Genomic DNA, 57,671 nt, shown 5'->3' on the forward strand with positions numbered 1-57,671 from the left:
GGCGGGCGGAGCCGCCGACGCGTCGTGTTCCAGAACGAGCAGGCCGAGTGGCGGCAGCGTCAGCGACAGGCTCTGGGCGCTGCCATGGGCTGCAACGGCCTGCGTCGCGACCGCACCGCCATTGCCGAGGCTGGAGCCGCCATAGACCTCCGCATCGCTGTTGAGCCGCTCCCGCCAAAGACCGGCATGCGCGACGCCGATGCGATAGTCGTGCCGGGGCACCGGCGTCATGTTGGCGACGACCAGAACCTCGGCGGCTCCCGGACGGCTGGCGCGGCTGAAGGCGAAGACGGCATTGGTGCTGTCGTTGGCGACGATCCAGGCGAAACCCTCGGGCCTGTGGTCGAGCCGGTGCAGGGCCGGCGTGGCGCGGTAGAGGGCGTTGAGATCCCGCACCAGGCGCGAGGCGCCCTGCCGGCGCTCGTCATAGGGGTGAGGCCAGGGGAAGGGCGCGTCGACGGACCATTCGTCGTCGGCGCCGAACTCGCAGCCCATGAACAGCAGTTTCTTCCCCGGATGGGTCCACATCATCGCGAAATAGAGCCGCAGATTCGCGAAGCGCTGCCAGTCGTCGCCGGGCATGCGCGAGATCAGCGAGCCCTTGCCGTGCACGACCTCGTCATGGGAGATCGGCAGCACGAAGTTCTCGGAGAACGCATAGACGAGGCCGAAGGTGACGTCGTCGCCGTGATAGCCGCGATGGACGGGGTCGTGCGCGATGTAGCGCAGCGTGTCGTGCATCCAGCCCATGTTCCATTTGAAGTGGAAGCCCAGCCCGCCGTGATGAACCGGCCGCGTCACGCCCGGCCAGGCGGTCGATTCCTCGGCGATGGTGACGGCGCCACGACCACGCGCGCCGACCAGCGTGTTGAGCTCCTGGAAGAAGCCGACGGCTTCCAGATTCTCGCGGCCGCCGAGATGGTTTGGCACCCATTCGCCCGGCTTGCGGCTGTAGTCGCGGTAAAGCATCGAGGCGACCGCATCGACGCGCAGACCGTCGAGATGGAAGGTCTCGATCCAGAACAGGGCGGACGCGATCAGGAAGCCGCGGACCTCGCTGCGCCCGACATTGTAGATCAGCGTGTTCCAGTCGATGTGGAAGCCCTGACGCGGATCCTCGTGCTCGTAGAGCGCCGTGCCGTCGAAGCGGGCGAGGCCGTGCTCGTCGGAAGGGAAATGCGCCGGCACCCAGTCGAGGATCACGCCGATGCCGGCGGCGTGGCAGCGGTCGACGAAGCGGGCGAAGGATTCGGGGGCCCCCAGACGCGCCGTTGGCGCGAAGAGGGCAAGCGGCTGGTAGCCCCACGACCCGCCGAAGGGATGCTCGGTGATCGGCATCAGTTCGACATGGCTGAAGCCCATATGCTGGAGATAGGGGATCAGGCGCTCGCTCGCCTCGTCCCAGGAGCCCATCTGGCCCCATTCGGTGCGAAGCCAGGAGCCGACATGGACCTCGTAGGTCGTCATCGGCGCCGTCATGGGGTCGACGGTTTCGCGCGCCTTTAGCCAGTCGGAATCCGTCCAGGCGAAGGCCGGTGCTTCGGCGACGACGGAGCCGGTGCGCGGAGGCAGTTCGGTGCGCCGGGCGAGCGGATCGGCCTTCCAGGGCAGCGCCTCGCCCGAGCCGGAGATCAGCGCATATTTGTAGACGGCGCCGGCTTCGACGCCCGGGATGAAGAGTTCCCAGATCCCGGCGCCGAGGCGGCGGCGCATGGGGTGGCGGGTTGCGTTCCAGCCGTTGAAATCACCGACGACCGCGACATGGGCGGCATTGGGCGCCCAGACGGCGAAGAGTACGCCGGCGACGCCGTCGATCTCGCGTAGATTGGCGCCGAGGCGCGTCGCGAGGTCGAAATGGCGCCCCTCGGCGGCGAGATAAAGATCGTCGTCGGAGAGCAGCAATCCGAAGCTGTAAGGGTCGGCCGTCTCGGTGATGCCGCCCGGCCAGGCGGCGCGAATGCGATAGGGCGCGCCCTGCGGCAGCGCCGCCTCGAACAGGCCGTCGCCCTGTCCGACCATCGGCAGCGCCCGGCGCTGACCGCCCTCATCCACGATCAGCTCGACATAATTCGCGCCAGGCAGGAAGGTGCGGACCAGATCGATCTCGTCGTGACGGTGCCGGCCGAGAATGGCGAAGGGATCGGGATGGCGGCCTTGTTTCAGCTGTTCGATGTCGCGCGCCGGAAGGCTGGGCAGTCTGGGCGGCATCGGGCGCGTCATCCGGTCGGGCTCCATCGCGAATGCGACTCCACCCGCGGCGGGGAATCGTCGATGATGCAACGCAGCGAAGCCCGCCCGCGTTCCGCGCTACGGCCTGCATTCTCCGGCGATTCCCGTCGCGCTCCAAGGGCAGGGAACCATCGGCAGCCGGCACGGTTGTCGCACTGCAATGCTGGCATTTCAGAGGGAGGATGCCGAATGAGCCGGGAGCAGACCATCCGCGACGTGGCCTACGCCATCTGGGAGGCGGAAGGCAAACCGCAGGGCCGCGACGCCCAGCACTGGCGGATGGCCGAGGAGCGGGTCGTCGCCAGCTGCGGCAAGGATGCAGGCGCCAAGGCCAAGGCACCGGGCAAAAGTTCGGCCGCGGGGTCGGGATCGGCCAAAACGGCAGCGAAAGCGGCCGCTCCTGCCAAGGGCAAGGCTAGCGCCGACAGGGCGGCCGAGGCTGAGCCCGCCAAAGCCTCTCCCAAGAGCCCGGCCAAGGCGGCTTCGACCAAGGCCAAGCCCTCGACGTCGAAGACCTAAGATTCGGGAGCACAACGCTCCAAAGCCGGCCGTCTCACGACGGGCCGGCTTTCGTCGTTGGGCGCGGTCGGCCCAGAGCGGCGATGGGCCGCCGATGCAGTCCAACAACGGGTGATCCGGCCGGTCGCCGCAACGGTCGGCTGTGCTCCGACGATCGTGAAACGATTGCGCCGGCCGCTCTCAGCTGGCCAGAGCCCTTGCATAGACGTCAGCATAGCGGCTGGTGGGGCCGCCCCAGTCGAAGCGCTTGGCCATGGCGTGCTGGCGCATTTGCAGGAAGGCGGCCTTCGAACGGAAGGCGTCGAAGGCCCGCGTGACGGCCGAAGCCAGCCCCGCGCCGGTCAGCGAGGAGAACAGGAAGCCGGAGCGCCCGTCCTCGATCGTGTCCACCAGCCCGCCGGTGCGATAGGCGATGGGCAGGGCGCCGGAGCGCTGGGCATACATCTGGCTGAGCCCGCAGGGCTCGAAGCGCGAGGGCATCAGCAGGAAGTCGCTGGCGGCAAAGATGCGTCGCGCCTCCGCATCGTCGAAGCCGATCCGTGCCGCGACGGCCTGCGGGTGGCGGCGGGCGAGGCGCTCGATCGCGTCCTCCAGCCGCGGCTCGCCGCGGCCGGTGACGACGAGCTGGCCGCCATTGCCAATGATGGTCTCGGCCGCCTCGATCGAAAGATCGATCCCCTTCTGGTGGACGAGGCGCGAGATGATCGAGAACAACGGCCCACGCGAGGGCGGCAGCTCGAAGGTCTTGCGGATGTCGGCGGCGCTGCGGCGCTTCCACTGGCGGATGCCGCGGGTGGCGTCGGCGAGCGGCGAGGTCCAGCTGTCATCGATGCCGTTGACGATACCGGTCAGCCGCCCTTCGTCCATGCGCAGCCGCAGCAGGCCATCCAGGCCGCAGCCATGCTCGGCGCTGGTGATCTCCCGGGCATAGGTCTCGCTGACGGTGGTGACATGGGAGCTGTAGTAGATCCCGCCCTTGAGGAAGGAGATCTTGCCGTGGAACTCGGCGCCATTCACCGAGAAGGCGAGGTCGGGGATGCCCAGCGCCGCCATTCGGCTCGGCTGGTACAGCCCCTGATAGGCGAGGTTGTGGATCGTCAGGATCGAGGGGGTGGCGAGGCCCTTCCAGCGCATGTAGCCGGGCGCCAGAGCGGAAGGCCAGTCGTTGACGTGAACGACGTCAGGCTTCCAGTTCGGGTCGGCCTCGCCGGCCGCGATCTCGGCTGCCGCCAGCGACAGGCGCGCGAAGCGGATGTCGTTGTCGGGAAAGTCGCCGCCGGAATGGGGGCCGTAGGGCGAGCCCTCGCGGTCGTAGAGTTCGTCGCAGAGCACCGCATAGATGGTCAGGCCGTCAGCGGTCCTGAAGCGTCCGAGCGACCAGGGCGGCAGGCCCGCCGTGCGCGGCATCGCGCGGACGATGTCCATGGCCGGGCTGGCTGAGCGGACCTGGCGGAAGCCGGGAAGCAGCACGCGGACGTCGCAAAGGCTGCGCAATTGTCGCGGCAGAGCCATCGAGACTTCGCCGAGGCCGCCGGCCTTGATGAAGTCGCCCATTTCGGAGGTGACGAAAAGCAGCTTGGTCGAGCCGGGAAGACGGGCCGTAGCTTCCGACAGCCCGTCTTTGACGACTGGGGCGTAGGTCAGCGCATGACCCGAGGTCGAGGGCCCGCCGTCGGTCCCGGGTTCCTTCAGCGTCTCGGCCATTCCGCATCCCCCAGGCAGCTGTGATCCCCAACCCGTTCGGCGGTGCAATGTTCCTCGGTGCACTGCAAAAATTTCATGCAAATTCGGGGCCGGCTGCCGGAACCGCCCGACGCCCGGTCACGTTGACCGGTCTGCGGCAGGCTCGCGACGAAGATGTGACGGGGAGAACGCGGCATGATGCCGCCGGCGCCCGTCCGGCCTGATCCGTTCAGGGGATCCCATGTCCGACGGCAAGGCCACGCAATTCGACGTCCAAGCGGGCGACAGCACCGATCTGGGAGCCGTCCATGACGGCGAGGGCACCAATTTCGCGATCTTCTCGGCCCATGCCGAACGCGTGGAACTGTGCTTCTTCGACGAGAGCGGCGAGACCGAGACGGCGCGGATCACGCTGCCGGAATACACCAACGAGATCTGGCACGGCTATCTGCCCGGGGTGAAGCCCGGGCAGCGCTACGGCTATCGCGTCCACGGCCGCTTCGCGCCGGAAGAGGGGCATCGCTTCAACCCGAACAAGCTCCTGCTCGACCCTTACGCGAAAGAATATGCCGGTTCAGTCGACTGGAACGACGCCCATTACGGCTATGTCGTCGATGCCGAGCGCGAGAAGGATCTGACCTTCAGCGAGCTCGACAGCGCGCCCTTCATGCCCAAATGCGTGGTCTGCGACTGGCGCGCCGATCCCAATCCGCCGGCGCGTCCCGTCATCCCCTGGGACCGGACGATCTTCTACGAGACCCATGTGCGCGGCTTCACCAAGCTGCATCCGGCGGTGCCGGAGGATCTTCGCGGCACCTTCGACGGGCTCGGCGAGAAGGCGGTCGTGGATTACATCAAGAGCCTCGGCGTCACCTCGGTCGAGCTCCTGCCGGTGCATGCCTATCTCGACGACCATCACCTCGCCGCCAAGAATCTGACGAACTACTGGGGCTACAACACGATCGGCTTCTTCGCGCCGATGCAGCGCTACGAAGGCAAGGCGCATCTCGCCTCCTTCCGCGACATGGTCCGCAAGTTCCACGATGCCGGGCTCGAGGTCATCCTCGACGTGGTCTACAACCACACGGCCGAAGGCAATGAGATGGGGCCGACGCTCTCCTTCAAGGGCATCGACAACTTCGCCTATTACCGGACGATGCCGGACGAGCCGCGCTTCTACATCAACGACACCGGCACCGGGAACACGGTCAACACGAGCCATCCGCGCGTGCTGCAGATGATCCTGGATTCGCTGCGCTACTGGGTCGAGGTCATGGAGGTCGACGGATTCCGCTTCGATCTCGGCACCATTCTCGGGCGCGAGCCGCATGGCTTCGACCAGCGCGGCGGATTCTTCGACGCGATCGGCCAGGACCCGGTCCTGCGCAAGGTGAAGCTCGTCGGCGAGCCCTGGGACATCGGTCCGGGCGGCTATCAGGTCGGCGGCTTCCCGCCCGGCTGGGGCGAGTGGAACGACAAGTATCGCGACACCACCCGCGCCTATTGGAAGGGCGAACCCGGCATCATCCGCGATCTCGCCGCGCGCATCACCGGCTCGGGCGACATCTACGATCTGCGCGGGCGCCGGCCCTGGGCGGGCGTCAACTTCCTGACCGCCCATGACGGCTTCACGCTCAACGATCTCGTCTCCTACAACGAGAAGCACAACGAGGCGAATGGCGAGGACAACAATGACGGCCACGGCCACAACCTGTCCTTCAATTTCGGCGTCGAGGGCCCAACCGAGGATGAGGGCATCATCGCGGCGCGCGAGCGTCAGAAGCGCAACCTGCTCGCGACGCTTCTGCTCTCGCACGGCACGCCGATGCTGCTGGCGGGCGACGAGCACGGCCACTCGAACCGCGGCAACAACAACGTCTATTGCCAGGACAACGAGATTGCCTGGATGCGCTGGGAGGAGCTGACCGAGCGCGACCATGCTCTGACCCGCTTCGTCCAGCGTGTGACGCAGCTGCGGGCCGACCACCCGATCTTCCGGCGCGCCTCCTTCCGTGACGGCTGCCTGCTGCGCTGGGTCAATCCCGCCGGCGGCGACCAGCAGGAAGAGCATTGGGACGACGAGGGCTTGCTCGCCATCGGCCTGCTGATGCACATGCCAGACGTCGAGCAGGGCGGGGACGAAGCCTTGATTCTTTTCAACGCCTTCGACGGCGATGTTCCCTTCAAGATTCCGCCGCGGGTAAAAAAGGGGTCGTGGTCGGTGGTTCTCGACACTGACACGGGTCCGAGCTCGGACGAAGGTCGCAAGGGGCTCAAGGCCGATGCCGAGCTGACCCTGTCGCCCCGCTCGCTGATCGTGCTGATGTGACGTTACACCGGCTTCGGCGTGGGCCGAAGCCGGTGGCCCGGCGCCCCTTACGAAGCTTGACGATCAGGGCTGCGGAATGGCGCGCTGATCTCTGCTTCGCCGTGTCCTGCATGCATTGACCGGCCTTACGGCGGGGACGGCTCTCGGCCTGCACACCTGCCGAACAGGCTGACGCTGCGGGCCGGTAAGACATCGTCGCTCCCCTCCATTGCCGAGCAGAGGAGGCGCTGCCATCGCTGAGACGGCCCGTCGGGCAGGGAGAGCGCAACATCGTTCCGGCTGCGATTGACGGCGATGAGCAAGGTTTTCCCGTTGCCGTTCAGCAGCAGGCCAAACGCGTCCAGTCGGTCCCACTCCGCATCGGCGATCGGCGTCCCGTCGGGTTTCAGCCAGCGTGCGTCCAGCGGATTCCCCGCCCCGGTGAGAAAGGTCGAGGCCGACAAAAGCGGGTGCTCGGCCCGCACCATTGCGAGCTCGGCCACGAAAGCCGCCAGGTCGCGGTTCGCTCCCTCCCAATCGAGCCAGAAGGCTGCGTTGTCCTGGCAATAGGCATTGTTGTTGCCGTGCTGCGTCCGGCCGAACTCGTCGCCGGCCGTCAGCATCGGCACGCCGCGCGACAGGAACAGCGTCGCCAGCAAGGCGCGCCTGTCGCGATCGCGGGCGGCCAGAATGGCGGGATCGCCGGTGGGCCCTTCCGCCCCGTTGTTCCAGCTGTGGTTCTCGTTCTCGCCGTCGCGGTTGCCCTCGCCATTGGCCTCGTTGTGCTTGCTCGCATGGGAGACGAGGTCGGCCAGGGTGAAGCCGTCATGGGCGGCGATGAAGTTGACGCTCGCCTGCGGTCCGCGATGGCGGGCGGCGAAAAGATCGGCGGAGCCGGCAAGCCGCGTCGCCACTGCGCCAGCCAGCCCTGCATCGCCCCGCCAGAAGCGGCGGACATCGTCGCGGTAGCGGCCGTTCCATTCGGCAAAGGGCGCGGGGAATTCGCCGAGGCGGTAGCCGCCGGGGCCGATGTCCCAGGGCTCGGCGATCAGGATGGCTTGCGAGAGGTCGGGGTCCTGCCCGATCGCGGCGAAGAGCGGGGCATCCTGCGAGTAGCCCGTCTCCGAGCGGCCCATCACCGTGCCGAGATCGAAACGGAAGCCGGCGACGCCGAGGCGGCGCGAATGCCGCAGCGCGTCCATCGCCATGCGGACGACCGGCGCGCGGTCGAGCGCCAGCGTGTGGCCGCAGCCGGTGTCGTTGATCAGCCGGCCGGGATCCTCCATGGCGTGGCGGTAATAGACGGCGTTGTCGAGCCCCCGCAGGCTGATCGTCGCGCCGAACTCGTCGCTCTCGGCAGTGTGGTTCAGGACGATGTCGAGGATGATGCCGATACCGGCCTGGGCATAGGTCGCGCAGAGACTTGCGAGGTCGGCCGCGCCGTCCGGAGCGAGTCGCGGGTCGAGCGCGAAGAAGTTGACGGGGTTGTAGCCCCAGGCATTGGCGAGGCCGAGCGACGGCAGATGGCGCTCATCCATCCAGGCCGCGACCGGCATCAGCTCGACATGGCTGACGCCGAGGCCGCGGATGTGGTCGATCACGGCGGGCTCGCAGAGCGCGGCCAGCGTGCCGCGAATGCGCTCCGGCACTGCCGTGTGGCGCATCGTGAAGGACTTCACCGCGAGTTCGTAGATGAAGGCCGGGGCGCGCTCCGGCGCTCTCGCGGCTTCAGGCTGTGCGCCGCCGACGATGCCGCGCGGCACGAGATCGGCGGTGTCGGTCCCATGCTCGGCCAGACGCGGGTCCCAGCGGAAGGGACGGTCGATCCGCGTCGCGTAGGGGTCGACCAGCAGCTTCGTCGCGTCGAAGCGGTGGCCGCGCTCGGGCTGCCAGGGGCCATCCGCCCGCAGCGCATAGCGCAGGCCGGGGGCGGCGCCCGGCAGCAGGCCGTGATGGATGTCGCCGCTGCGGCAGGGCAGGGGCAGGCGGGCTATTTCGGCCTCGCCCGTCTCGTCGAAGAGGCAAAGGTCGATCCGCTCGCCATGGCGGGAGAAGACAGCGAAGGTCACGCCGTCCTCGCCCGCAATGGCGCCCATGCGGGCGGGCAGCGGGCAGGCGACCAGCGCAGGCCTCGGCACCCGCCTCAGCCTCCGGCCGTGGTGTCCGGCGAGGTCGGCACGTGCCAGATCCGCTCGGCATATTCGCCGATGGCGCGGTCGGCGCTGAACCAGCCGCAATGGGCGGTGTTGGTCACGGACATGCGCCACCATTTCCCCTGGTCGGCCCAGAGCGAATCGATGCGGCGCTGGGCCTGGCGGTAGCTCTCGAAATCGTTGAGCACCATGAACCAGTCATTGGCGCGCAGCCCCTCGACGAGGCCGAGATAGCGGTCGCGTTCGCGCGGCGAATAGGCGCCCGACGCCACCGCATCGAGCACGCCTTCGAGATGCGGCGTGGCGGCGATGACCTCGCTCGTCGGGCGGGGATTGTGCTTGGCGGCCTCGACCTCCTCGGCCGTCATGCCGAAGATGACGATGTTGTCGGCGCCGACGCGCTCGCCGATCTCGATGTTGGCCCCATCCAGCGTCCCGATGGTGATCGCGCCGTTGAGGGCGAACTTCATATTGCCGGTGCCAGACGCCTCCATCCCGGCGGTCGAGATCTGCTCGGAGACGTCGGCGGCGGGGATGATGACCTCGGCCGCGCTGACATTGTAGTTCGGCAGGAAGACGACCTTGAGCCGGTCGCGGGTGGTGATGTCGTTGTTCACGACGACGGCGACATCGTTGATCAGGTTGATGATCGCCTTGGCGGTGCCGTAGTTGGAAGCCGCCTTGCCGGCGAAGATCTTCACCCGTGGCGCCCAGTCGCGATAGGGCTCGGAGCGGATCGCGTCATAGAGCGCGATCGTCTCGAGGATGTTCAGCAACTGGCGCTTGTATTCGTGGATGCGCTTGATCTGGACGTCGAAGAGCGCGTCGGGATCGACGGTGACGCCGGTGTCCTGCCTGATGATTTTCGCCAGCTTCAGCTTGTTTTCGCGCCGGATGGCGGCGAGGCGCTGGTGCAGCGCGGCGTCGCCGGTATGGGCGGCGAGGCGGCGGATATTGCCGATCCGGTCGGTCAGATCGTCGCCGCAGACCTCCTGCAGCAGTTTCGTCAGGCCGGGATTGGCGCCGAAGAGCCAGCGCCGCGGCGTGATGCCGTTGGTGACGTTGGTGATGCGGCCCGGGAAGATCGCGTGCAGCGGCGCGAAGACCGTCTGCTCCATCAGCTTCGAATGAAGCGCCGAGACACCATTGACCGTGTGCGAGCCGACGAAGGCGAGGTGGGCCATGCGCACCCGCCGGCCGTGATGCTCGTCGATGAGCGAGATCGTCGAGAGATCGACATTTTCACCGCCGCTGGAGCGCCGGACCTCTTCCAGGAAGCGGGCGTTGATGCCGAAGATGATCTGCATATGGCGCGGCAGCAACCGCTCCATCAGCGCCACCGGCCAGGTTTCCAGTGCCTCGGGCAGAAGCGTATGGTTGGTGTAGGAGATGGTGGCGCTGGTGATCGTCCAGGCCTCCTCCCAGGGCAGGCCATGCTCGTCGACGAGCAGGCGCATCAGCTCGGCGACGGCCAGCGAGGGATGGGTGTCGTTGAGCTGAATCGCGACCTTGTCGGCGAGATTGTCGAGGCGGCCGAACTGCCGGTAATGCCGGCGCACCAGATCCTGCAGCGAGGCGGAGGTGAAGAAAAACTCCTGCCGCAGCCGCAATTCCTGCCCCGCCGGGGTGGAATCGTTGGGGTAGAGCACCTTGGAGATCGCCTCGGCGCGGTTGCGCTCGGCGACGGCACCGACGATGTCGCCCTGGTTGAAGGCGTCGAGCGAGAGCGGGTGCATGGCGCGCGCGCGCCAGAGACGCAGCGTCGTGGCGTCGCGGCCGCGCCAGCCGACGACCGGCGTGTCATAGGCGACGGCGAACACGGTCTCTTCCGGCTCCCAGAAGACTTCGCCGGGCTTCTGCGTCGCGGTCAGCGAGCCGCCGAAACCGATCTTGTAGGAGGCCTCGCGGCGCTCGAATTCCCAGGGATTGCGGAAGGAGAGCCAGTCCTCGGGCACCTCGATCTGCTTGCCGCCATCGATGCGCTGCTTGAACAGGCCGTGATCGTAGCGGATGCCGTAGCCGAGCGCCGGCACGCCGGTCGAGGCCATCGCCTCGAGATAGCAGGCGGCGAGACGGCCGAGGCCACCATTGCCGAGCGCGGCATCGGGCTCGATCGTTTCGATCGCGGCGAGGTCGACGCCGAGTTCGCGCATCGCCTGCGCCATTGCCCCGGTCAGCCCGAGATTGTTGAGCGCGTCCGCCAGCGAACGGCCGATCAGGAATTCGAGCGAGAGATAATAGACGCGCTTGCGGCCGGTCTCGTAGCTCTCGCGGGTCGAGCGGTGCCAGACATCGACGACATGGTCCCGCGCCGCGAGGATGCCGGCCGTCAGCCAGTCATGCGGCTGGGCGACGGAGGCGTTCTTGCCCAGCGAATAAGTGAGTTTCCTCAGGATCTCGGCTTTGAGGGCCTCGACCCGCCCGGCGGTGTCGGCGGGGCGGGAGGCGTCGGAGGCTGTCTCGGTCAAGCGCTGTCGTCCCGGTTGTTGATCTGTGATCAGTTTCGAAGCTGGGCCCCGGCAAGTCCAGCCGAAATCGCCGCTAAGCCGCGCCTTTATGGACGCGTTCCGGTTTCCTCGCGGATTTCGCTGCGGGTTTCCTGCCCGAGCTGCTTGGCGCTGGTCACGGCGGAGTCGGTCAGGCCGACGACGCTGGCCCAGGCGCTGCGGGTGTAGCTGCCCTGATGGGCGATGGCGTCGTAGCCGATCAGGATGACGGCGACGAGAAGCAGGATCCGGAACATCGGGTTCTCCTTGGAATGACGTGCCGCCCCAACGCGCCGACACGCCGCCTGTTCCGGCGATGGCAGCCGCGACGAAAGGTCTCTGGCGGGCGGGCGACATCCACGCTACCTAGAACAAATAATGAACGGAGTGTCGCGGCGTGGCTCAGCTGACGGTGATGGAAAAGCTCGAGATCCTGAGCGATGCGGCGAAATACGACGCCTCCTGCGCCTCCAGCAGCACGACCAAGCGCAATTCGCTGAAGGGCGGGCTCGGCTCGACGACGGGGTCGGGCATCTGCCATTCCTATGCGCCGGATGGCCGCTGCATTTCGCTGCTCAAGATCCTGCTGACGAATTACTGCAGCTATGACTGCGCATTCTGCATCAACCGCTCGTCGAGCAATGTCCGGCGCGCGCGCTTCACGGTGGAGGAGGTCGTCGACCTCACGGTCAGCTTCTACAAGCGCAACTACATCGAGGGGCTGTTCCTCTCCTCGGGCATCATCCGCTCGCCCGACTACACGATGGCGGAGCTGGTGCGGGTGGCGCAGACGCTGCGCGAGGTCCATTGCTTCCGCGGCTACATCCACCTCAAGCTCATCCCGAGCGCCAATGCCGATCTGGTGGCGCAGGCCGGCCTCTATGCCGACCGCGTCTCGATCAATGTCGAATTGCCGACCGAGGTCTCCCTGGAGCGCTTCGCCCCCGAGAAGCGGCCGCGCGAAATCAGCGCCGCCATGGGTGGGCTGCGGCTGAAGATCGAGGAGAGCAAGGCGGAGCGGGCGAAGTCGCGGCGCGCGCCGGTGTTCTCGCCGGCCGGGCAGAGCACGCAGATGATCGTCGGCGCCGACGGGACGAGCGACGCGACGATCCTGCAGCGCAGCGCGCAGCTCTACGGCTCCTTCGGGCTCAGGCGCGTCTATTACTCCGCCTTCAGCCCGATCCCCGACGCCAGCCGCCAACTGCCGCTCTCGGAGCCGCCGCTGCTGCGCGAACACCGGCTCTACCAGGCCGACTGGCTGACGCGGTTCTACGGCTTCGAGGTCGGCGAGATCCTCGATGACGGCGCCGGGGGCATGCTCGATCTCACGGTCGATCCCAAACTCGCCTGGGCTCTGCGGCATCGCGCGCGCTTTCCGGTCGACGTCAACCGCGCCGATCGCGAGACGCTGCTGCGCGTGCCGGGGCTCGGCACGAAAAGCGTCGGCAAGATTTTGGAAACGCGGCGTTTCCGGCGCCTGCGTCTGGAGGATGTCGGCAAGATCGCGCGCTCGATCACGACGCTGCGCCATTTCATTGTCGCGGAAGGCTGGCGTCCCGGCGCATCTCTCGACAGCGAGCGGCTGAAGCAGCATCTGGCGCCGAAGCCGCAGCAGCTCGCCTTGCTGTGAGCCCCGTCATGGCTCAGTCCGGCATCGTCGCGCGTCTCGACCATCCGGCCGATTTCGAGGGCTGGCGGCGGCAGGCGCGCGCGCTGGCGCTGGCGGAGGTGGCGCCGGCGCGGATCGACTGGCAGATCGGGGAGGAGGCGTCCGGGCTCTTCGCCGGGCTGGCCGAGCCGCCGCCGGTGCCGGCGAATGGGGCGGATCTGCGGGTGCCGCGGGAATTCGTCGAACTGGCGCAGGCAGTGGTCTGCCATCGCGACAGCGGCCGCTTCGATCTGCTCTATCGGCTGCTGCTGCGGCTCCAGCGCGAGCCGACGCTGCTTCATGTGGTGACCGACGACGAGGTCCATAGCGCCCGGGCGATGGCCAAGGCGGTGCGGCGCGACCTGCACAAGATGACCGCCTTCGTGCGCTTCCGCGAGGTTGTCGGCCTCGATGGCGGGGAGGCTTTCGTAGCCTGGTTCGAGCCTGAGCATCACATCGTCGAGCGGGTGTCGCGCTTCTTCGTCGAACGCTTCGCGGCGATGCGCTGGTCGATCCTGACGCCGCTGCGCTCGCTCCACTGGGACGGGACGACGCTGCATCTCGGGGAGGGTGCCTCGAAGGCCGACGCGCCGAACGACGATGCGATGGAGGTCTATTGGCGGACCTATTACGCCAACATCTTCAATCCGGCGCGGCTGAAGATCAAAGCGATGAAGGCAGAGATGCCAGAGAAGTACTGGCGGAACCTGCCCGAGGCCGAACTCATTGCTCCGCTGATCGCCCAGGCTGGCCGGCGCGCGGAGAAGATGGTGATGAAAGCCCCGACCCTGCCACCGCAGCGGCATCTGCGGCAGAGCCAGCGCCAGCGCGAAATGCTCGTGCCCGCTACGGACGGTCTCTCCACCTGGGATGAAGCGCGGGCGTCGGCCAAGACCTGCTCGCGCTGCGATCTCTGCCACAACGCGACGCAGACGGTGTTCGGGGAGGGCCCTCTAACGGCGCCGGTGATGTTCGTCGGCGAGCAGCCGGGCGATCAGGAGGATCTGGCGGGCAAGCCCTTCGTCGGGCCCGCGGGTCAGGTCTTCGACCGCGTATTGGGCGAGGCCGGGCTCGACCGCGGCCGGGCCTATGTCACCAATGCGGTGAAGCACTTCAAATTCACCCTGCGCGGCAAGCGGCGCATCCATGAGCGGCCTAATGCCGGCGAAATCTCGGCCTGCCGCTTCTGGCTCGGGCTGGAGCGGGAGTTCGTGAAGCCGCAGCTCGTCGTGGCGCTGGGCGCGACCGCGCTGCACGCCCTGACCGGTCATCGCGGCTCGCTCGCCTCGATGCGCGAGCGCGACCTTGTGCTGGACGACGGCACGGCCCTGCTGGCGACCGTCCACCCCTCCTATCTGCTGCGCCTTCCCGACGAGGAGGCCCGCGAACGCGAGACGGCCCGCTTCCGCGCCGATCTGGAGCGCGTCGGGCGCCTGGTGCCGGAGATGAAGGCGGCCTAGGCCGTCCGTTTACAACCGCGGGTCATCCCGGGCGACCCCTCGTGTTCGGCCTTTGGCCGGCCCAAGGACAGGCTCCGGGAGACCCGGGATCCATACCGGAACGCTTCAGGCATGGATCCCGGGTCTTCGCCTCGCTCCGCCCGGGATGACGGCGTCGGGGTTCTGAAGGGTCGCAGCGTCAGCCATCGCCGCGATTGACCCGCAGCCCCTGCCGGTGTCCCCTCCGCGGAAACGAGACGAGGAACGCATGGGCGAGGAACTGAAGGGCAAGCGTGTCTTGGTGACCGGCGCGTCGTCGGGGCTGGGCGCGCATTTCGTGCGGCTGCTGGCGGGGCAGGGCGCGCGTGTCGTCGCGGCGGCGCGGCGCGTCGAGCGGCTGGAAGAGCTGGCGGCGGACTGCGCCGGGTTGCCGGGGCAGGTCATGCCGCTGGCGCTGGATGTCGCCTCGGTGCCCTCGATCCAGGCGGGTGTGGCGGAGGCGGCGCGGCTGCTCGGCGGGCTCGACGTCCTCGTCAACAATGCCGGTATCGGGGAGACGGAGGCCGCGATCTCCATCACCGAGGCGCAATGGGACGCGCAGCTCGACGTCAATCTGAAGGGCTGCTTCTTCGCGGCGCAGGCGGCGGCGCAGGTCATGATCGCGGGGAAGCAGGGCGGGACGATCGTCAACATCGCCTCGATTCTGGGCGAGCGGGTGACGGCGCGTGTCCTGCCCTATGCCGTCTCCAAGGCCGGGCTGATCCAGATGACCAAGGGTCTGGCGCTGGAATGGGCGCGCCATGGCATCCGGGTCAACGCGCTCGCGCCCGGCTATATCGCCACCGACATCAACCGCGATATGCTCGAGAGCGAAGTCGGGGCGACGCTGGTCAAGCGCATTCCGAGCCGCCGCTTCGGCGAGCCCGCCGATCTCGACGGGCCGCTGCTGCTGCTCTGCTCCGACGCCGGGCGCCACATGACCGGGACGGTGGTCGCGGTCGATGGCGGGCATCTGGTCAGCGGGTTGTAAGCCGCTCCGCGAGGAGCCTGTCGTCATTCCGGGGCGCTCGCAGAGCGAGCCCGGAATCCAGATCCGTAGCAGGCTCAGAAGACGCGCGGCGCGGGTCCACATCGTCCTGCCTGCTCAGCGGTTATGGGTTCCGGGCTCTTCGCTTTGCGAAGCCCCGGAATGACGGCGCGGTTACCGCATGATCTCCTTCAGCCGCAGCAGCGATATCCGCTCGACCTGTCCCAGCGCCGTCTCGAACTCGACCTCGGGCGTGCTCTGCAGCCTGGTCTCGAAGGCAGCGAGAATCGCGTCCTTGCTGGCGCCGGCCACCGCCATGATGAAGGGGATGCCGAAGCGCGCCTTGTAGGCCTCGTTCGCTTCCGTGAAGCGGGCACGCTCGCCGGAGGTGAGGCGGTCGAGCCCGGCGGAGGCCTGCTCGCCGATCGATTCCTCCGTCATCTCGCCGGCCGCGGCGAGCTTGCCGGCGAGGTCGGGATGGCCGAGCAAGAGCGCCTTCAGCTTCTCGCGCGGGGCGGCGCGCATCACCTTCACCATCGCCGCGTGCAGGGTTGCAGCGTTGTCATGGGCCGGCGTGATCCCGGCGTCGAAGGTGGCCTCGGCGATCCAGGGCGCGTTCTCCCAGATCCGGCCGAAGACCTCGACGAAGAGCGCCTTCGGCACGGCGGACGGGCGGTAGCCCCCGGCCGGCGGGTGGTGGCGGACCCAGTGGCGGGCGATGTCGAGCCGCGTCGCGACCCAGACATCGTCATGGCTTTGGACATGGTCGAGAAAGCGCGCCAGCGCCGCGGCCCGGCCCGGCCGGCCGACGAGGCGGCAATGCAGGCCGATCGACATCATCTTCGGCGCGGTCTCGCCCTCGGCATAGAGCAGGTCGAAGGAGTCCTTCAGATAGGCGAAGAACTGGTCGCCGCTGTTGAAGCCCTGAGGCGTGGCGAAGCGCATGTCGTTGGCGTCGAGCGTGTAGGGCACGGCGAGTTGCGGCCCCTTCGGCCCTTCCAGCCAATAGGGCAGCTCGTCGGCATAGACATCTGCCGTGTAGAGGAAGCCGCCTTCCTCCATCATCAGCCGCGTCGTGTTCTGCGAGGTGCGGCCCTGATAGAAGCCGAGCGGCCGCTCGCCGGTGATCTCGCGCTGAATTCGGATGGAGTCGAGGATGTCGGCGCGCTCCTTTTCGGCCGGCACGTCGCGATAGTCGATCCATTTCAGGCCATGGGTGGCGATCTCCCAGCCGGCGTCCTGCATCGAGGACGCGATCTCGGGATAGCGCTGCAGCGCGCTCGCCACGGCGAAGACGGTGACCGGCATGGCGCGCTGCGTGAACATCCGCCAGAGCCGCCAGTAGCCGGCGCGGGAGCCGTATTCGTAGATCGACTCCATGTTCATGTGGCGCTGGCCGGGCCAGGGCGCGGCGCCGACGATCTCGGAGAGGAAAGCCTCGGAGGCGGCGTCGCCATGCAGGATGTTGTTCTCGCCGCCTTCCTCGTAATTGATCACGAACTGCACAGCGATGCGGGCGCCGCCCGGCCAGCGCGGATGCGGCGGGGTGCGGCCATAGCCCTTGAGGTCACGCGGATAGGCGGTGTCGGTCATGGGGAGCGGTGCTCGCAATGTGATTCAGGTGATCACCCTAAGCCGCTGTCGCGACTTGTGAAGTGTCTCGCCTGACGCAAAGTTCATCACTCTCGGGTCGTCCCGGACGGAGCGCAGCGGAGATCCGGGATGACGGTGCGGGTCGCGTGGCCGCTCTCAGCTCCCGCGATAGGTCGTGTAGCCATAGGGCGAGCAGTTGAGCGGTACATGCCAGTGCCGGCTGGTGTCGGCGATGCCGAAGCGGATCGTCACGGTCTCGAGGAAGGCGGGCTCGGGCAGGGCGACGCCGCGCTCACGGAAATAGGGGCCGATCGCGAAGTCGAGCTCGTAGAGACCGGGCTGCGTCGCCTCCGGCGTCAGCAGGGGCGCATCGGTGCGGCCATCGGCATTGGTCACGGTGGTCGCCAGCGTTTCGGCCTGGCCGTCGGTGACGCGGCGGAGCGTGACCGCCACGCCCTTCGCCGGGACGCCGCCATGCGTGTCGAGGATATGCGTCGTCAGTCCCGCCATGCGTCCTTCCTGCCGTTCTCGTCGCTGCCCGCGCGGCGCCGCGCTTGCATGCCGCCTCGCGCCAACCGTAACTTCGGCGCGGGCGAAGTCCATCGTCCTGCGCGCCAATTGAAGGGGACCACCGCGGCGATGCTCGACGCCTATCTGATGGAATGGGGCGGCATGCTGCTGCGCTGGCTGCATGTGATCACCGCGATCGCCTGGATCGGCTCGTCCTTCTTCTTCATCCATCTCGACGCGTCCTTGCGTCCCGCGGCCGACATTCTGCCGGGCGAGGGGGGGCGCGCCTGGCAGGTTCATGGCGGCGGCTTCTACGAGATGCGGAAATATCTGGTCGCGCCCGCCGTGATGCCGGCCGAGCTGACCTGGCACAAATGGCAGGCCTACTGGACCTGGATCTCCGGCTTCTTCCTGCTGGTCTGGGTCTATTACGCGCAGTCGGAACTCTATCTGATCGATCCGGCGGTGATGCAGCTCTCGCCGCTCGCCGCCGGAGCCCTCGGCATCGCGGCCCTGGTGTTCGGCTGGCTGTTCTATGACTGGCTCTGCCGCTCGCCGCTGGGCCGCAACGACGTGCTGCTCGGCGTGCTCGGCTTTTCCTATGTCGTCGCGGCGAGCTGGGCTTTCGCCTCTGTCTTCTCCGGGCGCGGCGCGCTGATCCACACCGGCGCGCTGATGGCGACGATCATGACCGCCAATGTCTTCTTCAACATCATGCCGGGGCAGCGGAAGGTCATCGCGGCGCTGACCGCGGGCGAGAAGCCGGACCCGAAATACGGCAAGGCGGCCAAGCAGCGCTCGCTGCACAATAATTACATCACCCTGCCGGTGCTGTTCCTGATGCTGTCGAACCACTATCCGGTCACCTATGCCAATTCGGCGGTGATCCCGGTGCTGGTGGCGCTGATCATCGTGGCGGGCGCGCTGATCCGGCATTTCTTCAATGTCCGCCACGCCGACCACGCTAAATCCCCTTGGTGGACCTGGGCGGTCGCGCTGGTTGCCCTCTGGCTCGCCTTCTGGGTGGCGATGGCATCCTCGCCGGGTGGGCGCGAGCGGCTGGGGCTGTCGCCATTGCCGGCGACAAAGCCTGTGATGCTGGCCGGGCTGCAGCCGCCACCGGAGGCCGTCGCCAACATCGTCAGCGGACGCTGCGCGATGTGCCATGCGCCCGAGCCGAGCTGGCCCGGCATCCAGATTCCGCCCAAGGGCGTCCTCCTGCATGAGCCGGAAACGATCGCGGCCCATGCGCGCGCGATCCGCGTCCAGGCGGTGATGACCCATGCGATGCCGCCCAACAATCTTTCCGGAATGACGGCCGATGAGCGGCGCATTCTGGCGCAATGGCTGGCGCAAGGGCGTTGAGCCGCACGGATTCTCCCATCGCCGCAACCAATCGCTTACCTAACGGAAAGTCGTGATCACGGCTGCGTGATTTCATTCAGTTTCGGTTCACCTCGTCGCGGGCATGGTTCGCCCACTGACAGGCTGGACTGTGGCTGCCAATCCGGGGGCCTCTGGCAAGGACGAGGGACCGGGGGGTCCGTTGGACACGCATTCGAGAAGGGTCGCCGGCTACGGGCTGGCGGCCATGGCCTTCATCTGTGTCTGGGCTCTGCTCTGCTGGCCCTGGCTATCGGGCGCGGTCACCATCCCGTTCGACGCCAAGGCGCATTTTCAGGCGCAAATCCAGTTCCTGGCGCGGGCGCTCCATTCGGGCCAGTCTCCGTTCTGGACGCATAACGTCTTCGGCGGCTCGCCGCAGGTCGCCGACCCGCAGTCGCTGATCTTCTCCCCCGCCATCCTTCTTGCGGCGCTCGTTCCCTCGCCGAGCTTCCGCGCCGTCGACGCCTATGTGCTCGCCCATCTGCTGGCGGGCGGGCTGGCGGTGATGATGATCTTTCGCGACCGGAACTGGCATCCGGCCGGCGGCCTGCTCGCGGCGCTCGTTTTCGCCTTTGGCGCCTCGGCCGCTTGGCGGGTCCAGCATGTCGGGCAGATTGCGAGCCTCGCCTTCTTCGCCATCGCGCTGTGGCTGACCCTGCGGATGCTGCAGCGTGCCTCGTTGGCGGCGGGGGCGCTGGCGGGCTTCGCCGCCGGGATGATGATGGTCGAGCCCGATCAGGTTGCGCTCTTGGGCGCCTATATCCTGATTGGCGTGGTGGTGGCGCACTGGCTCTCGGGCGGCTGGCCGGCGTTCCGCGCCAGCCTGTTGCCGGGCTCCCTCGCCGCCGTCGTCGGCCTCGGCGTCGTGGCGCTGCCGCTGCTCTGGACCTGGCTTTTCGCCGAAGCGACGACGCGACCTGCCGTGGATCTGGTCGAGGCCGGGCGCGGATCGCTGCATCCGGCCTCGCTGCTGACCGCCTTCGTCGCCGATCTCTTCGGCGCACAGGACCCGAAGGTCGATTTCTGGGGGCCCTACAGCCCGCATTGGGACGCCAAGGAGCTGTTCCTGTCGCAGAATATGGGGCAGGTCTATTTCGGGGCGCTGCCGGCGCTGCTTCTGGTCGTGCCCGGGCTGAGCCGCGGCTGGCTCTGGGACAAGGGCGTGCGCGCCTTCACCCTCCTGTTCGCGCTGATGGTGCTGTTCGCGCTCGGCCGCTACACGCCGGCCTTTGCCGCTTTCTACCACCATCTGCCGGGCATCGACGCCTTCCGCCGGCCGGCCGATGCCACCTTCCTGATCGGTGCTCTCGGTGCGCTCCTGTCCGGCTACATGCTGCATCGTCTGTTCAGCGAGCCGCAGCCCGGTCTGACGAGACGCGACTGGCTGTGGGGTGCCGGTTTCGTGGTCGTGCTGGCTGGTCTCGCGCTGCTGGTTTCGTCGCAGCAGGGGCGGCTGACGGAAGCGCTCAAGCCGGTGGCCTTTGCCCTGCTCTGGCTGTCCCTCGCGCTGGCCCTGCTTCACGGGCTGAGCCGGCTCAGGCGAGGCCTCGGCACTGTCGCGGCTACACTGCTCGTGGCCGGTGTCGTCGCGGCGGATCTCGGCGCCAACAACGGGCCGAACGAATCGACGGCTCTGGCGCCCGACATCTATGACGTGCTGCGCCCCGACACGCGCAACGAGACGGTTCAGGTTCTGAAGCGGCTGACGGCCCAGCCCGCAGGGTCGCCGCGGCGGGACCGGGTGGAGCTGCTCGGCATGGGCTTCGAATGGCCCAATGCCGGCATGGTCCACGGCTTCGATCACACGCTCGGCTACAACCCGCTGCGCCTCGCCGATTTCTCGGATGCGGTGGGCACGCGCGACACCATCGCCGGGCCGGATCAGCGCAAGTTCACGCCGCTGTTTCCGTCCTATCGCTGCCGCCTCGCCAATCTATTGGGGCTGCGCTACATCGCCTCGCCGCTGCCGATCGAACAAATCGACCACACGCTGCGCGAGGGCGACCTCCGGCTGATCGCGCGCACGAAGGAAGGCTATGTCTACGAGAACCCGCGGGCGCTGCCGCGCGTGCAGTTCGTCGGTGGCTGGGAACTCGCCGATTTCGACGCGATGAAGCAGAGTGGACGCTGGCCCGAGGTCGACCCGCAGCAGGCCGTCCTGCTCGATGCCGAGCCACCGGTCGCCATGCCGGAGGGGCCTGCACAGGTGCGTGCGGACGTCACGGTGAAGCGCTACCAGAACACCGAGGTCGAGATCGAGGTGACGAGTTCGGCCGCCGGCTTCGTCGTGCTGAACGACATCTATCATCCCTGGTGGCGGGCACAGGTGGATGGTGTCGACGCCGACATCCTGAAGGCGAATGTGCTGTTCCGGGCCGTTCAGGTCCCGGCGGGCACGCATCGGGTCCGCTTCAGCTTCCACCCGATCGAAGGGGCCTTTGCGGAGCTGCGCGAGCGCGTCGCCCCGGCCCCGGCCGAGCCGGCGGAGGAACTGCTGCCGCTGCCGCCGCTGAAGGAGGAGCCGCTGGTCGCCGAGGGCGACAGGCTGTTGCCCTCCCTCCTTGCCGCGCCCTCGCAGCAGGTGCGCGATTCACTGCGGCTGGGCTCGCCGGCAGCGCCGGCGAGCCGGGACATGGTCTCCTCGGCGCTGGCTCACTGAGCCGCGCCGGGCTTTCGGATCAGGCGCCGGTGTCGCCGACCAGGCCGGCGGCGGTGATGCCCGCCAGCGCCGCAGCCTCGTCATTGTCGGACGTGTCGCCAGAGACGCCGATCGCCCCCAGAAGCGTGCCAGCCGCATCGCGAATCAGCACGCCGCCCGGCACCGGGACGAGCGAGCCGCCGACGGCATGGGTTGCCGCCTCGACGAAATAGGGCCGCTCGAGCGCCATCTTGTGCAGGGCGCGCGAGCCGATGCCCATCGCGACCGCGCCATGGGCCTTGCCGATGGCGATCTCGCCGCGTTTCAGGCTGGTGCCGTCCTGCGCCGTGAAGAGCTTCTGCGCGCCGCGCGCGTCCAGGATCGCGATCGTCAGCGGCTTGAAGCCGGCGCTCTGGGCATGGGCGAGGGCGGTGGTCATGATCGTCTGGGCCTGGGCGAGGGTCAGCATCGGTCTGCTCCGGATGGGAATTGCGCGGCGCTTGTGACAGTGCCCGCGTTCGGAGGAAACCCCTTTGCCCATCGCTGGCCCGAAATGATCTGGCTTCCCGCTACGGCATCCCGGCCGCAAAATCGCACCCGGTCGCCCGAGTGCCTTGAACATGTCACCACTGTTGGGCTTGATGGAGACCCAACGACGGAGGAACGACATGGGCCTGTTCAGCTTCATCAAGGATGCCGGAGCCAAGATCTTCGGCTCGGCCAAGGCGGCGACGCCCGACGCATTGCAGAAGGAACTCGCTGGACACGGGCTCCCCTCCGACGTCGCGATCAGCGTCGATGGCGACAAGGTCAAGGTCTCGGGCAAGGCGATGACCACCGAGGAGGCGGAGAAGATCATCCTCGCGCTCGGCAACACCGCCGGCATCGCCAGTGTCGAATCCGATCTCATCGTCGCCAAGGAGGTGCCGGCCGCGGTGTTCTACACGGTGAAGAAGGGCGATACGCTCTGGAAGATCGCCGAGGAGCACTACGGCAAGGGCCAGGGCGCAAAATACACCGACATCGTGAAGGCGAACACGCCGCCGGTGAAGAACCCCGATTTAATCCAGCCCGGCTGGGTGCTGCGGATTCCGGCGCAGGCCTGAGCGCTTCGCATCGGCTGATGATGACCGCGCCCTCCGGGGCGCGGTTTTTTGCGCGGCACGTCCGCAGGCCAGACGGGGCCTTGACGGATTTGGTTGCGTCGGCAACGATCTCGACGATCCAGAAGCGGGCGGGCCGAAAGGCCCAGACTCGCCGCCGGTCGTGCTAAGGTGAAGACAAGGCCGCGCGCAGGCTCCGGAGGGGGAGCCGCGCCGGGCAACAAACGACATCCTCGGGAGGGAAGTCATGAGGTTCGATCGCCGCCAATTGTTGACGGGGGCCGGCGCTGCCGTCGCCGCCCCGCTGGTTCTGCGTGCCACCCGCGCGAATGCGCAGGAGGTGACGCTGAAGATGCACCACTTCCTGCCGCCGGTCGCCGTCGGCCATGCCAAGTTCCTGAAACCCTGGGCCGACAAGGTCGCGGCCGAATCCAACGGCCGCATCAAGATCGACATCTTCCCGTCGATGCAGCTCGGCGGCACCCCGCCGCAGCTCTTCGATCAGGCCCGCGACGGCGTGGCCGATCTGGTCTGGACGCTGCCGGGCTACACGCCGGGTCGTTTCACCGGGCTCGAGGCCTTCGAGCTGCCCTTCGTCGCCAACAAGCGCGCGCTGGTGAACTCGCTGGCGCTGACCGAATACGCCCAGCAGAACCTCGCCACCGAGCTGAAGGACGTCCACCCGATCTGCGTCTGGGCGCATGATCACGGGCTGATCCACGCCAACAAGCAGGTCAAGACGATGGAGGACCTCAAGGGCCTGAAGCTGCGCTTCCCGACGCGTCTCGCCGGCGAGGCGCTGAAGGCGCTCGGTGCCAACGCCATCGGCATGCCGGTGCCGCAGGTGCCGGAATCGCTGGCGCAGCGCGTCATCGACGGCGCGGTCATTCCCTGGGAGGTGGTGCCCTCGGTGAAGGTGCAGGAACTCGTGAAGTTCCACACCGAGATTCCGGGCTCGCCGACCTTCTATGTCGCGACCTTCATCCTGGCGATGAACAAGGCGAAGTATGAAGCCTTGGCGCCGGACCTGAAGGCGATCATCGACCGCAATTCCGGCGCCGCTGCGGCCGGCATGGCCGGAAAGGTCTGGGACGAGCAGGCCATCGCCGTCTCCGAGATGGTGCGCAAGCGCGGCAACACCATCACCGTGATCGAGGAGGCGGAGGCCGCGCGCTGGCGCAAGACCACCGAGCCGGTCATCGAGGCCTGGATCAAGTCGACCAAGGAGAAGGGCCTCGACGGCGAGAAGCTGCTCGCCAGCGCGAGGGCCGCGCTCGCCAAACACGAAAAGGCGGCCTGACCGGGACGATGGCGCAGGATCGGGGGGAGATTGCGCCATCGGCGTTCGAGCGCGTGGTCCAGAGCGTCGCCCTTCTGGGCGGCGTGCTGCTGATCACGCTCTCGGTGACGGTGGTGATCAGTGTCACGCTGCGCTCCGATTTCGTCGGGGGGGCCGGCGTGCCGGGTGATTTCGAGCTGGTGCAGATGGCGACGGCGCTCGCCGCCTTCTGCTTCCTGCCCTGGTGCCAGCTGCGCCGCGGCAACATCTTCGTCGACACCTTCACACTCAAGCTGCCCGAGCGCTGGCAGCGCCGCATCGATGCGGGCTGGGACATGGTCTATGCGCTGGTGATGGCGCTGATCGCCTGGCGGCTCGCGGTGGGGGCGCGGGCGGCCTTCGGCACCGGCGAAACCAGCATGGTGCTGCTGGTGCCGAGCTATCTGCCGATCGGCTTTTGTGCCGCGCTCGCGCTGCTGGTGTCCGTCTCGGCCATGGTCAGTGCGCGGCGCCTGCTGAGGCAGACAGCGTGAGCGGTTTCGCTATCGCCATCACGGGCTTCGTCGTTCTGCTCGCGCTGATGGCGCTGCGGCTGCCGATCGGGCTCGCCATGATGCTGGTCGGGGGCGTCGGCTACATCCAGCTCAACGGGCTCGACCCGTTCCTGAACTATATCCGCACCACGCCCTACCAGATCTTCGCCAATTACACGCTGTCGGTGATCCCGTTGTTCGTGCTGATGGGCGCCTTCGCCGAGCGCTCGGGGCTCGCCGGCGATCTGTTCAAGGCCGCCGCTGCGCTGGTCGGGCACCGGCGCGGCGGGCTCGGCATGGCGGTGATCGGCGCCTGCACCGGCTTCGGGGCGATCTGCGGTTCGGCAGTGGCGACGACCGCGACCTTCTCGCGCGCGGCGCTGCCGGAGCTGCGGCGCTACCGCTACGATCCCGGTTTCTCCTGCGGGGTGATCGCGGTCGGCGGCACGCTGGGCATCCTGATCCCGCCCTCGGTCATCCTGGTCGTCTATGCGATCTCGACCGAGCAGAACATCGCCAAGCTGTTCAAGGCGGCGCTGATCCCGGGCCTGCTGGCGGCCGCGTTCTACTGCGTCACGATCGCGCTGATGAGCCGCCGTCACCCTGACTGGGTTCCGGCGCAGCCGCGCATCGCCTGGGCCGACCGCGTGCGGCCGCTGCTCGGCATCATCCCGGCGCTGCTGGTCGCGGTCGTCGTCGTCGGCGGGATCTATGGCGGCGTCTTCACGCCGACGGAGGGGGCTTCGGTCGGCGCCTTCGTCATGCTCGTCATCGGCCTTGTGCGTCGCACGCTGACGCCCGCTGCGGTACGTCAGGCGATCCTGCAGACGGCCGAGACCTCGGCGATGATCTTCGCGATCCTGCTCGGGGCGGAGGTCTTCAATGCCTTCCTCGCCCTGACCCAGGTGCCGACCGCGGCGGCGGAGATGATCGCCGCTTCCGGCTGGGCGCCCTACACGGTGCTGATCGGCCTGCTGCTGTTCTATATCGTGCTCGGCGGGGTGATGGACGAGCTGGCGATGATCCTGCTGACGCTGCCAGTGTTCTTCCCGATCGTGACCGCGCTCGATTTCGGAATGCCGACGGACGATGTCGCGATCTGGTTCGGCATCCTCGTGCTGATCGTCGTCGGCATCGGCATGACCTGCCCACCGATCGGCCTCAACGTCTTCGTCGTCGCCTCGCTGGCGCGCGACGTGCCCGTGACGCAGATCTATCGCGGCGTGCTGCCCTTCGTCGCGGCCGACATCCTGCGGCTGGGTGTCGTGGTGGCATTTCCCGCGCTCACGCTCTATCTGGTGAAGCTGCTGGAGTGATTGCGCCGGAGCCTGCCCGTGACCGTGAACGATCTCGACATCGACGACATCAAGGCCGGCCTCGCCGACGGCTCCATCCTGATCGTCGATGTCCGCGAGCCGCATGAATTCGCCGCCGGGCATATTCCGGGTTCGGTCTCGCGGCCGCTCTCGCGCTTCGACCCCGCGGATCTGCCCAATGAGCCCGGCAAGAAGCTCGTGCTCTCCTGCGCCGCCGGCGTGCGCTCGCTGCGGGCGCTGGAGTTCGCGCAATCGGCCGGGCTCGATGTCGACAGCCATTATCTCGGTGGCTTCAAGGACTGGGCGATGCGGGGCGAGCCGGTGGAGCAGGGATGAGCCGCAGCGCTCCGTCCAGCCCGCCGATCTTGACGAAAGCTGACGCATGACGATCCAAAACGGTCTCCGCGGCGCACTTTCCGCCGTCCTTCTCGCTGTCGCGCCCGGCGCCGCCGTCGCGCAGGCACCCGCCGCTCCGTCCGCACGCACGGCTCCGGTCCAGGATGCCGAGCTCCAGACGGCGATCGCCAAGTCGAACGCCTATACGGCGCTGATGAACCGCACGCTGCGGGCGATCCAGTCTTGGGAGCGCTATGGCAGCTGGGTCGATCTGAAGAAGGGGCCGACCGGCAAGGAGCGCTATATCGGCTACGGGCTCTACAGCCTCTACGACGTTACCGGCGAGATCCGGAAGGCCGAGGAGTTCCTGACGCGGGAGCCGAAGCTGCCGGCGATCGATGCCTCCGTCGCCGCCTACATCAAGGCCTATCAGGAATTGGCGCCCCTGATCACGCGGGCCGAGCGCTACTACGACCGCAAGGATTACCGCGACGACAATCTCGCCGAGGGGCAGAAGCTGCACGGGCTGATGGTGCCCGCGGCGCAGAGCTTCCTCGCCGAGCGCGCTCGGCTGGATGCGCTGATGCGCGACTACAAGAAGGGGCTCGACCAGCGCGAACTCGCCTCGGTCGAGCAGCGCGAAGGGCGCTCCGCCCGCTGGCAGATCCGCAATGTGATGATCAACGCACGGTCCGTGATGGATCAGATGCCCAGCAACGAGAAGCCGATCGTCGATCTGAAGGCTTTCAGCGCCACCGTCGCCGATTACGCCGCCGCAATCCGCGAACTCGACGCGTTCAAGGACAAGAACCCTGGCACGTCGCTGATGATCGACAGCCAGGCCGGGTCCTGGCTCGGCAAACTGCGCGATTTTTCCGACAAGCTCGCCAAGAGCAAGGGCGATGTCCGCCGTGGCGCCGCCAACGACGCCAACTGGATCGTCAACAACTACAACATGATGGTCAGCCTGTCTGAGACCGCGGCGCGGATGCCGCGGTAAGGGCGATGCGCTGCGTGCATCCCCGCGCGCGATCCGGCGGGGCTGACCGCGGCCCGATTCTATTTCAGTGTTTCATTCGACCAATCTGAGGGACTTTCGGCCATGCGCCCCATGAAATTCGGATTCGGACAGCCGGTCCGCCGCGTCGAGGATCAGCGCCTGACCACGGGGGCCGGGCGCTACACGGACGACACCGCCGTCGAGGGGGCTCTGCACGCCTTCGTCCTGCGCTCGCAATACGCCCATGCCACCTTCAAGATCCGCGACAAGGAGACGGCGCGCCGGATGAAGGGCGTGAAGCTGATCCTGACGGGCGAGGACGTCGCCCATCTCGGCGATCTGCCCTGCAAGGGACTGATCAAGACGATCTCGGGCGAGCCGGTGAAGCCGCTGCCCGTGCCGGTGCTGCCGACCGACACCGTGCGCCATGTCGGCGAAGCCGTCGCCTTCATTGTCGCCGAGACGCTGGCCCAGGCCCGCGACGCCGCCGAGGCGATCGACATCGAGTGGACGACGTTACCCTCCGTCACCGGGATCGAGGAGGCGCTCGATCCCAAGGCGCCGCAGCTCTGGCCGGACCGGCCGGGCAATGTCGCCTTCGAGGCCGAGCAGGGCGACAAGGCGAAGACCGACGCCGCCTTCGCCAAGGCCGACCGCACGATCTCCGTGACGATCGTCAACAACCGCCTCGCCTCCAACTACATGGAGACCCGGGCCTGCATCGCCGAGTACGACAAGGCGGCGAAGCGCTGGACGCTGACGCTCGGCAGCCAGGGCAGCCATGGCACGCGCGACATCCTCGCCAAGAACATCCTCAAGGTCGATCCATCGCGCATCCGCGTGGTGACCCCGGATGTCGGCGGCGGCTTCGGCACCAAGATCTTCATGTACCGCGAATACCCGCTGACCATGGTCGCGGCGGAGAAGCTGAAGCGCCCCGTGCGCTGGGTCGCGGACCGGACCGAGCATTTCCTCGCCGACACCCATGGCCGGGCCAATCTCGCCACCGCGACGATGGCGCTCGACAAGCGCGGCAAGTTCATCGCCCTGAAGGTGGATCTCGCGGCCGAGATGGGCGCCTATCTCTCGCAATACGGGCCCTTCATCCCCTGGGTCGGCACGACGATGACGCCGGGCTGCTACAACATCCCGGCCGTGCATGTGCGCTTCCGCGGCATCCTGACCAACACCATGGCGGTCGACGCCTATCGCGGCGCGGGGCGCCCCGAGGCGGCCTATCTGATCGAGCGGCTGGTCGACGCCATCGCCCGCGAGACGGGCAAGACGCCGGACGCGGTGCGCGCGCTCAACTTCGTCAAGCCGAGCGAGATGCCGCATCAGACCCAGACCGGCCCGGTCTACGATTCCGGCGAGTTCGAGGGCCATATGCGCCGCGCCATGGAGGTGGCGGACTGGAAGGGCTTCAAGACCCGCCTCAAGGCCGCCAACAAGTCCGGCAAGATTCGCGGCATCGGCATGGCCAGCTATATCGAGGCCTGCGGCGGCGGCGGGCCCGAGAGCTCGACCGTGATCCTCGAGAAGGACGGGACCGTCACGGTGCTGATCGGGACGCAGTCGAACGGGCAGGGGCACGAGACGGCCTATTCGCAGCTCGTCTCGCAGCATCTCGACATCCCCATGGACCGCATCCGCGTGATCCAGGGCGACACCGACAAGGTCGAGACCGGCTCCGGCACCGGCGGGTCGCGCTCGATCCCCGTCGGCGGCGCGGCGCTCGACAAGGCGACCTCGATCCTCTCCGACAACCTGAAGCAGCTCGCCTCCGAGAAGCTCGAGGCCGGGATCGGCGACCTCGAGATCGTCGACGGGGCGGTGCGCGTCGTCGGCACCGACAAGGCGCTCGACCTCGCCGCTATCGCGGCACTGCCCGGAGCGACCACCGAGAAGCTGCGCGTCCACCAGAGCTGGCAGCCGCCGGAGGCAACCTATCCGAACGGCACCCATGTCTGCGAGCTGGAGATCGACCCGCAGACCGGCGCGACCGAGATCGTCAACTACGTCGTGGTCGACGATTTCGGCATGACGCTGAACCCGACCATGCTGCAGGGCCAGGTCCATGGCGGCGCGGCGCAGGGCATCGGCCAGGCGCTGATGGAGGAGATCCGCTTCGACTCCTCCGGGCAGATGCTGACGGCGACCTTCATGGATTATGCGCTGCCGCGCGCCATCGACATCCCGAACTTCCATTTCGAGACGCGCAATGTCCGCTGCGTCACGAATGCGCTGGGCGTGAAGGGGGCGGGCGAGGCTGGTGCCATCGGCGCCTGCCCGGCGGTAATGAATGCCATGGTCGATGCGCTGGACCGGGCCGCTGGCATCAAAGCCATCGACATGCCGGCGACGCCGCTGAAGGTGTTCAACGCCCTGAAGGACGCTGGCTACCGGCTCTGACGCAAGGGCAGTCTTGCGTTCGCGCAAGACTGCTCACGCGAATGGCACTTGGCGACGGCGGCCGGATCGGATGATCTGGAACGGTTCCAATCGGCGCCGCCCCGGCGACCGAAGCCTTCAGGGAAGCGCCATGATCCGCACCATCGCCGTCGCCGCCATTCTGGGACTGGGCGTCACAGCCGTCCTCGCCCAGTCGGATCCGATCACCGAACGCCGCAACGCGATGAAGGCCGTCGGTGCGGCGACGCGCGACGGCGCCGCGATCGCGAAGGGCGAAGCGCCTTTTGAGGCCGCGAAGGCTCAGGCGATCGCCAAGGCCTATGTCGATTCGGCCAAGAAGATGCCGGGCCTCTATCCCGACAACAGCAAGACCGGCGGCGAGACCACCGCGGCCCCGAAGATCTGGGAGGACCAGGCCGGCTTCAAGGCCGCTTTCGCCAAATTCGAGACCGATGCCGCCGCGATCGGCACGGCAACCGACGTCGCGAGCTTCCGCACCGCCTTCGGCAATGCGACCAAGAATTGCGGCAGCTGCCACGAGGTCTACCGCATCAAGAAGTGACGTCGGCCGCCGAGGCGGCCGAGGGAGCTTTCCGGCTCCGGTCACGTTGTGCTGACATGCGCGTGCCGCGGCCCTGGCCGCGGCACGTCTTTTCCGTCTTCCGGGGAGTCTCGAGATGCTGCGCCTTCGCCGTCTGCTGGTCACGCTCGTGCTGCTGGCTGCGGTGGGACTGGCCGGCTTCTATCTGCTCACCGACCCGCGCGTGGTCTCGCCGTCGCCCGAGATCGGCACGCTGGGAGCGCCCGACATCGAGAACGGGCGCATCCTCTTCGCCGCGGGCGGCTGCGCCTCCTGCCATGCGACGCCGAACCAGGACGATAAGCTGAGGCTCGGCGGCGGACTCGCGCTGGATTCGCCTTTCGGAACCTTTCACGCGCCCAACATCTCGCCCCATACGCGCGACGGCATCGGCAATTGGGGCGTTCAGGACTTCGTCGACGCGATGGCGGCTGGGGTCTCGCCGAAAGGCCAGCACTACTACCCGTCCTTCCCCTATACCTCCTACCGGTTGATGCCGCCCAAGGCGCTGGCCGATCTTTTCGCCTATATCCGCACGCTCACCCCCGTCGAGGGCCGGGCGCCGCCGCATGAACTCCCGTTCCCCTTCAACATCCGCCGCGTCGTCGGCGGCTGGAAGCTGCTGTTCTTCGAGCGCGGCGCCTTCCGGCCCGATCCGACGAAGAGCGAGGAGTGGAACCGCGGCGCCTATCTGGTGAACGGGCCGGGTCATTGCGCCGAATGCCACTCCAACCGCAATGCGCTGGGCGCCATCATTCCCGCGACGCGCTTCGCCGGCGGGCCGGATCCGGAGGGCAGGGGGTTCGTCCCCAACATCACCCAGACGCCCGAGGCGCTCGGCAAATGGTCGAAGGGCGAGATCGCCGAACTGCTCAAGACCGGCTTCACGCCCAATTTCGACAGCGTCGGCGGCACGATGGCGGCGGTGGTGCGCAACACGGCGCAACTGCCGGAGGCCGACCGTCAGGCGATGGCGGAATATCTGAAGTCGCTTCCGGCGGTGCAGGGCCCGCCGAGGCCGGTGAAGACGGGAGGTTGACTCCGGCTGGCTACCTTGAGCACCGCGCCGATTGACGCTATATCACGTCGGTCTGGGTGGCTCGGAGGCTGTCATGTCCCTGGCTCAATATGCTGATCACGGCCTGTTCGCACCGCGCAAGATCGCGGAGGCCTGGCGCACGACCAGCGAGGAGGTTGCCCGCACGGCGGGGCTTGGCCGCGACGCGGTGCAGCGCCGCGAGCGGGTGCGCTCCGACAGGACGCAGCGGCGCCTGCGCGAAATGGTCGAAATCATCAACAAGGTGGAGCCGCGCTTCGGGTCGGCCCTGATCGCCTATGCCTGGTACCGCTCCGAGCCGCTGGCGGGCTTCTCCGGTCAGACGGCGATGCAGTTGGTGCGGGGCGGGCGCGCCGACGACGTACTCGACTACATTGATGCGATCGACGCAGGCGTTCACGCCTGATGCAATGCGATATCGTGGAACGCTCTACCGGGCGCTGAATCCCGTCTATGCGCGTGAGCCGCTGTCCGGCCAGGGTGCGGCTCTGTACGGAGGCCGGTTCAACCCGAGGGGCATGGCGGCGCTCTATCTCTCGCTCGCGGTCACGACGGCCCTGAGAGAGGCCAACCAGGCCGGCAGCCTGCAGCCGACGACGCTCGTCTCTTACGACGCCGATATCGACGCGATTTTCGACAGTCGTGACGAGGCTGGGCTCGCCCGCATCGGCCTGTCCCGTGAAGCCCTCGCCGATGCTGGCTGGCGCGACAGGATGCGCCAGGATGGGCAGGCCCCGACGCAGGAACTTGCACTCACGCTGGTCGCTGACGGTTATCGCGGCCTGATGGTGCGCAGTTTCGCGGCGGGTTCCAAAGCCGAGGATATCAATCTCGTTCTCTGGCGCTGGGGCGGCGCAGTGCCCGAACGCCTGACCCTGATCGACGACGAAGGCCGTCTCTCACGCTAGAGCGTCCGCACTATTCCATCACCGCGGCCTTGAGGATGCAGACCATCATCGCGGTGCCCGGCTCGCTGCCGACGCAGCGGACGATGTGGCGGCGGTCGCAGCGATAGCGCAGCGTCTCGCCGGCCTTGGCGCGCTGGACGATGTCGCCGACCTCGACCTCGAACTCGCCGGAGGTGACGGAGAGCGACTCGATCGAGCCGCGCTGATGGCCTTCGGAATCGAGTTCGCCGCCGGGCTCCGACTGCACATCGTACCATTGCAGCCATTCGACGGTCTTGATCCAGCCGACGATGGCGAGCTTCAGCTTGCCGTCCTCGGAGACCAGGATCGGCGTGTCGGCACGGGCCGTCTTCTCGATGAAGGGCTCTTCCTCGCCGCTGGAGAGCACCCGCTCGATCGAGATGTCGAGCGCCTGGGACAGACGCCAGATCGTCGCCAGCGTCGGATTGGTCTCGTTGCGCTCGATCTGGCTGATGATCGACTTGGCGACGCCGGACTGTTCGGCGAGCTCGGAGAGCGAGAAGTTGTAGGCCTTGCGCAGGCGCTGGATCGTCTTGCCGAGCTGCCCCGAGATGACGTGAGCCCCGGAATCGAACTCGCGTCCGCCACGCTCTTTCGTCTCGATACCCATGTGAACCGGCCTGCCTCGCCTGTCGGATCGTTTGCACGATCGAACGAAAATGTTTGTCTCGCCGGACAATGCCTCTTGCCGTGGCGCGGGGCAAGCCGCGGCAACGCGGCGCGTGGCTCAGGTCGGCCGGGTCGAGCTGATCTCGCGCTGCTCGCGCTTGAGGACGCCGAGGCGCTGCTCGCGCAGGATAACGTAAATCCCCGAGGCGATGACGATGGCCGCACCGATCAGGATGGTCGAGACCGGCCATTCGCCGAAAACGAACCAGCCGATCAGCACGGCCCAGATCATCGTCGAGTATTCGAAGGGCGCGATCAGCGAAGCGTCGCCGAAGCGATAGGCCTGGACGAGGAGGATCTGACCCAAGCCGCCGAGGATGCCGATGGCGACCAGCATTCCGGCCTCGGTCAGATCCGGCATGCGCCAGCCGAAGGCGAGCGTCGTCAGCCCCAGCGCGCTGGTCAGCAGCATGAAGTAGAAGACGATCGCGCCGGTGCTTTCCGTCTTCGTCAGCAGGCGCACCTCGATCGAGGCGAAGGCCGAGCAGAAGGCGCCGAACAGGCCGAGTGCGGCGCCCAGCGCCGGCCCGGCCTGCAAACCCTTGGACAGCACGCCGCCGGTCAGGTGCGGCGAGAGCATGATCAGAACCCCGACGAAGCCAATGGTGACCGCGCTCCAGCGATAGATCCGCACGCGCTCCTTCAGCACCAGAGCCGCCAGCACGACGACGCCGAGCGGCGCCGCGTAGCCAAGCGCGACCGCATCGGACAGCGGCAGGAACTGCAGCGCCGCGAAGCCGCAGAACATGCCGGTGGAGCCGATGACGCCGCGCTTAAGATGGCCGCGCAGATTGCTCGTCTTCAGCGCGCCCGGAAGTTCCGAGCGCCAGGCCAGCCAGATAAGCAGCGGAATCAGCGCGAAGAACGAGCGGAAGAAGACCAGCTCCCCGGTCGGATAGCGCGTCGACATATGCTTGATGCCGGCTGACATCAGCGTGAAGGACAGCGCCGAGAGGAGTTTGAGGCTGATGCCGAGGAGCGGAGACAAGGGACCGGCGCAATGCGAGAGGGCGGGGGCGCCCCGCTTCGCCCTTCGTTAGATCATGTCCGGAAAGGGCCTCAAAGCGCGAAGCCTGCAACCCCGTCAGGCCGCTCGCGGGAGGGTGACGTCTGTCCGAGCGCCAGTCTTCCCGATCGCCCGGATGTCGTGCGAGTTCCCATGAGGGGCCGAGGGTTCTCGACAACCCACGGGTGATCCCGGATCTCCGCTTGGCTTCGTCCGGGATCACCTGCGCCGACATCAGGCCGCGTCAGCGCCTGAGACCAGCGCTCAGAAGCTCCCCCGGAACGCCCCGCCGTCGATCAGGATGTTCTGGCCGGTGATGTAGCCGGCATGGGCGCTGGCGAGGAAGGCGCAGAGCCGGCCGAACTCGTCGGCCTCGCCGAAGCGCCCGGCCGGCACGTCGGCGCGGCGCGCTTCTGCCATCTCGGCGACGCTGATCCCCTTCATGGCGGCCATCTTGGTCAGGCCGCCCTTCAGCCGGTCGGTGTCGAACATGCCCGGCAGGATGTTGTTGATCGTGACGTTGGCATGGGCGACCTCGCGCGCCACGCCCGAGAGGAAGGCGGTCAGCCCGGCGCGGGCCGCCGAGGAGACGTCGAGCCCGGGCAGGGGAGTCAGCACGCTGGCGGAGGTGATGTTGACGATGCGGCCGAAGCGCCGGGCGATCATGCCGTCGACGACGCGCTGCACCAGTTCGAGCGGCGTCGCCATGTTCTGGACCACGCCTTCGAGCAGCGCTTCGCGCGACACATCGCGAAACCCTTTCGGCGGAGGGCCGCCATTGTTGTTGACCAGAATGTCGGGCTCGGGGGCGGCAGCGAGCAGGGCGTCCTGCCCGGCGCGGGTCGAGACGTCGGCGACGACGGGGATGACGGTCGCGCCGGTGCGGGAGCGGATCTGGCGGGCCGTTTCCTCGAGAGTCGTGCCGTCGCGTCCATTGATGACGACGGTGCAGCCGGCTTCGGCGAGCGCCTGCGCGCAGCCGCGACCGAGCCCCTTGCTGGAGGCGCAGACAATGGCCGTACGGCCCGAAATTCCAAGATCCATGGCGTTCCTCAGGAGGTTCTTAGCGTCGAATGGCAGTGAGACCACGGATCGCAGGGCCCGTCATCAAAGCGCAACGCAAATCAGACACATGCCGGGCGCATCGCAACAGGATGGGCCGGGTGGCATGGGCGACGAGGACGACGCGAAGCAGGTTCGCAGCATCTTCATCTCGGATCTGCATCTCGGCACGCGCGGGGCGCAGGCCGATCTGGTCCTCGAATTTCTGCGCGCCTATGACGCGCCGCAGATCTATCTGGTCGGGGACATCATCGATGGCTGGCGGCTGAAGAGCGGCTGGTATTTCCCCCAGTCGCACAATGACGTCATTCAGAAGCTGCTGCGCAAGGTTCGCAAGGGTTCGAAGCTGATCTACGTCACGGGCAACCACGACGATTTCCTGCGCGACTTCACGGGCCTGCAGTTCGGCGGCATCACGCTCGTCGACGAGATCGTCCACGAGACGGCGGACGGAAAGCGCCTGCTGGTCATCCATGGCGATCTGTTCGATCTCGTCGTGCGCAACGCCAAATGGCTCGCCCTGCTCGGCGACTGGGCCTACACGCTGGCGCTGGCCTCCAATGTCGTCGTCAACAAGGTCCGGCGGCTGCTGCACCTGCCGCATTGGTCGCTCTCGGCCTGGGCGAAGAACAAGGTCAAGAACGCGGTCAGCTATATCGGCGAGTTCGAGACCTGCCTCGCCGCCGAGGCGCGCCGGCACCAGGCCGATGGCGTCGTCTGCGGGCATATCCATCACGCTGCCTTCCGCGAGATCGACGGGCTGACCTACATCAACACCGGTGACTGGGTCGAAAGCTGCACGGCGGTGATCGAGCATCACGATGGCCGCTTCGAGATGATCCGCTGGCCGCAGGGGCGGCTCAAGGGCCAGGCGGCGGTGCCCGTCGTCGTCCCGGCCCGGCCGACTCCGGTTCCGGCGCTGGTGGAAGCCGCCTGATGCGGGTGCTGATCGCGACGGATGCCTGGCGTCCGCAGATCAACGGCGTCGTGCGCTCGCTGGAGCGCATGGCGGAGGCGGGTCCGGATTTCGGCGTCACCCCGAAGATGCTGACGCCGGAAGGCTTCCGTCAGATCGGCCTGCCGAGCTACCCCGACATCCGCATCGCGCTGGCGACGCAGCGCGCCATCGCCGAGCGCATCGCGGATTTCGCGCCCGATCATGTCCATATCGCCACCGAAGGGCCGATCGGCTGGCTTGCCCGGGCCGTCTGCCTCGCGCAGAAGCGGGTCTTCACGACGAGCTACCACACCCGCTTCCCGCAATATGTCGCGGCGCGCTGGCCGATTCCCGAAAGCTGGAGCTACGGTTTCCTGCGCCGCTTCCACGGGCCGGCCGCGGCAGTGATGGTCTCGACCGCGACCGTCGAGGCGGAACTCCGCCAGCACGGCTTCGACAACATCGTGCGCTGGGGACGCGGCGTCGATCTCGCGCTCTTCCATCCGCGGCCGCAGAGCGTGCTCGATCTGCCGCGGCCGATCTTCCTGAGCGTCGGCCGGGTCGCGGTCGAGAAGAATCTCGACGCCTTCCTGTCGCTGCGGCTGCCGGGCAGCAAGGTCGTGGTCGGCGACGGACCGGCGCGGGCCGATCTGCAGCGCGCCTATCCGGACGCGGTCTTCCTCGGGACCCGTGAGGGGGAGGATCTGGCCGCGATCTACGCCTCCTCCGACGTCTTCGTCTTCCCGAGCCTGACCGACACCTTCGGCATCGTTCTGCTGGAGGCGGCGGCGAGCGGGCTTCCGGTCGCGGCCTTCCCGGTGCAGGGCCCGCGCGACGTCTTCGCCGGCAGCGGCGCGGCGGTGCTGGACGAGGATCTGCGTTCGGCCGCGCTGCAGGCGCTGCGGATTCCGCGCGAGATCTGTCTGGAACTCGCCGGGCGCCACAGCTGGCAGGCCAGCGCGTCCCAGTTCTACGGGCATATCCGGCGGGTGGCGCGGCCCCAGGCGGCGCCTGACACTACAGCCTTCGCGAGCCTGTGTGGCGCGGAAGGGCGGGAGCGGCACCGTCTGACGGCTTGAGCAGCGCGCGGAATCCGTCCCGCCGCTCGTGAATCGAGGCGATCACGAAACCCATGGGCACGCCGAGACCGACGAGAGCCGCTTCCGAGAGCTGCAGGCTGGCCTCGATCGTCTCCGGAACCGCGTCGTTGACGCCGATCTTGTAGAGATGGCGGGCATGGTCGGCATCGCGCGCGCGGGCGACGATGACGAGATCGGGCCGCAAGTCACGCGCCGCCGTCACGATCGCGTCGACCGCACGGGGATTGTCGATGGTGACGATCAGGGTCGTGGCTTCCATGACGCCGCAGAGGCGCAGGAAATCGGGCCGCGTCGCGTCGCCATAGAAGGCCGGGCGGCCGGCGCGGCGCTGGGCGGCGATCAGCATCGGATCGGCGTCGATCACGATGTAAGGTTGCCGGTGTTCCTCCAGCATGCTGCCGACGAGCTGGCCGACACGGCCGCCGCCGACGACGATGGCGCGCGCGGTGTGGTCGTCGGGCGGCAGGATCTGCGCCTCCTCCGGCAGGGCCACCGGCACGGCCAGCGTCCGCGCCAGGCTGCGGGCGAGACGGGCGAGCAGCGGCAGGGCGATCATCGTCAGCGAGACGCTGGCGAGAACCAGGCTCGCCGGCGCCTGCTCCAGCAGCTTCGCTGCAACGGCACCGCTGAGCAGCACGAAGGCGAATTCACCGCCTGGGCCCAGCATGATCGCGGTTTCCAGCGCGGTCGCCTTCGACAGTTTCAGCAGGCGGGCGAGGGCGTAGACCAGCAGGGACTTGGCGGCGAATAGGCCGACCGCGATGCCGAGGATGGCATAGGGATGGGCAGCGATCTCGGCCGGGTTCACGCCCATGCCGACGGTGAGGAAGAAGACGCCGATCAGCAGCGACTTGAACGGCTCGATCGTCACCTCGATGGCGCGGCGATATTCGGTCTCGGCGAGTAGCAGACCGGCGATGAAGGCACCCAGCCCCATGGAGAGGCCGGCTGCGGCGGCGATCATCCCGGTGCCGAGCGCGATCAGCAGCGTCGCCGCCATGAAGCTCTCGGAGGAGTCGGTCGAGGCGACCAAGCGGAAGAGGGGCCGCAGCGCCCGCCCGCCGACAAGCACGATCACGGCGATCGCGGCGAAGGCCTGGAGCAGGGCCTGGACGAGGCCCGCCAGCAGCGAGCCGCCGCCGCCCTGCGCGCCGAGCACGCTGACGAGGAAGAGCAGCGGCACGACCGCGATGTCCTGGCTGATCAGCACCGCGAAGCTGGCGCGACCGGCCGAAGAGGTCATCCGTCTCTTTGCCGAGAGGAGTTCGACCACCATCGCCGTCGAGGACAAGGCGAGGCCGAAGCCGATGATCAGCGCTGCCGTGGCCGGCTGGCCGAGCGCATAGGCAACGCCCCCGATCGCGGCCGCCGACAGGACAATCTGCCCGAGGCCGAGCCCGAAGACGAGGCGGCGCATGGTCTTGAGGCGCTCGAAGGAGAGCTCGAGCCCGATCACGAACAGCAGGAAGGCGACGCCGAGCTCGGCCGGGCCGGCTAGCGCCTCGGGGCTCGAGACGGTGATCGTGCTGAGCAGCGGGATCGAGGAGACGAGCCCGCCGAGGCCGAAGGGTCCGAGCAGCGCGCCGCAGGCCATGAAGGCGACGACCGAATTGATCTTGAAGCTCTTGGCGAAGGGCACGATGACGCCCGCCGTCGCGAGCACCACGGCAGCGTCCTTGTAGACGGAAGGGTCGACGGTGGCGGCCAAGAGGTGCCTTGCGATTCGGAAGGAGGAGGAGAGTGTTTCGACTGTGCGGTTTCGGCCGCGCCGACACAACCGGCGCGGCACGGCGCAAGGGCGAATTCTGCTTGCCGCCATCGGGGCTTAGCCGCCTAGCCTTGCGCGGGCCCGTCGCGAGGCGGTTTCCCGCCGCGCACATCCGGGGTAGCGTCCGGCGCTCGCTTTCAGAAGGCCCCTCCATGCGTTTCACCGGCACCGAGAACTATGTCGCCACCGAGGATCTGACGGTCGCCGTCAATGCCGCGATCCGGCTGCAGCGGCCGCTCCTGGTCAAGGGCGAGCCCGGCACCGGCAAGACGGTGCTCGCGGAGGAGATCGCCGCCGCGCTCGGCGCACCGCTGATCACCTGGCACGTCAAGTCGACGACCAAGGCGCAGCAGGGCCTCTACGAGTACGACGCGGTCAGCCGCCTGCGCGACAGCCAGCTCGGCGACCCCCGCGTCTCGGACATCGCCAACTACATCCGCCGCGGCAAGCTCTGGGAGGCCTTCGTCGCGCCGGTGCGGCCGGTGCTGCTGATCGACGAGATCGACAAGGCCGATATCGAGTTTCCCAACGACCTTCTGCTCGAGCTCGACCGCATGGAGTTCCATGTCTACGAGACCGGCGAGACGGTGCGCGCGGCCCAGCGGCCGGTGATCATCATCACCTCCAACAACGAGAAGGAGCTGCCCGACGCCTTCCTGCGCCGCTGCTTCTTCCACTACATCCGCTTCCCCGACGCGCAGACGATGCAGGCGATCGTCGAGGTGCATTTCCCCGGCATCAAGAAGCGGCTGATGGAGGAGGCGCTGAAGCTCTTCTTCGAGGTGCGCGAGGTGCCCGGCCTGAAGAAGAAGCCCTCGACCTCGGAGCTGCTCGACTGGCTGAAGCTGCTCGTTGCCGAGGAGATGACGCCGGAGATGTTGCGCGAGCGCGATCCCCGCAAGCTGATCCCGCCGCTGCACGGCGCGCTGCTGAAGAACGAGCAGGACGTCTCGCTGTTCGAGAAATTGGCCTTCATGACCCGCCGCGAGGGGCGCTGAGGGGCCTTTCAGGGGGCATTGGCGCGACGACGCCAATCCCTCTTTCGCCGCCCATTAACTTTCTGTTAAGGAGAGCGGCGTTCCTTGCCGGTGACGAGGGGCCGCCGCTTGCGGTGGCCGCCGCCCGAAATCAGGAGGCCGCCGCTCGATGCGCGCCAAAACTGCTGCCGAAGCCGTCCGTTCCGCGGGCTTTCTCCGCCACCGCCGCAAGGCGATCCCGCTGCTGATCGGACTGGCGGCTCCGGCGCTCGGCGCCTGCAGCCTGTCGCCGGTCGAGACTGCCGCGACGAAGCCGACCCCGACCGCCACCAAGCCTCACGAGAAGCGCAAGCAGGCGATCGAACTGGCGAAGGCCGATCCGCGCGAGAAGGAATGCCTCGTCCGCGCGATGTACTTCGAATCGAACCGCTCCAGCGAGGCCGGGCTTCTCGGTGTCGGAACGGTGGTGCTGAACCGGGTCGAAGCGGCCAACAAGCCCGAGACGATCTGCAGCGTCGTCGGCGCACCGCGGCAATTCGCGCCGGGCGTGCTGACGCGGTCGATGTCGCCGCGCGACCTGCCGAAGGTCGCGGCTGTCGCCGAGGATATCCTGGCCGGCAAGCGCAACGAGGCCGTCGGCAACGCCAAGCACTTTCATATGGCGGGGCTGCGCTTCTCCTATCCGAACATGCATTACGTCACCGTCGCCGGCGGCAACGCCTTCTATGTGAAGGGCGAGCGTCCGGAGCGTCGCCGCATCGAGGAGACGGGCTACCAGCTCGCCTCTGCCTCGACGCCGATCGCGACGAGTGCCTCCGCCGTGCCGACCTCCTTCGCCAGCGCGCCGCTCGCCTTCGCGCCCCCGGCGCCGGCCACTGTCGCGCCGGTCGCGCTGGCGGCGAACGTGCTCGTCACCGCCCCGTTGCCGCCCGGCCGCCCGATGGATCTCGGTCTGACCCGCAAGACGGCGTCGGTTGCGGCGCCTGCGGCCCGGCCGGATGCGCGGCTCGCTTCGCTCATGCTGGAGAGCCGCGGCCTCGACAGCCGGGGCCTGCGCGGCAGCTTGAAGCTCGATTGAGCGCGCGCCAGCTTCAGGTCCACCCCAGCAGCGGCCGACCGCGCAGGGCCGCCGCCAGCGCCATCAGCGTGATCCCCGCATAGGCCGTCGCGAAGAGCGCGACGGCGGCGATGCCCCTTGTCGCGTGTCGCGTCGCCGTCCAGACCAAGAGCCCGAAGAGCGGGACGATCTGCAGCGCGTGCAGGCCGAGGAAATGCGGCACGCGCAGGTCCCCGATCTCCAGCGACCAGCCCAGCAGGGGCAGGGTGGCATGGGCGGGCGGCACGGTCCCGACATAATGGCCGGTTGGGCTGCCGCCGAGCGCGAAGCCGCTGACCAGCCCGAGCAGGGTGGTCAGGCCGAGGCCGCCGATCAGCGAGAGCCGCAAGGGCGCGGGCAGGGCGGCCGCGTCGCGCCGCGCCAGCCCCCAGGCCAGCACCGCCGGCGCCAGCGTGAAGATCACGGCCGCGATTCCCATCGCCGTGTAAAGCGCCGCGCCGAGGGCGTCGTCGGCATTGTAGTGCGAGGCTTCGAGGCGCGAGGCGCGCCAGCCGATATAGAAGACCTCGAGAAACAGCGGCACGATCACTGGCCAGATCAGGTAGCGCCCGGCGAGCCCGGCGCGAAAGCGCTCGCTCGTCAGCGGGACGAGCAGGGCGAGCGTCGCCAGATAGAGCGCGATCGAAATCTCGAACTTGAGCGGCTTGATCCAGGGATCGACGCCCTGAAACAGGCGCGGGTCGATCAGCGCGGCGAGCGTCGTGGGGATGGCGAGCGCCAGCATTGCCAAGGCCGCAGCCATCAGGCGCGGCTCGATCTCCAGCGCCCGCAGCCAGGCCGGCAAACGCGCCTGCAACCGCGCGATCCGGTCCTCCCGCGCGGCGCGGATGCTCGCCTCCAGCCAGACGTAGGCGAGGTAGCCGAGCGGGCCGAAGAGAAAGGTCAGCAGCAGCACCGGCACGACGAGGCCGTGCGGCACGGCTTCAGCCTGCGAGCGCCGCAGGATCCAGCTTCCGACCAGGAGGTCGAAGGCGAGGTAGTGGACCCAGCCGGCCAGCAGCAGGGGGCGGGAGCCGAAGAGCGCGGCGACCTGGTCGAGCGAGCCGAAGCCGCCGCTCGCCCCGTGCCAATGCACCGCGACGAGAACGACGTAGCCGAGGGAGAGGATCGTCGGGATGACGAGGCCCGCGAGGCGCCGCGAGAGGCTGCGCCAGCGCGGCAGCAGGATCATGCTCGCCCAGCCTGCCATCGCCAGCGCGCCGGCGGCGGAGAAGGCGGCGTCGAAGTCGAGCGAGCCCATCGCGATCTCGGATCTGTACAGTGTTAAGTTGTCTCTCTGGCGTAAGACGCTATCTTGATGCTGTCAAGATGAGCGGCTGCGGCCGAGGGAGGCCGGCGGCATGGCGGAGAAGCGCGGGGCGGGGCGGGGCGGCTATCACCATGGCGATCTGCGCCAGGCGATGCTCGACGCGGCCGAGGCGGTCTTGGCCGAGCGTGGCGTCGGCGGCTTCACCTTGCGCGAATGCGCGCGGCGGGCAGGGGTGTCGGCGGCGGCGCCGGCGCATCATTTCGGCAATCTCGCCGGGCTCCTGACAGCGGTCGCGACGCTCGGCTTCGACGACATCTCGGATGCGATGGAGGCCGCCGCGGCGCAGGCGAGCGCGACCGGCGGCTGCCGGCTCGCGGCGATCTGCCGGGCCTATCTGGAGACCGCGCTGGCACGGCCAGGCCGGTTCCGCGTGGTCTTCGGCCGCCGCGAGCTGGACACGTCCGATCCCGAGATGCAGCGTGCGGGAACGCGGGCCTTCGGCATCCTCGTGGCCGAGACGCGCGCCCATCGCGCCGGGCCGGCCGCCCCACCGCCTGGTCCTCCGCCCGAGGGCACGGCGGCGGCGCCGGACTTCGCGGAGATCCTGCTGGTCTGGTCGCTCACCCACGGCTTCACGACGCTGCTGATCGACGGCCAGTTCGACTTTCTCGTCGGGCAGGAGGGAACCGGGACCCTGCTCGACCTGTTCTCGGGGCGCCTGATGCAGTTGCTGGTGGCGGCGGTGGCGCCGGATCCGGCCCTCGCAAAACGCCCATATGATGGTTAGATGCCCGCTATGCGCCGCCTGATGCTCCTCCGCCATGCGAAGTCGAACTGGCCCGAAGGCGTGGCCGATCGCGAGCGGCCGCTCGCCACACGGGGCCGTGAGGCCGCGCCCGTGATGGGGCGCTATCTCGCCGAGGAGCTGCTCTTGCCGGATCTCGTGCTGGTCTCGCCGGCGCGCCGGACGCAGGAGACCTGGCAGCTCGTGGCGCCGATGCTACCGGAGAAGCCGGCGGTGCAGCACGAGCCGCGCATCTACGAGGCCAAGACGCAGCGCCTGCTCGAGGTGGTGCAGGAAACCGAGCCCGTGGTGCGCACCCTGCTGATGATCGGCCACAACCCCGGTTTCGAGGAGCTGGCGGCGCTGCTGACCGGCCATGGCGACCGCTATGCGGCTTCGCGCATGAGCCAGAAATACCCGACCTGCGGGCTCGCCGTGCTCGACTTCGCCGTGGAGGATTGGCGCGACGTCGCCGCGCGCGGCGGGCGGCTCGACCGCTTCGTGACGCCGGCCTCGCTGGGCGAAGGTCCGGACGAGTGAGCCCGGCCGCATCGTGAGCGAGCGCTCCTATCTCGACGAGGCGCGCAACGCGGCGCTGGCCTTCGGCGATTCCCTTCTCGGCATGGCGAAGCCGCGGCTGCGGCTCGGCGTCACCGGCCTGTCGCGCTCGGGCAAGACCGTCTTCACCACGGCGCTGATTCAGAACCTGATCGAGGGCGCCGCGCTGCCGGTGCTGAAGGCGGCGAGCGAGGGCCGGATCGCCCGCGTTCGCCTCGTGCCGCAGCCCGACCCGGACATTCCGCGCTTTCCCTATGAGGCCCACCGCGCCGCGCTCACGGGGCCGGAGCGGCGCTGGCCGGAGTCGACGCGGCGGATCTCGGAGCTGCGCGTCGAGATCGACTATGAGCGCGCCGCCGGCTGGTTCAAGGGGCCGGCGACGCTGACGCTGGACATCGTCGACTATCCCGGCGAATGGCTGCTCGACCTCGCTTTGATCGGTCAGGACTACAAGAGCTGGTCGCGTCAGGCGGTGGGCGACGCGCGCAAGGCGCATCGCCGCGAGGCGGCGGCGGCCTGGCTTGCGGACCTGCCGCAGCGCGATCCGGCGGGGCCGCCCGACGAGATGGCTGCCGAGGCCGCGAGCGACCTGTTCAAGGCCTATCTGGCGCGGCTGCGGGCCGATCCGGAGGCCGTGGCGGTGACACCGCCGGGGCGCTTCCTGATGCCGGGCGATCTCGAGGGCTCGCCGGCCCTGACCTTCGCGCCGCTCGATCTCGGGGCCGACACGGAGCCTCAACCCGGCACGCTGGCGGGGCTGATGGCGGAGCGCTTCGAGGCCTATAAGCGCGTCGTGGTGGCGCCGTTCTTCCGCGACCATTTTGCCAGGCTCGACCGCCAGATCGTGCTGGTCGATGTGCTCGCTGCGCTCGATGCCGGGGCGCCCGCGCTGGCCGATCTCGAAACCGCGCTCGGCCAGGCGCTCGCCGCCTTCCAGGTCGGGCGCAATTCCTGGCTGTCGAGCCTGTTCGCGCCGCGCATCGAGCGGGTGCTCTTCGCCGCGACCAAGGCGGATCATGTCCATCACGGCAGCCATGACCGGCTGGCGGCGGTGATGTCGCATCTCGTGGCGCGGGCGGCCTCGCGCGCCCAGGGCGCAGGCGCGCGGGTCGAGGCGATGGCGCTCGCCGCCGTGCGCGCGACGCGCGAGGTCCGCATCAAGCATGGTCGCGAGGAGCTGCCCGCCATCGCCGGGGTGCCCGAGGCGGGCGAGCGCGTCGATGGCGAGGTCTTCGACGGCGTCAGCGAGGCCGCGATCTTTCCGGGCGAATTGCCCGAGCGGCCCGAGGCTGTGTTCGATCCCGCCGCGAGCTGGCAGATCCGGGCGCCGCGCTTCCGGCCGCCGCTGGTGGCGCCGGATGCGGGCGGGCGCGTGAAGCCGCCGCCGCAGATCCGGCTCGACCGCGCCCTCGAGTTCCTGATCGGAGACCGGCTGGCATGAGCAAGGCGCCACGCGCGATCCGTCTCGATCCGACCGCCCCGGAGGGCGGCCTCGGTCCGTCCGTGAGCCGGGGCGATGTCGCGATCCTGCCCGAGAGCGAGCCGATCGATGTCGTCGAGCCCGCTGCCGTCGCGCCCGTGAAGCGGCGCTGGTCCTGGGGCGGGCTCTTCGTCGCCGGGCTGTCGGGCTTCCTGGCGCTCGCCTTCGGCGTCTGGGCCGAGCAGACCATCGCTTGGCTGATGAGCCAGAGCTCGGTGCTGGGCTATGCGGCGCTGGCCTGCGCCGCGGTGGCGGCGCTGGCGCTCGCCGTGATGCTCGGCCGCGTGATCCGCGACATCCTGCGCGAGCGCAAGGTCGAGGCGCTGCGGCTGCGGGCGACCGCAGCGCTGGCGGATGGCAGCGTCGACGCGGCGAAGGCAGTGGCGACCCAGCTGACGGCGCTTTACGGAGCGCGCGCCGAAACCGCCAAGGGCCGGGTGCAGATCGCCGACAGCCTGCCGCAGCTCTTTGCCGCCCGCGACGTGCTGACGGTGGCGGAGCGCAGCCTGATGGCGCCGCTCGACGCGCTGGCCCAGGCGCAGATCGCCCAGGCGGCGCGGCGGGTGTCTCTGGTCACGGCGGTGAGTCCGCGCGCGCTGATCGACATCGTCTTCGTTCTTGTCGCCTGTGCGCGGCTGCTGCGGACGATCGCCGGCATCTATGCCGGCCGGCCGGGCACGCTGGGTCTGCTGCGCCTCGCCCGTCAGGTGCTCGGGCATCTGGTGGTGACCGGCGGCATCGCGGCGGGCGATGCCGTGATCCAGCAGGTGGTGGGGCAGGGGCTGGCGGCGCGGCTCTCGGCCAAGCTCGGCGAGGGCGTGCTCAACGGGCTGCTGACGGCGCGCATCGGTCTCGCGGCGCTGGCGGTGTGCCGGCCGCTGCCCTTCGTCGAAGCAGCCCCGCCGACATTGGGCGACGTCGCCGGCGATCTCGGCTCCTGGGGCGGCAAGGACAGCGGCGCCTGAAGCCGGTCGCCGGATGGGTGGGCTCCCGGCAAAATCTGCCGGGGCAGGGCGGATTTGACCCGGCGGAAACGGTCCCGAAACACTCCCGAAACCATCCAAGTCCTTGAAAAATCAGGGTCCGTTTCGTGGCACATGGCGTGCAGTAACCGCACCGACAGTTGAGGGCCGCCCGGTGAGGGCGCCGGTCGAGGTGAGGGTTACATGGGCGTCTTCAGTGCGTTGACCACCGCGGTTTCGGGTATGACGGCGCAGTCCTATGCGCTGGAAAACATCTCCGGCAACATCGCCAATTCCCGGACGGCCGGCTTCAAGCGGGTCGACACGACCTTCTCCGATCTGGTTCCGGACTCGGCGCTGAACCGCCAGCTCTCGGGCTCGGTCGCGGCCTTCAGCCAAGCGACGAACTCGATCCAGGGCGACCTGGCCGCGACTCGCATCGATACCAACGCCGCGATCAACGGCGACGGCTTCTTCGTCGTCGACCAGCGCCTCACCGGGCTGGGCAGCAACACCCAGTTCGCCAACAGCAACCTCTATACGCGCCGCGGCGATTTCGACTTCGACGCCAACGGCTATCTCGTCAACGGGGCCGGCTACTATCTCAAGGGCCTGAAGATCGACACGGTCACGGGCCAGCTCATCGGCACCCAGCCCGATGTGCTGCGCATCACCAAGGAGCAGTTCCCGGCCAAGGCCACGACCTCGATCGAGTATCGCGCCAACATCCCCGCCAAACCCGGCACCAACAACGCCAGCGCCAACCCGACCGTCGCCGGTTCGGAGCTGCTGAGCCCGGCCGGCTTCACCAGCAACCCGCTCTCGACCACCCAGGGCGGCACCGGCATCGTCATCGGCAGCGAAATCACGAATTTCCTGAACCAGTCGATCCCCGGCGGTTCTGTCACCGTCTACGACTCGCTCGGCAAGGCGACGAGCGTCGAGCTGCGCTGGGCCAAGACCACCAACGCCTCGGCCGGCCCGCCGGCGACCGTCGACACCTGGAACCTGTTCGTCGCCGAGAACACGGCGGCGACGGGCGGTGCGACGGCCTATCGCAACGCCAACGTCGACGTCACCTTCGGCTCGACGGGCCAGCTGACCGCGCCCGCGACCGGCAACATCACCCTGCCGACGATGACGATCGCAGGGACGACCATCACCGGCATCCAGGTCACCACCGGCGGCAGCGGCCTGACCCAGAACGGCGACGTCAGCGGCCAGATCGACGCGCGCTCGATCCGGCAGGACGGCTACACCGCCGGCACGCTCGACCGCACCTCGATCTCGGCGAACGGCCAGGTCATCGGCACCTTCAGCAACGGCCAGGTCGTCGCGCTGGCGCAGCTCTCGGTCGCGCGGTTCAACGCCGACAACGCCCTCAAGAGGCTGGATGGCGGCGCCTTCGAGGAGACGATCGAATCCGGCCCGCCGATCATCGGCCTTGGCACGTCGCAGCTCATCGGCGGCAATATCGAGCAGTCGAACACCGACATCGCCGACGAGTTCTCGAAGATGATCGTCACCCAGCAGGCCTATTCGGCCAACACCAAGGTGATCACCACCGCGCAGGAGATGCTGCGCGACGTCTTCAGCATCATCCGCTGACGGCTTTCGGGGCGGATGAGGCGCGGCCCAGAAGGGCCGCGCGGCAAGACAGGAGCCGACGATGGGTCTGAGCACCTCCCTCAACACCGCGGTCTCGGGGCTGAACGCCACCCAGATCGGGATCGGCGTCGTCTCGCAGAACGTCGCCAATGCGGGCACGGCCGGCTATGTCCGCCGCGTCGTCTCGACCTCGGACAGCCTGGCCGGTCTGACGATCTCGACGCAGACCACGCAGGTCCAGCGTCTGCTCGACAAGATCGTCCAGCACCAGCTCTGGCAGGAATCGGCAGGCGCCGCCTACACCTCGACCCGCGCCGACATGCTCGCCAGCGTCGACAAGCTCTATGGCGCGCCCGGCAGCTCGACGGCGCTCGACACGATCTATAACGGCTTCACCTCGGCGCTGCAGGCGTTCCAGAACGACCCCTCGTCCTACAGCCTGCGCACCTCGGTCCTGGATAGCGCGACCCAACTCGCCAGTCGCCTGAACACTCTCTCCAACGGCGTGCAGAGCCTGCGCTCCGAGGCCGAGGCGGGGATCTCGGCCGGCGTCACCAAGATCAATGATCTGCTCAACGCGCTGACGACGGTGAACGCCCGGATCGTCGGCTCGCCCAACGATCCGGCGCTCGCCAATCTCAAGGACCAGCGCGACCTGATCCTGTCCGACCTGTCCCAATACATGGACATCAAGACGAGCGAGGATGCGCGCGGGTCGGTCAGCGTCGTCACCGGCGGCGGGACGCAGCTTTTCGACGGCCGCCCGGCCGTCGTGTTCAGCTTCGATGCGCGCTCCGGGCTGACGCCCGACGACCAGTGGAGCAGCAACCCGGCGCAGCGCGGCGTCGGCACCATCACCATGTCGACGCCCACCGGCGGTTCGCTGGACGCGATCGCCAACAGGACCTTCCGCTCCGGCGAGATCGCCGCGCTCATCGAGATGCGCGACACCACGCTGGTCCAAGCGCAGGCCCAGCTCGACGAGATCGCCGCGCAGCTCGCCAGCGCGCTGTCGGATCGCGAGATCGCGGGCACAGCCGTCACCGCCGGTGCAGCCACCGGTTTCGAGGTCGACCTCACGGGCCTTCAGGCCGGCAACAAGGTCACGCTCGATTATGCGGTGACGCCGGGCGGCGCCACCCAGCGTTTCACCTTCGTGCGTGTCGATTCGGCCGCTTCCCTGCCGCTGCCGGCCTCGGCCGGTGGCGACGCCAACAACCGCGTCATCGGCATCGACTTCTCCGGCGGTCCGGCCTCGGTCGCCGCGCAGATGCAGACGGCACTCGGCGCCGGTTTCACGGTTTCGAACACCGGCTCGGTGCTGCGCATCGTCGATGACGGCGCGGCCGGCACGCGCGACGTCAAGGCGCTCACGGCCCGCCCGACGGCGACGACGCTCTCCTCGGTCGGCGGCAGCGCCGAGCTGCCCTTCTTCGTCGACGGGGGCGCCAACGGCGCCGCCTTCACCGGCTCCTATGACAACGGCTCGCAGACGCTGGGCTTCGCCGGGCGCATCCAGCTCAACCAGGCGCTGGTGGCCGACCGCTCCAAGCTCGTCACCTATGAGCCGACGACCGCGCAGGGCGATACGACCCGGCCGAAACTCCTGCTCGACCGGCTGACCAACAGCCAGCGCGCGGTCACCAACCGCCTCGGTCTCGACGGCTCGACGGCCACCACCAGCGTCACCGTCTCCGGCCTCGTGCAGCGGGTCGTCTCGACCCAGGGGCAGGCGGTCGAGGCCGCCAAGCGCCTCGACGAGGGGCAGCAGGTCGCGCTGGCTGCGGTGCAGAGCCGCTTCCAGCAGACCGCGCAGGTCAGCATCGACCAGGAGATGTCGACGCTGATCGAGCTCCAGAACGCCTATGCCGCCAACGCCCGCATCATCTCCACGGTCAAGGAGATGATGGACGTGCTGATGAGAGTGTGAGCGCGCCATGACCATTTCCGCCTATGGCTCCGGGGCCTATCGCGCGGCGACGCCGAACCGCCTCGTCTCGACTCGTAACGAGCTCACCGATCTCGAGCGCCAGCTCTCCACGCAGCAGCGGGCGGAGAGCTATGGCGATCTCGGCATGGACCGGCGCGTCAGCCTCGATCTCAACGAGAAGGTTTCGACGCTCGACGCCTGGCTGGAGGGCATCACGCGCGGCAACGTCAACCTCAACATCGCCTCCAAGGCGGTGGAGAACTACGCGAAGCTGACGAGCGAGACCGTCAACGACACGCGCTCCAACACCTATATCCCCAGCTCAACGGGCCGCTCGGCGCCGCAGGTGCTGGCCGAGGAAAAGTTCAAGCAGACGCTCGACCTGCTGAACACGCAGGTGAACGGCCGCTACCTGTTCTCGGGCAAGACATCGGATGTGCAGCCGACCGCGACCTATGCCGAGATGATCGACGGCGATGGAGCCGGGAGGGCAGGTCTGCGCCAGATGATCGACGAGCGCCGCCAGGCGGATCTCGGCGTCGGCGGCCTCGGCCGCCTGACGACCGGCGGGGCGGGCGCCACCGCCACCATCGCCGATGCCAACCCGGTTCACAGCTATGGTTTCAAGCTCGCCGGCGCGACCAGCTCCTCCGCGGCGCTGACGCCGGCCTATACGGCGGGGCCGCCGGCGGATCTCACCGTCACCGTCGCGAGCCTGCCCGCCGTCGGCGACACGCTGCGGGTCAAGCTCGCCCTGCCGGACGGCACGGAGGAGGAGATCGTGCTGACCGCGCGGGCGCCGGGCACCACCGGCAATGCCGCCGACAGCTTCGAGATCGGCACGGACGTCAACACGACCGCCGCCAATCTGCGCGCCTCGATCACGGCCGCCATCGGCAAGGAGGCGGCGACGACGCTCTCGGCCGCATCCTCCCAGGTCGCGGCGCGCAATTTCTTCGCCGGCAGCACCAATAGCCCGCCGCTGCGCGTGCCTGGCCCGCCCTACGACACGGCGACCGCCGCGCCGGCGCCGGGCACGGCCGCGAATACGGTGATCTGGTACAAGGGCGACGACGGCAGCGATCCGGCCCGCAGCACATCCTCGATCCAGGTCGACAAGGGCCAGATCGTCGGCACGGGCGCGCGCGCCAATGAAGAGGCGTTCCGCATCGGGCTGGCGCAGTTCGCGGTCATGGCGGTCGAAACCTTCCCGGCCAACGACGCCAATTCGCAGCCACGCTACGAGGCGATGATCGCGCGCGTCAGCGATCGGTTGGCTTTCGGCAACGGCGCCCAGAAGCCGGCCGAGATCATCACCGAGCTCGGCTCGGCGCAGACCTCGCTGGCACGCGCCAAGGAGCGGCACGAGAGCACCAAGAATTACCTCACCGGCGCTTTGGCGGATGTCGAGACGGTGTCAAAGGAGGAGGTCGCGGTGCAGATCCTGGCGCTGCAGACGCAGCTGCAGGCGAGCTACGAGACGACCTCAATCCTCTCCAAGCTGACGCTGACAAACTATCTCTGATCGCCGCATCGCTGCGGGAATGACGAAGGGCGCCACCGGGTTCCGGTGACGCCCTTTTCTGTTCCGGCTCCCGGCCTTGGGCCGGTCAGCGGCCGCGCAGGCCGGCGGCGATGTCGCGGTTGATGCTGACGAGGACCGGCAGGCCCTCGCGCGTCGGGTTCGCCGCGACCTTGAAAGTCTGGTTGAAGATGAAGTTCGCCAGGCTGAGGATATTGGTCTTGATGCCGACCGGCAGCGGGTTGTCCTCGGCGATCACGGCCGAGACCAGCAGCGTCCAGAGCTTGCGGTTGTAGGCGAGGGCCTCGTCGAGGTCGCGCTCGGCCAGCGACCAGTCGTCGGCGATCGCCTGAAGCCGGGAGGCGGCCTTGATCAGCAGGGAGGCTTCGAGTTCGCGGGGGGAAACGACCGCCTGCGTGGCGCGGGAGGCGGAGGCGTAAGCGTTAAACCCGTGTTGCATTCTCGATGAGTTCCGCTTCGTAAGCGATCAGCTTCTTGGCTGCCTTGAGAGCTTTGTAGAGGTCGCTGCTTAAGATGCGGTTATTGATCTCGTGAATATGCGGCAGAGAGCTCGGCGCGGCCTGGACGAAGTCGCGCACCAGCTCGAAATAGACCTGATGCTGGTACATCGGGTCCTGGGCGAGATACATGAGCTGGATCGCCAGATAGATCTTCTTGGCCGGGCTGTCGGCGGTCGCGGGCGTGAGAATGTCCTTCTCGCGCAGGATCGGCGCATCGCCCTCGATGAAGAAGCGCGTGCGCTGCTCGTCGTTGCGGATCACCACCTGGCCGATGATGATGCGCTCGCGGGGCTTGAGTTCGACCTTGAGAGCCATGACGCGCCTGCCTTCTGGCTGGAGAGAAGGGGGCCTTTGCCCCCGGACGAGTGTTAGCTGAACAGCCGCAGCACGCTCTGGTCGGCCTGCGAGGCGAGCGAGAGCGCGGTCTGCGAGAGCTGCTGGCGGGTGTTGAGCGCGAGCAGCTTGGCGCCTTCCTCGTTGGAGTCGGCCAGGACGAGGTTGTCGGCGCCGGTGGTCAGGGTGTTGACCATCTCCTTGGTGAAGTCCTGCCGGGTCTGCGCGACCGAGAGGTTCGAGCCGAAGGTCGAGGCGAGCGAGCGCAGCGAGGTCAGCGCCGTCGAGAGCGAGCCGGTCGCCTTTTCGAGGTCGAGGTCGTTCTGGAAGTTGAAGAAGCCGGCGAGCTGCGTGTTGACCGCCTGCGGGATGCCGAGATTGTCGGAGGTCAGATTGGTGCCCTGGATGTCGAGCTTGGTCTGGTTGGTGCCGCCCTTCTCGTTGAAGGCGATCGAGAGACGGTCGCCGGCGAGGAGGTTGATGCCGTTATAGCTCGAATCCTTGGCGAGCTGGTCGATCTGCGTGCGCAGGTCGTTGAACTGCTGGATCAGGTTCGAGCGGACGGCCGAGGTGACGCCGGAGGAGGCGATACCGGTGGTGCGGTCGGTCGCGTTCAGGCCGAAGGCGGCGCTCTGCGCACCGGTCGAGGAGGCCGTGACGGCCGCGGCCGGGGTCGCGCCAGCGCCGATACCGACGCCGAGCGTCTCCGAGCCCATGCCCTTGACGTTCAGCAGGCCCTTCTCGTCGACGAAGGCGGTGGCGACGCCGGAGGCGTTGATCGCGTTGACGACGTCGCGGACCGTGGTGTTGGCGGTCAGCGTCACGCCGATATTGGTCGTCGAGGTCGGCGCGCCGACCGGGCCGGTGGTGATCTGGATGTTCAGAGCCGGGGTCGCGGTGACGTCGATGCCGAGGTCGCCGGCGGAGCCCGCCGTTGCCGTGGTCACCGTCGTGTCGCCTGCGCTGCCGACGCGCTTGTCGAGGGCGATGTCCTTCAGGCTCTTGTTGGTCGCCTGGGTTTCGGCGGTGCTCGACAGGGCGGTGCCGGTGCCGACGACGGTCGGGCGGTTCTGGGCCGCGTCGGCCTGAGCCTGCTTCACGGTCGACTGCAGCGACTGCACCAGCTTGGTGATGCCGTCGATGCCCTTGGAGGCGGCCTGGATCGTCTGGATCCCGTTCGAGATGCCGTCGAGCAGGCCGGTCAGCTGGCTGCCGCGGTCGTTGAGCGACTGGGCGGTGAAGTAGTTCACCGGGTTGTCGATGGCCGAGTTCACCTTGCGGCCGGTCGCCAGGCGGTTCTGCAGGACGGCCTGCTCGCTCGTCGTCTTCTGGAGCGTGAGCAGGTTATTGCGCACGCCACTGGAAAGAATCGTGTTCGCCATCTTCGGTCCCCTGAAGCGCGATTCTGCGCTCGTGCGGTGATGGCCGATAATTCCTCGTTAAGGATAACAAACCGTTAATGCGGCGCCTGATGCGTTCATGAATGCAGAAAGGCGGCGGAGCCGGGGCTCCGCCGCCTTCTTGTCTTCGGCCCACATCCTGTGGGCTGCCCGCATTCTGCGGACGAAGGATCAGAACAGACGCAGGACAGCCTGGTCCGACTGCGAGGAGAGCGACAGAGCCGTCTGCGACAGCTGCTGGCGGGTCTGCAGCGAGAGCAGGTTCGCGGCTTCCTCGTTGGCGTCGGCGTTGACCAGGTTCGAAGCGCCGGTGGAGAGCACTTCGGCCAGGTCCTTGGTGAAGTCCTGGCGGGTCTGGGCGACCGACAGGTTGGCACCGAAGGTGGACGACAGCGACTTCAGCGAGGTGAGGGCGTTCGTCAGGGCCGTGGTGGCCTTTTCCAGATCCGAGTCGTTCTGGAAGTTGATCGTCCCCGCCACCTGGGCGTTGCCGGCCTGCTGGATGCCGATGTTGTCCGACGTCAGGTTGGTGCCCTGGATGTCGAGCTTCGTCTGGTTCTTGCCGCCCTTCTCGTTGAAGGCGATCGTCACCTTGTCACCCTGCAGCAGGTTGACGCCGTTGAAGCCCGCATCCTTGGCCAGCGAGTCGATCTGCGTGCGCAGCGTGTTGAACTGCTCGATCAGGTTCGAACGCGTCGCCGAGGTCACGCCGGAGGAGGCGATACCCGTCGTGCGGTCCGTGGCGGCGAGGCCGAAGGCCGTGTTCGACGTGCCCGTCGCCGACGCCGTGGTGGCGGCAGCGGCGTCCGCGCCGACACCGATACCGACGCCGAGCGTCTCCGAGCCGGTGCCCTTGACGTTGAGCAGGCCCTTCTCGTCGACGAAGGCAGTGGCGACGCCCGAGGTGTTGATCGCGTTCACGACGTCGCGGACGGTCGTGTTGGCGGTCAGCGCGACCGAGATGTTGGTCGTGGAGGTCGCCGCGGCCGGGTTGGTGACGATCTGGATGTTCAGCGCGGGGGTGGCGGTGGTGTCGATGCCCAGGTCACCGGCGGAGGACGCCGTGGCGGTGGCGACGGTCGTGTCGCCGGCGCTGCCGACGCGCTTGTCGAGGGCGATGTCCTTCAGGCTCTTGCTGGTCAGCGCGGCTTCGCTCGCGGTGGCCAGGGTCGTGCCCGTGCCGACGACGGTCGGGCGGTTCTGAGCCGCGTCGGCCTGCGCCTGCTTGACGGTGGACTGGAGCGAACCGACCAGCTTGGTGATGCCGTCGATGCCCTTGGAGGCGGCCTGCACCGTCTGGATGCCGTTGGAGATGCCGTCGAGCAGCCCCTTGAGCTGGTCCGAACGGTTGTTCAGCGACTGGGCGGTGAAGAAGTTGACTGGATTGTCGACAGCCGTGTTCACCTTCTTGCCGGTGGCGAGACGGTTCTGAACGGCGGCGGCCTGGGCGGTGATGGTCTGAAGCGAGGCGAGCGAGGAACGGACGCCGTTCGAGATGGCAGTGGCCATTGTCTTAAACCCTTCTGGTTTGGTGCCTTCTGGCAGTCGCGATCATTCTGGCCGCGACGGGTGGACCATCGGTCCCGAGCTCGTAACAGGAGGTAAATTTCAGCGGTCGAATGCAGCGCGTCCGGGCCGGGCTGCGATCGTGGTTAACGGAAGGGCAACGCCGCACGCTGCTGCGCGCCTGCGGGCCAGCACGCAGCAAAACGCCCGCGCGAGGCGGGCGTTGGTCAGAGGACGGTGTTGGGGATGCGGCGAGGCGGCCTGCCGCGGTCAGGCGATGCGCTCGACCTGCGGGGCCGGCGGCTGCTCTTCCGCTTCGCGGGCGCGGTCGGCGAGCTCGCGGGAATAGATGCGCAGCTTCAGCATGGTTTCGTCGGGCAATTGCGAAATCGTCTCGCCGGTTTCGCGGTCGCGCTCCTGCATGACGATGGCGCGGGTGCGCGGCTCGATGACGATGCGCCGGTCCACGGCGGCGTCGAGATCCTGGTCGGCCTGACGCTGCTGCTGCTGGCCCTCGGCGCTGCGGCGCTCGAAGGCAGCCCGATTCTGCAGATCGCGGGTGCGGGCGTCGAGGTCCCTGGCGCTGCGTTCCTGCGCGCGCAGGTCGAGCTTCACAGCCTCGCCGGCCTGGGCCGACTGGACCGTCTGCTCCGGAGGCAGCTCGACCGAGACACCGCCCTGCGTGGCGACGACGTCGGCGCGGGGGACGACGGGAATGCCTCCGATGGGCGCCGTGCGGGGCGCATTGCCGAAATCCATGGCTCACTCCTTCTGGAGTCACGACGTAGCGGCATCGACCGCTGCCTGCCGTTCGTCCGGACCGGTCGCACCTGTCCGAACCTGCTCACGGTGGCAGAGAAACTTGAATCCGAGGTCAAGAAATTAGGTAAATATTGACGGGTTCCGGTGCAGCCGCGCTCAAAGCCGGCGCGACACCATCAGCGGGCCGGAATTGGGGCGCGCGAAAGCGCCGGCGCCGACGGTCGCGGTCGGGCCGTAGCCGGCGGCCTTGGTCGGGCGGTTGGCATCGGCGGCGAGGTCGCGGACGATCGACTCCGAAACGGCCCGCGCCGTCGCCAGCACGATCTGGTTGGTCTCGATCAGGCCCTGGAAGGAGAGATGCGCGGCCTTCAACCGCTGCACCTGGTCGGGGACGAACCGGGCGAGCGCGACGGCGTTCAGCTTCACCTGTTCGACGCCTCGCATGTAGAGGCCGGCGAGTTCGGTCTTGCGCGGCTCCCGCGTCAGCGCTTCGGGCAGGCGCCCGGCCCGGACGAGTTCCGTCTCCTCGCCGACGAGATGCGAGAGCGCCGACAGCGCCTCCAGCACGCCTTCGACCAGAGCCCGCGCCTCGGGGGCGGTGGCGATGCGCGGCCGTTCGTCGACGACCCGTCTGGCGATGGACATCTCAGGCTCCGGCCGCGGCGGCGCCGGACTGCTCCTGCACGCGCAGGAGATCGCGCAGGATGCTGTCGGACAGGCCGATCCCGCCCGACTTCTGGATCAACTTGGCGTATTCCTGGGTCAGCTGCGACTTGTAGACGTCGCCGCCGATGCCGTTCTCGCCGAGCGGACCTTCGCTGCCGGCAGGGGCGGCGGTGAGCTGCTGCGTGACCTGCTCGAGGAACATGGTCTCGAAATCGTCGGCCTGCTTCTTGGCCTTGGCCTTGGCGGGATCGAGCGCATTGGACACTCCGCTGACGAGGCTGCCGGCGACGTTGAGGGCCAGCTTGGCGGCCGGCATGGCTAGGGTGGGGCTCATCACATCACCTCGATTTCGGCCTGGAGGGCACCGGCCGCCTTGATGGCCTGGAGAATGGAGATCAGGTCGCGCGGTCCGATGCCGAGCGCGTTCAGCCCGTCGACCAGCTCGGCCAGCGTCACGCTCTCGCGGACGAGGGCGAGCTTGTTGCCGCCGCCGGTGTCGACCTTCACATTGGTGCGCGGGGTCACGACCGTCTGGCCGTCCGAGAGCGGCTCGGGCTGACTGACCTGAGGCTGCTCGGTGATCGTCACCGTCAGATTGCCCTGGGCGACCGCCACGGTGGAGACGCGGACGTCGCGGCCCATGACGATGATGCCGGAGCGCTCGTCGATGACGATGCGGGCCAGCTGGTCCGGCACGATCTTGAGCTGCTCGATCTCGGTGAGCATGCGGATCATGTTGCCCTGGAAGCGCGGCGGGATCTGCAGCACGACGGTGGAGGGGTCGGTCGGCTCGGCCGCGTCGCCGCCGAGGAAGTCGTTGATCGCGGCGGCCATGCGGCGCGCGGTCGTGAAATCCGGGTTGCGCAGCGACAGCCGCAGCGTCTTGAGCTTGTTCAGCGCGAAGTCGATCTCGCGCTCGACGACGCCGCCATTGGCGATGCGGCCGACGGTCGGCACGCCGCGGGTGATCTTGCTGGCGTCGCCCTCGGCCGAGAAGCCGGCGATCGCGACTGGGCCCTGCGACACCGCGTAGACCTCGCCATCGGCGCCGAGCAGCGGCGTCACCAGCAGCGTGCCGCCCTGCAGCGACTTGGCGTCGCCCAGCGCCGAGACGGTGACGTCGATGCGGGTCCCCTGGGTGGCGAAGGGCGGCAGATTGGCGGTCACCATCACGGCGGCGACGTTGGCGGTGCGCATATTGGCGCCGCGGGTGTTGACGCCGAGCCGCTCCAGCATCGCGGTCAGCGACTGCTTGGTGAAGGGGGCGTTGTTGAGCGTGTCGCCGGTGCCGTTGAGGCCGACGACGATGCCGTAGCCGAGGATCTGGTTGGAGCGCACGCCCTCGACCGAGGCGAGGTCCTTGATCCGGGAGAGCGCCTGCGCCGGGCTCGCCGCCATGGCGAAGCCGAGCGCGACCAGCGCGGCGAGCGGCGTCACCAGGGATTTGAGGGTGGCTGTGCGGAGCATGGTCTCACCGGTCAGGATACGATCGGAAACCCTCCTGCGATCCGCGTGCCAGACGCCGCTAAATTGAAAGTGCTGATTTATCAGTTGTTTGGGAATCGGGCGCAGGCTCTGTCCCGCCGGACG

49 protein-coding genes and 1 pseudogene are annotated in these 57,671 nt (G+C 68.1%); 29 read left to right on the top strand and 21 right to left on the bottom strand.

The genetic code is table 11. The annotated features are described in order from the left end of the window. The coding region (gene glgB / locus AX750_RS23295) for a 1,4-alpha-glucan branching protein GlgB (protein WP_067255043.1) at positions 1–2,208 on the bottom strand (2,208 nt) is incomplete at its 3' end. Positions 2,209–2,418: 210 nt separating this feature from the next. Between glgB and AX750_RS23300 the strand changes: the two genes are divergently transcribed. Continuing rightward, positions 2,419–2,748, top strand: a complete 330-nt coding sequence (locus AX750_RS23300; protein ID WP_066720607.1) for a DUF2934 domain-containing protein — start codon at positions 2,419–2,421, stop codon at positions 2,746–2,748. A 180-nt stretch (positions 2,749–2,928) separates the two neighbouring features. Here the strand turns inward: AX750_RS23300 and glgA are convergent, their stop codons facing one another. Continuing rightward, the gene (gene glgA / locus AX750_RS23305) at positions 2,929–4,452 is read right to left on the bottom strand and encodes a glycogen synthase GlgA (RefSeq protein ID WP_082734932.1); all 1,524 of its coding nucleotides are present in this window, start codon (positions 4,450–4,452) and stop codon (positions 2,929–2,931) included. A gap of 220 nt (positions 4,453–4,672) precedes the next feature. Between glgA and glgX (AX750_RS23310) the strand changes: the two genes are divergently transcribed. Next, on the top strand, positions 4,673–6,760 hold the full coding sequence (gene glgX / locus AX750_RS23310) for a glycogen debranching protein GlgX (protein WP_066720610.1): 2,088 nt from the start codon (positions 4,673–4,675) through the stop codon (positions 6,758–6,760). A 125-nt stretch (positions 6,761–6,885) separates the two neighbouring features. Here the strand turns inward: glgX (AX750_RS23310) and glgX (AX750_RS23315) are convergent, their stop codons facing one another. The 3 genes from glgX (AX750_RS23315) to AX750_RS27010 form a co-directional block, all read right to left on the bottom strand. Beyond that, positions 6,886–8,877, bottom strand: a complete 1,992-nt coding sequence (gene glgX, locus AX750_RS23315) for a glycogen debranching protein GlgX (RefSeq protein ID WP_245282503.1) — start codon at positions 8,875–8,877, stop codon at positions 6,886–6,888. A 5-nt stretch (positions 8,878–8,882) separates the two neighbouring features. After that, entirely contained in the window at positions 8,883–11,360 is a 2,478-nt protein-coding gene (locus AX750_RS23320) for a glycogen/starch/alpha-glucan phosphorylase (RefSeq protein WP_066720616.1), read from the bottom strand. A gap of 86 nt (positions 11,361–11,446) precedes the next feature. Then, complete coding sequence (locus AX750_RS27010) at positions 11,447–11,635, bottom strand: hypothetical protein (protein ID WP_066720618.1); 189 nt, start codon at positions 11,633–11,635, stop codon at positions 11,447–11,449. Positions 11,636–11,793: 158 nt separating this feature from the next. Here AX750_RS27010 and AX750_RS23330 point away from each other — a divergent pair, with 158 nt between their 5' ends. The 3 genes from AX750_RS23330 to AX750_RS23340 all read left to right on the top strand — a co-directional run bounded on the left by AX750_RS23330 (position 11,794) and on the right by AX750_RS23340 (position 15,495). Next, positions 11,794–13,008, top strand: coding sequence for a putative DNA modification/repair radical SAM protein (locus AX750_RS23330; RefSeq protein ID WP_066720621.1), 1,215 nt, complete (start codon positions 11,794–11,796; stop codon positions 13,006–13,008). 8 nt (positions 13,009–13,016) lie between these two features. Next, on the top strand, positions 13,017–14,486 hold the full coding sequence (locus AX750_RS23335; RefSeq protein WP_066720624.1) for a UdgX family uracil-DNA binding protein: 1,470 nt from the start codon (positions 13,017–13,019) through the stop codon (positions 14,484–14,486). A gap of 247 nt (positions 14,487–14,733) precedes the next feature. Continuing rightward, the gene (locus AX750_RS23340; RefSeq protein WP_066720627.1) at positions 14,734–15,495 is read left to right on the top strand and encodes an SDR family oxidoreductase; all 762 of its coding nucleotides are present in this window, start codon (positions 14,734–14,736) and stop codon (positions 15,493–15,495) included. A gap of 171 nt (positions 15,496–15,666) precedes the next feature. Here AX750_RS23340 and puuE read toward each other — a convergent pair whose 3' ends face one another. Both puuE and uraH read right to left on the bottom strand, forming a co-directional pair. Then, positions 15,667–17,085: an allantoinase PuuE gene (gene puuE / locus AX750_RS23345; RefSeq protein ID WP_066720630.1), complete on the bottom strand. Its 1,419-nt coding sequence runs from the start codon at positions 17,083–17,085 to the stop codon at positions 15,667–15,669. A gap of 156 nt (positions 17,086–17,241) precedes the next feature. Then, positions 17,242–17,595, bottom strand: coding sequence for a hydroxyisourate hydrolase (gene uraH / locus AX750_RS23350; protein ID WP_066720633.1), 354 nt, complete (start codon positions 17,593–17,595; stop codon positions 17,242–17,244). A 129-nt stretch (positions 17,596–17,724) separates the two neighbouring features. Between uraH and AX750_RS23355 the strand changes: the two genes are divergently transcribed. After that, positions 17,725–18,960 (top strand): urate hydroxylase PuuD, encoded by a 1,236-nt coding sequence (locus AX750_RS23355; protein WP_066720635.1) that lies wholly within the window; start codon positions 17,725–17,727, stop codon positions 18,958–18,960. Between the two features lie 181 nt (positions 18,961–19,141). After that, positions 19,142–21,640, top strand: a complete 2,499-nt coding sequence (locus tag AX750_RS23360; protein WP_197431969.1) for a YfhO family protein — start codon at positions 19,142–19,144, stop codon at positions 21,638–21,640. Between the two features lie 19 nt (positions 21,641–21,659). On the opposite strand, the gene AX750_RS23365 is transcribed toward AX750_RS23360, so the two are convergent. Further along, positions 21,660–22,088, bottom strand: coding sequence for a heme-binding protein (locus AX750_RS23365; RefSeq protein WP_066720642.1), 429 nt, complete (start codon positions 22,086–22,088; stop codon positions 21,660–21,662). Between the two features lie 199 nt (positions 22,089–22,287). Between AX750_RS23365 and lysM the strand changes: the two genes are divergently transcribed. From lysM to AX750_RS23420, 11 genes are all read left to right on the top strand, one after another. After that, complete coding sequence (gene lysM / locus AX750_RS23370; protein WP_066720645.1) at positions 22,288–22,725, top strand: peptidoglycan-binding protein LysM; 438 nt, start codon at positions 22,288–22,290, stop codon at positions 22,723–22,725. A gap of 244 nt (positions 22,726–22,969) precedes the next feature. Then, positions 22,970–24,022 carry a TRAP transporter substrate-binding protein gene (locus AX750_RS23375; RefSeq protein ID WP_066720648.1) on the top strand — a complete coding sequence of 351 codons (1,053 nt, stop codon included), beginning with the start codon at positions 22,970–22,972 and terminating at the stop codon, positions 24,020–24,022. An 8-nt stretch (positions 24,023–24,030) separates the two neighbouring features. Further along, positions 24,031–24,534, top strand: coding sequence for a TRAP transporter small permease (locus tag AX750_RS23380; protein WP_066720651.1), 504 nt, complete (start codon positions 24,031–24,033; stop codon positions 24,532–24,534). After that, a complete protein-coding gene (locus AX750_RS23385; RefSeq protein ID WP_082734930.1) occupies positions 24,531–25,850 on the top strand; it encodes a TRAP transporter large permease in 1,320 nt (439 codons plus the stop codon). The genes AX750_RS23380 and AX750_RS23385 overlap by 4 nt, the downstream gene beginning before the upstream one ends. 18 nt (positions 25,851–25,868) lie before the next feature. Further along, positions 25,869–26,186: a rhodanese-like domain-containing protein gene (locus AX750_RS23390; protein ID WP_066720695.1), complete on the top strand. Its 318-nt coding sequence runs from the start codon at positions 25,869–25,871 to the stop codon at positions 26,184–26,186. Positions 26,187–26,232: 46 nt separating this feature from the next. After that, positions 26,233–27,186, top strand: coding sequence for a YiiG family protein (locus AX750_RS23395; protein WP_066720654.1), 954 nt, complete (start codon positions 26,233–26,235; stop codon positions 27,184–27,186). 102 nt (positions 27,187–27,288) lie between these two features. Then, complete coding sequence (locus tag AX750_RS23400; RefSeq protein WP_066720657.1) at positions 27,289–29,598, top strand: xanthine dehydrogenase family protein molybdopterin-binding subunit; 2,310 nt, start codon at positions 27,289–27,291, stop codon at positions 29,596–29,598. Positions 29,599–29,728: 130 nt separating this feature from the next. Then, on the top strand, positions 29,729–30,160 hold the full coding sequence (locus AX750_RS23405) for a cytochrome c (RefSeq protein ID WP_066720660.1): 432 nt from the start codon (positions 29,729–29,731) through the stop codon (positions 30,158–30,160). A 115-nt stretch (positions 30,161–30,275) separates the two neighbouring features. Further along, a complete protein-coding gene (locus tag AX750_RS23410) occupies positions 30,276–31,217 on the top strand; it encodes a cytochrome c (protein ID WP_066720663.1) in 942 nt (313 codons plus the stop codon). Positions 31,218–31,290: 73 nt separating this feature from the next. Then, positions 31,291–31,641, top strand: a complete 351-nt coding sequence (locus tag AX750_RS23415; protein ID WP_066720666.1) for an antitoxin Xre/MbcA/ParS toxin-binding domain-containing protein — start codon at positions 31,291–31,293, stop codon at positions 31,639–31,641. 4 nt (positions 31,642–31,645) lie between these two features. Then, on the top strand, positions 31,646–32,143 hold the full coding sequence (locus AX750_RS23420) for an RES domain-containing protein (RefSeq protein ID WP_066720668.1): 498 nt from the start codon (positions 31,646–31,648) through the stop codon (positions 32,141–32,143). A gap of 10 nt (positions 32,144–32,153) precedes the next feature. Here the strand turns inward: AX750_RS23420 and AX750_RS23425 are convergent, their stop codons facing one another. The 3 genes from AX750_RS23425 to AX750_RS23435 all read right to left on the bottom strand — a co-directional run bounded on the left by AX750_RS23425 (position 32,154) and on the right by AX750_RS23435 (position 34,883). Next, entirely contained in the window at positions 32,154–32,774 is a 621-nt protein-coding gene (locus tag AX750_RS23425) for an XRE family transcriptional regulator (RefSeq protein WP_066720671.1), read from the bottom strand. Positions 32,775–32,891: 117 nt separating this feature from the next. Further along, entirely contained in the window at positions 32,892–33,821 is a 930-nt protein-coding gene (locus tag AX750_RS23430; RefSeq protein WP_066720672.1) for a DMT family transporter, read from the bottom strand. Positions 33,822–34,103: 282 nt separating this feature from the next. Next, complete coding sequence (locus AX750_RS23435; protein ID WP_066720676.1) at positions 34,104–34,883, bottom strand: SDR family oxidoreductase; 780 nt, start codon at positions 34,881–34,883, stop codon at positions 34,104–34,106. Between the two features lie 124 nt (positions 34,884–35,007). On the opposite strand from AX750_RS23435, the gene AX750_RS23440 reads away from it, so the two are divergent. Together AX750_RS23440 and AX750_RS23445 are read left to right on the top strand one after the other, a co-directional pair. After that, positions 35,008–35,838: a UDP-2,3-diacylglucosamine diphosphatase gene (locus AX750_RS23440; RefSeq protein WP_066720679.1), complete on the top strand. Its 831-nt coding sequence runs from the start codon at positions 35,008–35,010 to the stop codon at positions 35,836–35,838. Continuing rightward, the gene (locus tag AX750_RS23445) at positions 35,838–36,917 is read left to right on the top strand and encodes a glycosyltransferase family 1 protein (RefSeq protein ID WP_082734929.1); all 1,080 of its coding nucleotides are present in this window, start codon (positions 35,838–35,840) and stop codon (positions 36,915–36,917) included. Before AX750_RS23440 ends, AX750_RS23445 begins: the two co-directional genes overlap by 1 nt. Here AX750_RS23445 and AX750_RS23450 read toward each other — a convergent pair. After that, positions 36,856–38,646, bottom strand: a complete 1,791-nt coding sequence (locus tag AX750_RS23450) for a cation:proton antiporter (protein WP_067255036.1) — start codon at positions 38,644–38,646, stop codon at positions 36,856–36,858. The genes AX750_RS23445 and AX750_RS23450 overlap by 62 nt on opposite strands. Positions 38,647–38,858: 212 nt before the next feature. Here AX750_RS23450 and AX750_RS23455 point away from each other — a divergent pair, with 212 nt between their 5' ends. Both AX750_RS23455 and AX750_RS26660 read left to right on the top strand, forming a co-directional pair. Further along, a complete protein-coding gene (locus AX750_RS23455; protein WP_066718718.1) occupies positions 38,859–39,704 on the top strand; it encodes a MoxR family ATPase in 846 nt (281 codons plus the stop codon). A 148-nt stretch (positions 39,705–39,852) separates the two neighbouring features. Then, the gene (locus tag AX750_RS26660; protein ID WP_066718721.1) at positions 39,853–40,761 is read left to right on the top strand and encodes a cell wall hydrolase; all 909 of its coding nucleotides are present in this window, start codon (positions 39,853–39,855) and stop codon (positions 40,759–40,761) included. Between the two features lie 13 nt (positions 40,762–40,774). Here AX750_RS26660 and AX750_RS23465 read toward each other — a convergent pair whose 3' ends face one another. Then, entirely contained in the window at positions 40,775–42,040 is a 1,266-nt protein-coding gene (locus AX750_RS23465; RefSeq protein WP_066718724.1) for an ABA4-like family protein, read from the bottom strand. A 100-nt stretch (positions 42,041–42,140) separates the two neighbouring features. Here AX750_RS23465 and AX750_RS23470 point away from each other — a divergent pair, with 100 nt between their 5' ends. The 7 genes from AX750_RS23470 to AX750_RS23500 all read left to right on the top strand — a co-directional run bounded on the left by AX750_RS23470 (position 42,141) and on the right by AX750_RS23500 (position 50,896). Further along, positions 42,141–42,836, top strand: coding sequence for a TetR/AcrR family transcriptional regulator (locus AX750_RS23470; RefSeq protein ID WP_066718726.1), 696 nt, complete (start codon positions 42,141–42,143; stop codon positions 42,834–42,836). Between the two features lie 21 nt (positions 42,837–42,857). After that, positions 42,858–43,373: a histidine phosphatase family protein gene (locus AX750_RS23475; RefSeq protein ID WP_245282504.1), complete on the top strand. Its 516-nt coding sequence runs from the start codon at positions 42,858–42,860 to the stop codon at positions 43,371–43,373. Positions 43,374–43,383: 10 nt separating this feature from the next. Then, positions 43,384–44,832, top strand: a complete 1,449-nt coding sequence (locus AX750_RS23480; protein ID WP_066718728.1) for a YcjX family protein — start codon at positions 43,384–43,386, stop codon at positions 44,830–44,832. Continuing rightward, entirely contained in the window at positions 44,829–45,836 is a 1,008-nt protein-coding gene (locus AX750_RS23485; protein WP_066718731.1) for a TIGR01620 family protein, read from the top strand. The genes AX750_RS23480 and AX750_RS23485 overlap by 4 nt, the downstream gene beginning before the upstream one ends. Positions 45,837–46,037: 201 nt before the next feature. Further along, positions 46,038–47,441, top strand: coding sequence for a flagellar hook-basal body complex protein (locus AX750_RS23490; RefSeq protein WP_066718733.1), 1,404 nt, complete (start codon positions 46,038–46,040; stop codon positions 47,439–47,441). Positions 47,442–47,502: 61 nt separating this feature from the next. Further along, on the top strand, positions 47,503–49,371 hold the full coding sequence (gene flgK, locus AX750_RS23495; RefSeq protein ID WP_066718736.1) for a flagellar hook-associated protein FlgK: 1,869 nt from the start codon (positions 47,503–47,505) through the stop codon (positions 49,369–49,371). 7 nt (positions 49,372–49,378) lie between these two features. Next, positions 49,379–50,896 carry a hypothetical protein gene (locus tag AX750_RS23500; protein WP_066718739.1) on the top strand — a complete coding sequence of 506 codons (1,518 nt, stop codon included), beginning with the start codon at positions 49,379–49,381 and terminating at the stop codon, positions 50,894–50,896. A gap of 85 nt (positions 50,897–50,981) precedes the next feature. Here AX750_RS23500 and flaF read toward each other — a convergent pair whose 3' ends face one another. From flaF to AX750_RS23540, 8 genes and pseudogenes are all read right to left on the bottom strand, one after another. Beyond that, positions 50,982–51,353 (bottom strand): flagellar biosynthesis regulator FlaF, encoded by a 372-nt coding sequence (gene flaF / locus AX750_RS23505; protein ID WP_066718741.1) that lies wholly within the window; start codon positions 51,351–51,353, stop codon positions 50,982–50,984. After that, positions 51,349–51,729, bottom strand: a pseudogene (flbT, locus tag AX750_RS23510) (flagellar biosynthesis repressor FlbT); the annotation flags it as partial. The pseudogene flbT and the gene flaF, both read right to left, overlap by 5 nt. Positions 51,730–51,782: 53 nt before the next feature. Beyond that, positions 51,783–53,129 carry a flagellin gene (locus AX750_RS23515; RefSeq protein WP_066718745.1) on the bottom strand — a complete coding sequence of 449 codons (1,347 nt, stop codon included), beginning with the start codon at positions 53,127–53,129 and terminating at the stop codon, positions 51,783–51,785. Between the two features lie 189 nt (positions 53,130–53,318). After that, the gene (locus tag AX750_RS23520) at positions 53,319–54,656 is read right to left on the bottom strand and encodes a flagellin (RefSeq protein ID WP_066718746.1); all 1,338 of its coding nucleotides are present in this window, start codon (positions 54,654–54,656) and stop codon (positions 53,319–53,321) included. Between the two features lie 267 nt (positions 54,657–54,923). Beyond that, positions 54,924–55,412: a hypothetical protein gene (locus tag AX750_RS23525; protein WP_066718747.1), complete on the bottom strand. Its 489-nt coding sequence runs from the start codon at positions 55,410–55,412 to the stop codon at positions 54,924–54,926. A gap of 159 nt (positions 55,413–55,571) precedes the next feature. Next, complete coding sequence (locus AX750_RS23530) at positions 55,572–56,060, bottom strand: hypothetical protein (RefSeq protein WP_066718750.1); 489 nt, start codon at positions 56,058–56,060, stop codon at positions 55,572–55,574. A gap of 1 nt (position 56,061) precedes the next feature. Beyond that, positions 56,062–56,415, bottom strand: a complete 354-nt coding sequence (locus tag AX750_RS23535; protein WP_066718752.1) for a rod-binding protein — start codon at positions 56,413–56,415, stop codon at positions 56,062–56,064. Then, positions 56,415–57,479, bottom strand: coding sequence for a flagellar basal body P-ring protein FlgI (locus AX750_RS23540; protein WP_245282505.1), 1,065 nt, complete (start codon positions 57,477–57,479; stop codon positions 56,415–56,417). Before AX750_RS23540 ends, AX750_RS23535 begins: the two co-directional genes overlap by 1 nt. Between the last annotated feature and the right edge of the window lie 192 nt (positions 57,480–57,671).

The organism is Methylobacterium sp. CCH7-A2 (genome assembly GCF_001557075.1).
Lineage (GTDB): Bacteria > Pseudomonadota > Alphaproteobacteria > Rhizobiales > Beijerinckiaceae > Allobosea > Allobosea massiliensis.

Coding starts and splice junctions, on each gene's coding strand:
- AX750_RS23300 (WP_066720607.1), top strand. CDS start 2,419: ATGAGCCGGGAGCAGACCATCCGCGACGTGGCCTACGCCATCTGGGAG.
- glgA (WP_082734932.1), bottom strand. CDS start 4,452: ATGGCCGAGACGCTGAAGGAACCCGGGACCGACGGCGGGCCCTCGACC.
- glgX (WP_066720610.1), top strand. CDS start 4,673: ATGTCCGACGGCAAGGCCACGCAATTCGACGTCCAAGCGGGCGACAGC.
- AX750_RS27010 (WP_066720618.1), bottom strand. CDS start 11,635: ATGTTCCGGATCCTGCTTCTCGTCGCCGTCATCCTGATCGGCTACGAC.
- AX750_RS23330 (WP_066720621.1), top strand. CDS start 11,794: ATGGAAAAGCTCGAGATCCTGAGCGATGCGGCGAAATACGACGCCTCC.
- AX750_RS23335 (WP_066720624.1), top strand. CDS start 13,017: ATGGCTCAGTCCGGCATCGTCGCGCGTCTCGACCATCCGGCCGATTTC.
- AX750_RS23340 (WP_066720627.1), top strand. CDS start 14,734: ATGGGCGAGGAACTGAAGGGCAAGCGTGTCTTGGTGACCGGCGCGTCG.
- puuE (WP_066720630.1), bottom strand. CDS start 17,085: ATGACCGACACCGCCTATCCGCGTGACCTCAAGGGCTATGGCCGCACC.
- uraH (WP_066720633.1), bottom strand. CDS start 17,595: ATGGCGGGACTGACGACGCATATCCTCGACACGCATGGCGGCGTCCCG.
- AX750_RS23355 (WP_066720635.1), top strand. CDS start 17,725: ATGCTCGACGCCTATCTGATGGAATGGGGCGGCATGCTGCTGCGCTGG.
- AX750_RS23365 (WP_066720642.1), bottom strand. CDS start 22,088: ATGCTGACCCTCGCCCAGGCCCAGACGATCATGACCACCGCCCTCGCC.
- lysM (WP_066720645.1), top strand. CDS start 22,288: ATGGGCCTGTTCAGCTTCATCAAGGATGCCGGAGCCAAGATCTTCGGC.
- AX750_RS23375 (WP_066720648.1), top strand. CDS start 22,970: ATGAGGTTCGATCGCCGCCAATTGTTGACGGGGGCCGGCGCTGCCGTC.
- AX750_RS23380 (WP_066720651.1), top strand. CDS start 24,031: ATGGCGCAGGATCGGGGGGAGATTGCGCCATCGGCGTTCGAGCGCGTG.
- AX750_RS23395 (WP_066720654.1), top strand. CDS start 26,233: ATGACGATCCAAAACGGTCTCCGCGGCGCACTTTCCGCCGTCCTTCTC.
- AX750_RS23400 (WP_066720657.1), top strand. CDS start 27,289: ATGCGCCCCATGAAATTCGGATTCGGACAGCCGGTCCGCCGCGTCGAG.
- AX750_RS23405 (WP_066720660.1), top strand. CDS start 29,729: ATGATCCGCACCATCGCCGTCGCCGCCATTCTGGGACTGGGCGTCACA.
- AX750_RS23410 (WP_066720663.1), top strand. CDS start 30,276: ATGCTGCGCCTTCGCCGTCTGCTGGTCACGCTCGTGCTGCTGGCTGCG.
- AX750_RS23415 (WP_066720666.1), top strand. CDS start 31,291: ATGTCCCTGGCTCAATATGCTGATCACGGCCTGTTCGCACCGCGCAAG.
- AX750_RS23420 (WP_066720668.1), top strand. CDS start 31,646: ATGCGATATCGTGGAACGCTCTACCGGGCGCTGAATCCCGTCTATGCG.
- AX750_RS23425 (WP_066720671.1), bottom strand. CDS start 32,774: ATGGGTATCGAGACGAAAGAGCGTGGCGGACGCGAGTTCGATTCCGGG.
- AX750_RS23435 (WP_066720676.1), bottom strand. CDS start 34,883: ATGGATCTTGGAATTTCGGGCCGTACGGCCATTGTCTGCGCCTCCAGC.
- AX750_RS23440 (WP_066720679.1), top strand. CDS start 35,008: ATGGGCGACGAGGACGACGCGAAGCAGGTTCGCAGCATCTTCATCTCG.
- AX750_RS23445 (WP_082734929.1), top strand. CDS start 35,838: ATGCGGGTGCTGATCGCGACGGATGCCTGGCGTCCGCAGATCAACGGC.
- AX750_RS23455 (WP_066718718.1), top strand. CDS start 38,859: ATGCGTTTCACCGGCACCGAGAACTATGTCGCCACCGAGGATCTGACG.
- AX750_RS26660 (WP_066718721.1), top strand. CDS start 39,853: ATGCGCGCCAAAACTGCTGCCGAAGCCGTCCGTTCCGCGGGCTTTCTC.
- AX750_RS23465 (WP_066718724.1), bottom strand. CDS start 42,040: ATGGGCTCGCTCGACTTCGACGCCGCCTTCTCCGCCGCCGGCGCGCTG.
- AX750_RS23470 (WP_066718726.1), top strand. CDS start 42,141: ATGGCGGAGAAGCGCGGGGCGGGGCGGGGCGGCTATCACCATGGCGAT.
- AX750_RS23475 (WP_245282504.1), top strand. CDS start 42,858: ATGCTCCTCCGCCATGCGAAGTCGAACTGGCCCGAAGGCGTGGCCGAT.
- AX750_RS23485 (WP_066718731.1), top strand. CDS start 44,829: ATGAGCAAGGCGCCACGCGCGATCCGTCTCGATCCGACCGCCCCGGAG.
- AX750_RS23490 (WP_066718733.1), top strand. CDS start 46,038: ATGGGCGTCTTCAGTGCGTTGACCACCGCGGTTTCGGGTATGACGGCG.
- flgK (WP_066718736.1), top strand. CDS start 47,503: ATGGGTCTGAGCACCTCCCTCAACACCGCGGTCTCGGGGCTGAACGCC.
- AX750_RS23500 (WP_066718739.1), top strand. CDS start 49,379: ATGACCATTTCCGCCTATGGCTCCGGGGCCTATCGCGCGGCGACGCCG.
- flaF (WP_066718741.1), bottom strand. CDS start 51,353: ATGCAACACGGGTTTAACGCTTACGCCTCCGCCTCCCGCGCCACGCAG.
- AX750_RS23515 (WP_066718745.1), bottom strand. CDS start 53,129: ATGGCGAACACGATTCTTTCCAGTGGCGTGCGCAATAACCTGCTCACG.
- AX750_RS23520 (WP_066718746.1), bottom strand. CDS start 54,656: ATGGCCACTGCCATCTCGAACGGCGTCCGTTCCTCGCTCGCCTCGCTT.
- AX750_RS23525 (WP_066718747.1), bottom strand. CDS start 55,412: ATGGATTTCGGCAATGCGCCCCGCACGGCGCCCATCGGAGGCATTCCC.
- AX750_RS23530 (WP_066718750.1), bottom strand. CDS start 56,060: ATGTCCATCGCCAGACGGGTCGTCGACGAACGGCCGCGCATCGCCACC.
- AX750_RS23535 (WP_066718752.1), bottom strand. CDS start 56,415: ATGAGCCCCACCCTAGCCATGCCGGCCGCCAAGCTGGCCCTCAACGTC.
- AX750_RS23540 (WP_245282505.1), bottom strand. CDS start 57,479: ATGGCGGCGAGCCCGGCGCAGGCGCTCTCCCGGATCAAGGACCTCGCC.